The 57,671-nt window shown below is 56.7% G+C and carries 49 protein-coding genes and 1 tRNA gene (1 of these 50 running past the window's edge); 22 read left to right on the top strand and 28 right to left on the bottom strand.

All coding sequences use genetic code 11. The features are described from left to right. The 3 genes from ACR0A2_RS13050 to ACR0A2_RS13040 all read left to right on the top strand — a co-directional run. Positions 1 to 178, top strand: the final stretch of a protein-coding gene (locus ACR0A2_RS13050; protein ID WP_480835439.1) for a Tex family protein. The gene continues 2,000 nt to the left of window position 1, outside the view; only the last 178 of its 2,178 coding nucleotides appear in the window; its start codon lies beyond the left edge, outside the window; it ends in the stop codon at positions 176 to 178. 172 nt (positions 179 to 350) lie between these two features. After that, on the top strand, positions 351 to 1,748 hold the full coding sequence (locus ACR0A2_RS13045; protein WP_480835437.1) for a bifunctional enoyl-CoA hydratase/phosphate acetyltransferase: 1,398 nt from the start codon (positions 351 to 353) through the stop codon (positions 1,746 to 1,748). Beyond that, positions 1,745 to 2,941, top strand: a complete 1,197-nt coding sequence (locus ACR0A2_RS13040) for an acetate/propionate family kinase (RefSeq protein ID WP_480835435.1) — start codon at positions 1,745 to 1,747, stop codon at positions 2,939 to 2,941. The genes ACR0A2_RS13045 and ACR0A2_RS13040 overlap by 4 nt, the downstream gene beginning before the upstream one ends. A 4-nt stretch (positions 2,942 to 2,945) precedes the next feature. On the opposite strand, the gene ACR0A2_RS13035 is transcribed toward ACR0A2_RS13040, so the two are convergent. From ACR0A2_RS13035 to ACR0A2_RS13015, 5 genes are all read right to left on the bottom strand, one after another. Beyond that, a complete protein-coding gene (locus ACR0A2_RS13035) occupies positions 2,946 to 3,713 on the bottom strand; it encodes a citryl-CoA lyase (protein WP_480835433.1) in 768 nt (255 codons plus the stop codon). Then, positions 3,710 to 4,894 carry a CaiB/BaiF CoA transferase family protein gene (locus tag ACR0A2_RS13030; protein WP_480835431.1) on the bottom strand — a complete coding sequence of 395 codons (1,185 nt, stop codon included), beginning with the start codon at positions 4,892 to 4,894 and terminating at the stop codon, positions 3,710 to 3,712. The genes ACR0A2_RS13035 and ACR0A2_RS13030 overlap by 4 nt, the downstream gene beginning before the upstream one ends. After that, positions 4,887 to 6,398: a tripartite tricarboxylate transporter permease gene (locus ACR0A2_RS13025; RefSeq protein ID WP_171638725.1), complete on the bottom strand. Its 1,512-nt coding sequence runs from the start codon at positions 6,396 to 6,398 to the stop codon at positions 4,887 to 4,889. The genes ACR0A2_RS13030 and ACR0A2_RS13025 overlap by 8 nt, the downstream gene beginning before the upstream one ends. A gap of 1 nt (position 6,399) precedes the next feature. Further along, the gene (locus ACR0A2_RS13020; RefSeq protein ID WP_152460311.1) at positions 6,400 to 6,882 is read right to left on the bottom strand and encodes a tripartite tricarboxylate transporter TctB family protein; all 483 of its coding nucleotides are present in this window, start codon (positions 6,880 to 6,882) and stop codon (positions 6,400 to 6,402) included. A gap of 66 nt (positions 6,883 to 6,948) precedes the next feature. After that, on the bottom strand, positions 6,949 to 7,932 hold the full coding sequence (locus ACR0A2_RS13015; protein WP_480835428.1) for a Bug family tripartite tricarboxylate transporter substrate binding protein: 984 nt from the start codon (positions 7,930 to 7,932) through the stop codon (positions 6,949 to 6,951). Between the two features lie 107 nt (positions 7,933 to 8,039). On the opposite strand from ACR0A2_RS13015, the gene ACR0A2_RS13010 reads away from it, so the two are divergent. The 3 genes from ACR0A2_RS13010 to ACR0A2_RS13000 are packed head-to-tail and all read left to right on the top strand — an operon-like array spanning position 8,040 to position 11,063. Next, the gene (locus tag ACR0A2_RS13010; RefSeq protein WP_480835426.1) at positions 8,040 to 8,708 is read left to right on the top strand and encodes a response regulator transcription factor; all 669 of its coding nucleotides are present in this window, start codon (positions 8,040 to 8,042) and stop codon (positions 8,706 to 8,708) included. Next, positions 8,698 to 10,077 carry a sensor histidine kinase gene (locus ACR0A2_RS13005; RefSeq protein WP_480446405.1) on the top strand — a complete coding sequence of 460 codons (1,380 nt, stop codon included), beginning with the start codon at positions 8,698 to 8,700 and terminating at the stop codon, positions 10,075 to 10,077. The genes ACR0A2_RS13010 and ACR0A2_RS13005 overlap by 11 nt, the downstream gene beginning before the upstream one ends. Continuing rightward, a complete protein-coding gene (locus ACR0A2_RS13000; protein ID WP_480446404.1) occupies positions 10,056 to 11,063 on the top strand; it encodes an ABC transporter substrate-binding protein in 1,008 nt (335 codons plus the stop codon). Before ACR0A2_RS13005 ends, ACR0A2_RS13000 begins: the two co-directional genes overlap by 22 nt. An 11-nt stretch (positions 11,064 to 11,074) precedes the next feature. On the opposite strand, the gene ACR0A2_RS12995 is transcribed toward ACR0A2_RS13000, so the two are convergent. The 10 genes from ACR0A2_RS12995 to ACR0A2_RS12950 all read right to left on the bottom strand — a co-directional run bounded on the left by ACR0A2_RS12995 (position 11,075) and on the right by ACR0A2_RS12950 (position 25,804). Continuing rightward, positions 11,075 to 12,391, bottom strand: coding sequence for an HlyD family type I secretion periplasmic adaptor subunit (locus ACR0A2_RS12995; protein WP_480446403.1), 1,317 nt, complete (start codon positions 12,389 to 12,391; stop codon positions 11,075 to 11,077). Next, positions 12,391 to 14,130, bottom strand: coding sequence for a type I secretion system permease/ATPase (locus tag ACR0A2_RS12990; RefSeq protein ID WP_480835423.1), 1,740 nt, complete (start codon positions 14,128 to 14,130; stop codon positions 12,391 to 12,393). The genes ACR0A2_RS12995 and ACR0A2_RS12990 overlap by 1 nt, the downstream gene beginning before the upstream one ends. A gap of 745 nt (positions 14,131 to 14,875) precedes the next feature. Beyond that, entirely contained in the window at positions 14,876 to 17,794 is a 2,919-nt protein-coding gene (locus ACR0A2_RS12985) for a M10 family metallopeptidase C-terminal domain-containing protein (RefSeq protein WP_480835421.1), read from the bottom strand. A gap of 473 nt (positions 17,795 to 18,267) precedes the next feature. Further along, entirely contained in the window at positions 18,268 to 19,773 is a 1,506-nt protein-coding gene (locus ACR0A2_RS12980) for a mannitol dehydrogenase family protein (protein WP_480835419.1), read from the bottom strand. Continuing rightward, complete coding sequence (locus ACR0A2_RS12975) at positions 19,773 to 20,546, bottom strand: L-iditol 2-dehydrogenase (protein ID WP_480835417.1); 774 nt, start codon at positions 20,544 to 20,546, stop codon at positions 19,773 to 19,775. The genes ACR0A2_RS12980 and ACR0A2_RS12975 overlap by 1 nt, the downstream gene beginning before the upstream one ends. Then, positions 20,543 to 21,547, bottom strand: a complete 1,005-nt coding sequence (locus ACR0A2_RS12970) for an ABC transporter ATP-binding protein (protein WP_480835415.1) — start codon at positions 21,545 to 21,547, stop codon at positions 20,543 to 20,545. Before ACR0A2_RS12970 ends, ACR0A2_RS12975 begins: the two co-directional genes overlap by 4 nt. Before the next feature lie 12 nt (positions 21,548 to 21,559). Continuing rightward, positions 21,560 to 22,390 carry a carbohydrate ABC transporter permease gene (locus tag ACR0A2_RS12965; protein ID WP_480835413.1) on the bottom strand — a complete coding sequence of 277 codons (831 nt, stop codon included), beginning with the start codon at positions 22,388 to 22,390 and terminating at the stop codon, positions 21,560 to 21,562. 12 nt (positions 22,391 to 22,402) lie between these two features. Then, positions 22,403 to 23,269, bottom strand: a complete 867-nt coding sequence (locus ACR0A2_RS12960; protein ID WP_152460300.1) for a carbohydrate ABC transporter permease — start codon at positions 23,267 to 23,269, stop codon at positions 22,403 to 22,405. 109 nt (positions 23,270 to 23,378) lie between these two features. After that, positions 23,379 to 24,683 (bottom strand): ABC transporter substrate-binding protein, encoded by a 1,305-nt coding sequence (locus ACR0A2_RS12955; protein WP_480835411.1) that lies wholly within the window; start codon positions 24,681 to 24,683, stop codon positions 23,379 to 23,381. A 95-nt stretch (positions 24,684 to 24,778) separates the two neighbouring features. Beyond that, positions 24,779 to 25,804: a LacI family DNA-binding transcriptional regulator gene (locus ACR0A2_RS12950; protein WP_480835409.1), complete on the bottom strand. Its 1,026-nt coding sequence runs from the start codon at positions 25,802 to 25,804 to the stop codon at positions 24,779 to 24,781. A 349-nt stretch (positions 25,805 to 26,153) separates the two neighbouring features. Between ACR0A2_RS12950 and ACR0A2_RS12945 the strand changes: the two genes are divergently transcribed. Continuing rightward, entirely contained in the window at positions 26,154 to 27,374 is a 1,221-nt protein-coding gene (locus tag ACR0A2_RS12945) for an adenylate/guanylate cyclase domain-containing protein (protein WP_480835407.1), read from the top strand. A 176-nt stretch (positions 27,375 to 27,550) separates the two neighbouring features. On the opposite strand, the gene ACR0A2_RS12940 is transcribed toward ACR0A2_RS12945, so the two are convergent. Genes ACR0A2_RS12940 through ACR0A2_RS12930 form a run of 3 tightly spaced genes read right to left on the bottom strand, consistent with a single transcriptional unit; the run spans position 27,551 to position 30,376 of the window. Next, entirely contained in the window at positions 27,551 to 28,462 is a 912-nt protein-coding gene (locus tag ACR0A2_RS12940; protein ID WP_480835405.1) for a PhzF family phenazine biosynthesis protein, read from the bottom strand. Positions 28,463 to 28,517: 55 nt separating this feature from the next. Next, positions 28,518 to 29,498: an alpha/beta fold hydrolase gene (locus ACR0A2_RS12935; protein WP_480835403.1), complete on the bottom strand. Its 981-nt coding sequence runs from the start codon at positions 29,496 to 29,498 to the stop codon at positions 28,518 to 28,520. After that, positions 29,483 to 30,376, bottom strand: coding sequence for a pyridoxamine 5'-phosphate oxidase family protein (locus tag ACR0A2_RS12930; protein WP_480835401.1), 894 nt, complete (start codon positions 30,374 to 30,376; stop codon positions 29,483 to 29,485). Before ACR0A2_RS12930 ends, ACR0A2_RS12935 begins: the two co-directional genes overlap by 16 nt. On the opposite strand from ACR0A2_RS12930, the gene ACR0A2_RS12925 reads away from it, so the two are divergent. After that, positions 30,332 to 31,225 carry a LysR family transcriptional regulator gene (locus ACR0A2_RS12925; RefSeq protein WP_480835399.1) on the top strand — a complete coding sequence of 298 codons (894 nt, stop codon included), beginning with the start codon at positions 30,332 to 30,334 and terminating at the stop codon, positions 31,223 to 31,225. The two genes, ACR0A2_RS12930 and ACR0A2_RS12925, sit on opposite strands and share 45 nt — an antisense overlap. 236 nt (positions 31,226 to 31,461) lie before the next feature. Here the strand turns inward: ACR0A2_RS12925 and ACR0A2_RS12920 are convergent, their stop codons facing one another. The 3 genes from ACR0A2_RS12920 to ACR0A2_RS12910 form a co-directional block, all read right to left on the bottom strand. Further along, positions 31,462 to 32,109 carry a response regulator gene (locus tag ACR0A2_RS12920; protein WP_480835397.1) on the bottom strand — a complete coding sequence of 216 codons (648 nt, stop codon included), beginning with the start codon at positions 32,107 to 32,109 and terminating at the stop codon, positions 31,462 to 31,464. Further along, positions 32,106 to 33,248, bottom strand: coding sequence for a sensor histidine kinase (locus ACR0A2_RS12915; protein ID WP_480835395.1), 1,143 nt, complete (start codon positions 33,246 to 33,248; stop codon positions 32,106 to 32,108). Before ACR0A2_RS12915 ends, ACR0A2_RS12920 begins: the two co-directional genes overlap by 4 nt. Before the next feature lie 509 nt (positions 33,249 to 33,757). Then, positions 33,758 to 34,603 (bottom strand): LysR family transcriptional regulator, encoded by an 846-nt coding sequence (locus tag ACR0A2_RS12910; RefSeq protein ID WP_480835393.1) that lies wholly within the window; start codon positions 34,601 to 34,603, stop codon positions 33,758 to 33,760. A gap of 86 nt (positions 34,604 to 34,689) precedes the next feature. Here ACR0A2_RS12910 and ACR0A2_RS12905 point away from each other — a divergent pair, with 86 nt between their 5' ends. The 4 genes from ACR0A2_RS12905 (at position 34,690) to ACR0A2_RS12890 (ending at position 38,130) form a co-directional block, all read left to right on the top strand. Continuing rightward, on the top strand, positions 34,690 to 35,157 hold the full coding sequence (locus ACR0A2_RS12905; RefSeq protein ID WP_480618877.1) for a c-type cytochrome: 468 nt from the start codon (positions 34,690 to 34,692) through the stop codon (positions 35,155 to 35,157). A 13-nt stretch (positions 35,158 to 35,170) separates the two neighbouring features. Continuing rightward, positions 35,171 to 36,079, top strand: a complete 909-nt coding sequence (locus ACR0A2_RS12900; protein WP_480618878.1) for a c-type cytochrome — start codon at positions 35,171 to 35,173, stop codon at positions 36,077 to 36,079. A 164-nt stretch (positions 36,080 to 36,243) separates the two neighbouring features. Continuing rightward, positions 36,244 to 37,134, top strand: coding sequence for a cation diffusion facilitator family transporter (locus tag ACR0A2_RS12895; protein WP_480618879.1), 891 nt, complete (start codon positions 36,244 to 36,246; stop codon positions 37,132 to 37,134). A gap of 156 nt (positions 37,135 to 37,290) precedes the next feature. Next, the gene (locus tag ACR0A2_RS12890) at positions 37,291 to 38,130 is read left to right on the top strand and encodes a hypothetical protein (RefSeq protein ID WP_480835390.1); all 840 of its coding nucleotides are present in this window, start codon (positions 37,291 to 37,293) and stop codon (positions 38,128 to 38,130) included. A gap of 255 nt (positions 38,131 to 38,385) precedes the next feature. Here the strand turns inward: ACR0A2_RS12890 and ACR0A2_RS12885 are convergent, their stop codons facing one another. From ACR0A2_RS12885 to ACR0A2_RS12860, 6 genes are read right to left on the bottom strand one after another with little or no spacing between them, the layout of a single operon-like run. Next, positions 38,386 to 39,327, bottom strand: a complete 942-nt coding sequence (locus ACR0A2_RS12885) for an ABC transporter permease (protein ID WP_480446386.1) — start codon at positions 39,325 to 39,327, stop codon at positions 38,386 to 38,388. Continuing rightward, complete coding sequence (locus ACR0A2_RS12880) at positions 39,324 to 40,367, bottom strand: ABC transporter permease (RefSeq protein WP_171205142.1); 1,044 nt, start codon at positions 40,365 to 40,367, stop codon at positions 39,324 to 39,326. The genes ACR0A2_RS12885 and ACR0A2_RS12880 overlap by 4 nt, the downstream gene beginning before the upstream one ends. Further along, on the bottom strand, positions 40,357 to 41,877 hold the full coding sequence (locus ACR0A2_RS12875) for an ABC transporter ATP-binding protein (RefSeq protein ID WP_480835388.1): 1,521 nt from the start codon (positions 41,875 to 41,877) through the stop codon (positions 40,357 to 40,359). The genes ACR0A2_RS12880 and ACR0A2_RS12875 overlap by 11 nt, the downstream gene beginning before the upstream one ends. Next, on the bottom strand, positions 41,874 to 42,227 hold the full coding sequence (locus tag ACR0A2_RS12870) for an amidase family protein (protein WP_480835386.1): 354 nt from the start codon (positions 42,225 to 42,227) through the stop codon (positions 41,874 to 41,876). The genes ACR0A2_RS12875 and ACR0A2_RS12870 overlap by 4 nt, the downstream gene beginning before the upstream one ends. Positions 42,228 to 42,243: 16 nt before the next feature. Beyond that, complete coding sequence (locus ACR0A2_RS12865; RefSeq protein WP_480835384.1) at positions 42,244 to 43,227, bottom strand: BMP family protein; 984 nt, start codon at positions 43,225 to 43,227, stop codon at positions 42,244 to 42,246. Between the two features lie 30 nt (positions 43,228 to 43,257). Continuing rightward, entirely contained in the window at positions 43,258 to 44,568 is a 1,311-nt protein-coding gene (locus tag ACR0A2_RS12860) for an amidohydrolase family protein (protein WP_480835382.1), read from the bottom strand. Positions 44,569 to 44,592: 24 nt separating this feature from the next. On the opposite strand from ACR0A2_RS12860, the gene ACR0A2_RS12855 reads away from it, so the two are divergent. The 3 genes from ACR0A2_RS12855 (at position 44,593) to ACR0A2_RS12845 (ending at position 47,358) form a co-directional block, all read left to right on the top strand. After that, entirely contained in the window at positions 44,593 to 44,733 is a 141-nt protein-coding gene (locus ACR0A2_RS12855) for a hypothetical protein (protein WP_480835380.1), read from the top strand. A gap of 232 nt (positions 44,734 to 44,965) precedes the next feature. Then, on the top strand, positions 44,966 to 45,985 hold the full coding sequence (locus ACR0A2_RS12850) for an AraC family transcriptional regulator (protein WP_480835467.1): 1,020 nt from the start codon (positions 44,966 to 44,968) through the stop codon (positions 45,983 to 45,985). A gap of 194 nt (positions 45,986 to 46,179) precedes the next feature. Continuing rightward, positions 46,180 to 47,358, top strand: a complete 1,179-nt coding sequence (locus tag ACR0A2_RS12845; protein ID WP_480835378.1) for an acyl-CoA dehydrogenase family protein — start codon at positions 46,180 to 46,182, stop codon at positions 47,356 to 47,358. A gap of 454 nt (positions 47,359 to 47,812) precedes the next feature. Here the strand turns inward: ACR0A2_RS12845 and ACR0A2_RS12840 are convergent. Further along, positions 47,813 to 47,897, bottom strand: a tRNA-Leu gene (locus ACR0A2_RS12840). Between the two features lie 661 nt (positions 47,898 to 48,558). Here ACR0A2_RS12840 and ACR0A2_RS12835 point away from each other — a divergent pair. The 7 genes from ACR0A2_RS12835 to ACR0A2_RS12805 all read left to right on the top strand — a co-directional run bounded on the left by ACR0A2_RS12835 (position 48,559) and on the right by ACR0A2_RS12805 (position 57,671). Beyond that, a complete protein-coding gene (locus ACR0A2_RS12835) occupies positions 48,559 to 49,152 on the top strand; it encodes a hypothetical protein (RefSeq protein WP_480835376.1) in 594 nt (197 codons plus the stop codon). A gap of 2 nt (positions 49,153 to 49,154) precedes the next feature. After that, positions 49,155 to 51,167, top strand: a complete 2,013-nt coding sequence (locus ACR0A2_RS12830; RefSeq protein WP_480835374.1) for a dynamin family protein — start codon at positions 49,155 to 49,157, stop codon at positions 51,165 to 51,167. An 8-nt stretch (positions 51,168 to 51,175) separates the two neighbouring features. Continuing rightward, positions 51,176 to 52,927, top strand: coding sequence for a dynamin family protein (locus tag ACR0A2_RS12825; protein WP_480835372.1), 1,752 nt, complete (start codon positions 51,176 to 51,178; stop codon positions 52,925 to 52,927). Between the two features lie 52 nt (positions 52,928 to 52,979). Next, positions 52,980 to 53,381, top strand: coding sequence for a hypothetical protein (locus tag ACR0A2_RS12820; RefSeq protein WP_480835370.1), 402 nt, complete (start codon positions 52,980 to 52,982; stop codon positions 53,379 to 53,381). 23 nt (positions 53,382 to 53,404) lie between these two features. Next, on the top strand, positions 53,405 to 54,277 hold the full coding sequence (locus tag ACR0A2_RS12815) for a hypothetical protein (protein ID WP_480835368.1): 873 nt from the start codon (positions 53,405 to 53,407) through the stop codon (positions 54,275 to 54,277). A gap of 68 nt (positions 54,278 to 54,345) precedes the next feature. Further along, a complete protein-coding gene (locus ACR0A2_RS12810) occupies positions 54,346 to 56,388 on the top strand; it encodes a dynamin family protein (RefSeq protein WP_480835366.1) in 2,043 nt (680 codons plus the stop codon). Further along, a complete protein-coding gene (locus tag ACR0A2_RS12805) occupies positions 56,385 to 57,671 on the top strand; it encodes a dynamin family protein (RefSeq protein WP_480618888.1) in 1,287 nt (428 codons plus the stop codon). The genes ACR0A2_RS12810 and ACR0A2_RS12805 overlap by 4 nt, the downstream gene beginning before the upstream one ends.

The raw sequence follows: 57,671 nt of genomic DNA, 5'->3' as shown, positions 1-57,671 counted from the left end.
TCATCAGGACGGTCTGGTTCACGTCAGCCAGTTGGCCGACCGCTTCGTCAAGGACCCGCACGAGGTCGTCAAGGCCGGGCAAGTCGTGAAAGTGCGCGTTGTCGAGGTGGATGGACCCAGAAAACGGATCGGGCTTTCGATGCGCAAACAGGGCGGCGGCGGAAAGCGGCGCGCCTGATCTGCAATCTGCACATTATCCGGGCGTAACGACATGAAGGCGTTACCCGCTGGAAATAGCGTGCAGACCGATACGGGCAGCTGGCATGCGTTGTTTTCATTGCGCGCTGAACTGGGTATCAGCAAGAGAGTTCGCAGCGCCGCCAATCGGATCGAAATGGAAACGATAGTTCATGCAGTACCACAACAAGCCTTACAACAAGCTTCAGGTCGGTGATACTGCCGAGCTGGCCCGCACGTGCTCGGTCGATGATTTCTATGTGTTCGCCAACAATTCCGGTAACCACAATCCGCTTCATCTGGCCAGCGAAGACGGCGATGGCGACCACGTCAACGAAGCGGTTGCCCCTGCCATGTTCGTGGGGGCCCTGATCTCGGCCGTTTTGGGGAACGTTCTGCCGGGGGCAGGGACGCTCTATAAATCACAGCGATTTGATTTTGTGGAAAGGGCGCATGCCGGTGATGAGCTGGTATCCAAAGTCACCGTACTGGAAAAGCGACCGAACCGGGAAGTTGTCTTTGACACGGTCGTTACGCGCCCATCGGACGGTGCCGTGATCGTGAGCGGGCAGGCCGTCGTGATCGCGCCGGAGAAAGAGATGGTGTTCGCCGAGTTGGATCTGCCCGGGCTGGTGGTGAAACGTCATCGTCACTTTGATGCCATGCTGGAAAAGGTGCGCCCGCTGCCGCCCATGCCGACTGCCGTTGTGGCCCCGGAAGAGCCCAACGCCTTGGGTGGGGCGCTGCTGGCCGCACATGAGACGATCATCACACCCATTCTGATCGGTGACCCGGACAAAATCGCGAACGCGGCCGCCGAAATCGGAGCGTCGTTGAATGGGATTGAAATCATACCGCAGAGCGATCACGTCAATGCGGCCCATGCAGCGGTCGATCTGGTTGCAGAAGGTCGAGCGAAAGCGCTGATGAAAGGGCATCTGCATACGGATGAATTGCTGAAGGCTGCGCTCAGGCGTGAAAACGGCCTGCGCACCGGCCGCCGCTTTACCCATGTCTTTGTCATGGACGTGCCCGGACAACCCAGACCTTTGTTGGTGACGGATGCAGCGATCAATATCGAGCCGGACCTGGAAACCAAGATTGATATTGTCCAGAACGCAATCGACCTGGCCCTGTCTCTGGGGATCGAAAACCCCAGAGCGGGTGTTCTGTCTGCCATCGAAACCGTCAATCCGGCGATCCGATCCTCGGTTGACGCGGCTTTGCTGTCGAAAATGGCGGAACGCGGTCAGATCACGGGCGGGCTTGTTGACGGACCCCTTGCCATGGACAATGCCGTCAGCCTTGCGGCTGCGCGTTCCAAGGGGATTGTGTCGGATGTCGCGGGCAAAACCGATATTCTGGTGGTGCCAAATCTGGATGCCGGGAACATGATGGCCAAGCAACTGACCTATATCGCCAATGCAGAAGGGGCCGGTCTGGTCATGGGGGCCAAAGCTCCGATCATTTTGACAAGCCGCGCCGATGACGACAAAGCCCGGTTGGCATCCTGTGCGGTGGCGGCACTGCACGAAGTCTTTTCCTTACCGCGCACCGGAGCACCCGCATGACACATGTCGTGACACTGAACGCTGGATCGTCTTCCATGAAATTTGGTCTGTTCGAGCTGACCGATGACGATCCGATCATGGTGTGCACCGGCGCGGTCGAGCGGATTGGAGAGCCAGAGCCGCTTGTCAAGGCAAAGTCTTCCGACGGAAGTGTCCTTGCCAGCGGCACCGCCGGAGAAATACGCGATCACGCCACAGCGCTGGACTGGGTTTTGAACCTGCTTGCGCGCTCATTTCCAAACAGCGACGTGACTGCGGTCGGGCATCGTGTTGTCCATGGTGGACCTGACATCGACGCTCCGGTGCCATTGACCAAGGCGTCCATTCAAGAGCTGGATAAGCTGTCGCCGTTCGCGCCTTTGCATCAGCCGCACAATCTGGCCGGAGCAAGGGCCGCGATGGAACGTTTTCCGAATGCGGTTCAGATTGCCTGTTTCGACACCGCCTTTCACCGCAATCATCCGTGGGAGAATGACGTTTTTGCCTTGCCGCGAGAGTATTACGACAAAGGTGTTCGGCGTTATGGCTTTCACGGGCTCAGCTATGAATTCATTTCGGATCACATGGCAAAGACAGCGCCGCTTTTGCACGAAGGGCGCGTGGTCGTGGCCCATCTGGGAAATGGTGCATCGATGTGTGCGATGATCGGAGGGCGTTCCGTCGGATCGACCATGGGGTTTTCGGCACTGGACGGGCTGCCAATGGGGTCACGCTGTGGTCAACTTGATCCCGGAGTGGTCCTGTATCTGATGGACCAGGAAGGGCTGAGCGCTGACGAAATCTCAGACCTGTTGTTCCGAAAGTCGGGGCTTTTGGGCCTGTCCGGGCTGTCCAACGATATGCGTACCCTAGAAAAGGCGGACACACGCGAAAGCCGACAGGCGATCAGCTATTTCACCTTCCGTATCCGGCGCGAGCTTGGCGCGATGGCGGCCATTCTCGGCGGTATCGACGCCTTGGTGTTTACCGGTGGGATCGGAGAAAACTCACGTCTTGTGCGTGACCGGGTGTGCTCTGGGATGGGATGGCTGGGCATCGAGCTCAATCCTGATGCAAATGCGGACAATGACCGGATCATTTCAACCGATCTGTCCCGCGTCGTGGTGATGGCAATCCCAACCAATGAAGAACTGGTCATTGCCCGTGCGGCGGCTGACCTGTTGGCCAAACGCTCACGGCTCAGAACTGCCTAGCGATTTACGTCTCGACATAGGTCCAGCGATAGGCAGGCGGGGTCGGTCCCTTGTTCCGGCCGCCTTGCTGCATCTGTTCCCACGCATGGGCCAGAATGCCAACAGATCTGGATAGGCAAAACAAACCGCGTGCCAGTGGCGGCGCAAAACCCAACTCGGAATAGATCACCGCGGTGGCACCATCTATGTTCATTGGAACGGGCTTCCCTTTGCGCCGGGCCAACTCTGCCTCGATCGCCTGCCCGATCTGCAGGAACTGACCATCACAAGCCCCGTCCGTCACAGCATCACGGACCAACGCCATCAGACGTGGTGCGCGCGGATCCGTTGGCGTGTGGAACCGATGGCCGAAACCCGGCAATATCTTTCCTTCACGCTCGATCCACTTGTCCAGCGTTTGATCCAACCGGCCAGGATGTTGCGCCACGAAATGGTACAGCATAACCGCTTGCTCGCCAGCCCCGCCGTGAATATCCCCCAACATGTTAACAGCGCTCGCCATCGCGTTGTTCAGGGGCAGCCCGCAGGTCACGGCCATGCGCGCTGTTGCGATGGAAGGGGCCTGAGGTCCGTGGTCCACGGCGGCGACCAGCGCGGCCTCGAACAATCGGGCCTGCGCCCCAGATGGTCGGTCGCCACGAACCATGAACCAGATCATCTCGCTGAAACTGAGATGTCCGATCAAACTCTGAATCGGCTCTCCGCGCAGGTCGATCCGGCCCGGTTCCATATCGATGATGGAAGTCGTCCACCAATCGGACACATCGCTCATATGATGCCTTCCTTGCTCAAAGCGTCAATTTCCGCACCGGACAACCCAATTTCAGACCAGATCGTGTTATTGTCTGCCCCAAGTTCAGGCGGCGCGGTTTGGGGCATTTGCCGTTCGCCGTCCATGACAATGGGGCTGCCTGCAAGTTTCATGTCTTCGCCCTGCACCCGCAAAGACCCGATCAGGCCACGACCGGCAAGCTGTTCATCATCAAGCGCCTCGGGCACGGTCAATACCTGCCCGGCCGGCACTCCTATCGCGTTGAGTTCGCTGACCCAGTCTGATGCCGCTCTGGTCCGCAAGGTCTCCTCCAGCGCCGCGCGCAGGGCGTAGCGATTGCGCTTGCGGTCTTCGCGCGTTTCATAGTCCGGGTGGGCCAGCAGGTCTTGCCGGCCCAGATGCTGGGCCAGTGCCTGCCACTGTTCGTCGCGGTTGGCGGCAATGTTGATGGGCGCGTCAGCAGTTGCAAATGTTCCTGATGGCGCTGACGTCGTGTTTTCGTTGCCATGGGCCCCGGGAATGGCGCCGGCGATCAGATAGTTCGACACGACCCAACCCATTGTCGAGATCACGGCTTCGGACATTGCCACATCCAGATAGGCCCCGCGAGGATCCGCGTTCAGGGCAGCGGACACTGCAAAAGCAGCCGTCATCCCACCGATCGTGTCCGCCAAAGGATAGCCAACGCGATAGGGTGCGGTGTCCGGACCGCCGGTGACAGACATCACGCCACTGATACCCTGCACGATCTGGTCATAGGCCGGATCGCCCCGGCGGGGGCCGTTCTGACCAAACCCGCTTATGGCACAGTAAATCAGGCTGGGGTTCACATCGCGCAAGACGCCATACCCAAGTCCAAGCCGATCCATCACACCGGGGCGAAAGTTCTCTACCAGTACGTCGGCCGTCTGTACAAGGCGTTTCAGAAGCGCCTTGCCCCGTTCTGATTTCATGTTGAGCGTGATGGACTTTTTTTCAGCATTCTGCGCCAGAAAGCTGACGCCCATACCGGCCCTGTTTCTTGCAGGATCAGCACCCAGAACGCGGGCAAGGTCGCCACCGTCAGGGCGTTCGACCTTGATCACTTCGGCGCCCATGAGCGCCAGTTGATAGCAGCAATACGGACCCGCGAGGACATTCGTCAGATCGAGAACCCGTATTCCTGCCAGTGGCTCAGTCACCGTCGGCAACCCCTGCGGCCCGGGCACGCGCGCGGCGTGCGCGATAGCTGGGCAACAACACCAGCAGCACCGCGACAACAAGCAGACCCAACGTCATCGGACGTTCCCAGATGAAAGCAATACCGTCATAGAGCTGCATCGAGCGGGCAAAATTGTCCTCCATCATCCCCCCGAGGATGAAACCGATCAGCAGCGGCGCAAGCGGGTAGTCGGCAAATTTCAACGCCGTGGCGCAAACACCGAAGCCCACAAGTATCAAAAGCTCGGTCGCATTGTTCTGCCCGATATAGGCCCCCATCAGAGTGAAGAACAAAATGAAGGGGATCAGGTAATTGCGCGGAACCGAGAGAACCTTTGCGATATATGGGATCAGCGGCAGGTTCAGGATCAGCAGAACAAGGTTGCCAATGAACATTGACATGATGACGGCCCAGAATATCTGCGGCTCGTCCAGCATCAGCCGTGGGCCGGGTGTCACGTTCAGGGCAATCAGTGCGCCAAGCAGGATCGCGGTGGTGCCGGACCCGGGAATGCCCAGTGTCAGCAGCGGCACGAAAGAACCGGTGCATGCCGCGTTGTTCGCCGTTTCGGGCGCAGCCAGACCTTTTATTGACCCTTTGCCGAATTCGTCCTGTTCCTCTTTCGGGGCAATGTTGCGCTCGACCGCGTAGCCGAGGAAGCTGGCAATCGTTGCCCCCGCACCGGGCAGAACCCCGATGAAGAAGCCCTGTACAGATTGGCGGCCGATCACCGGCGCGATGGCCTTGGCTTCACGTCCTGTGATGCGCAGGTCCTTGATCTCGCCGTCATCCCCCTGAAGGTTCTTTGGTTTGAGCACCAGAAACAGCGCTTCGGGCAGGGCAAACATGGCCATGGCAAGCGTGATGAAGCCAAAGCCCGATTGCAGATCCATGATACCCATTGTGAAACGCGGCAGGTTGAACAAAGCACCTTCGCCGACCGTTGCCATGATCAACCCAAGTAGCGTCATGATGACGGCTTTGGCCACTTGACCGGTGCCTGCGAAGGCTGCGATTGCCGACAGGCCCACGACCATAAGCGCGAAATACTCGGCCGAGTGGAACAGCAGTGCCACCGAAGACAGAGCAGGGGCAAAGACCATCAACAAAATCGCCCCGATCGTACCTCCGGCAAAACTTGCAATAGCTGCAACAGTCAACGCTTTGCCCGCTTTGCCCTGGCGGGCCATCGGATAGCCGTCGAAACTGGACGCAACAGTGCCCGCGACCCCCGGCGCGTTGAGAAGGATCGAAGATGTCGAACCGCCAAAGATGGCGCCGTAATACACTCCGGCCAGCAGGATCAGCGCTGCGGACGGGTCGCCCATGGAAATCGCGACCGGGATCATGATGGCGATGATCGACATCGGCCCAAGACCCGGAAGCATGCCGATGAACGTGCCGATCAGGCACCCTGCGATCACCATCAGCAGGTTTTGAATTGAAAACGCCGTTTGCAGACCGATCAGAAGTCCTTCGAGCATGTCAGCCTCCGAAAATGCCCGGCAATGGGCGCATGTAGATGCCAAGAACTTCCTGAACCAGATACCAGACCGCGCCTGTGGCGATCAGCGCGACGGGTAGCATGACGTGCCATTTCCGCTCGCCCAGAATGAAAGACCCGAGGATCAGAAAGGCCGAGGTCGAGATCAGAAACCCAACAGGGCGCAGGCAAAGCGCGTAAATCACCATCAAGGCCAGCAACATAAGCGCTTGATCAAGGTGGTATTCCCCCAGTCGCCGGTAATCGATATCGGCTTCCTTTGGTTCCGCTTTTTCAAAGCCCAGCAAAATAATCGTGGTGGTGACGACACCCAGAACCGACAGCACTTTGGGGAAGGTGCTGGGCCAGATCGGGTTTCGCTGCATGAAAGGGGGCAGGCTGCCGTCCATCGTGAACCAAGCGGCGTAGCCATATGTCAAACACACACCCAGAAGAATGAGCGCGATCCAGCGATCCAGCGCCATGAGAGCCTCTCCCTGTTCCTGTTCGTGGGAAGGCAGAGCGGCGGATCCGCTCTGCCGAAAACGGACTTAGAGGAAGCCCAGCTTTTTCATCAGATCGCCGATCTGCTGTTCCTGCTGCTCCAGGAAGGTCTGGAAATCTGCGCCCGAGTTGTGGATGTTGACCCAACCATTGCGTGCACGAACCTCTTCCCATTCCGGGGTGTCGTACATCTTGGCAATCGCTTCCTGGTAGGCGGCCAGTTTTTCCTCGGGCAGACTGGGGGCCGCGAAGAAGCCGCGCCAGTTCACGAAGGTGGTATCAATACCCTGTTCCTTCATCGTCATCGCGTCAGGAGCCGCATCAACGCGCTCGTCGGATGTCACGCCGATAATCTTGACTTCACCGGCGTTTGCCAGATCGACCGCTTCCGAAAAGCCGGTGGACAGGGCTGCGATTTCACCCGACAGCAGGGCCGCCATGGCTTTGCCGCCCGCATCATAGGGGATGTATTTCACGCCAAGCGCATCCTTGCCCGCTGCTTCCATTACCATCGCGGCGACCAGGTGGTCCATGCCGCCGGGAACCGAGCCGCCACCGATCGCTGTGCCGCCTGGGTCCGCATCAAAAGCGGCAAGCAGATCCGCCATCGAGTTGATCGGGCTGTCTTTGCCCACAACGATCGCGGCATAGTCGCCGATAGTGCCCGAAACCAGCGTCAGATCGCGGAAGTTGTGAGGAAATACGCCGGTCAATGAGCGGATCACGATCGGCGTCGAGTTCACCATCAGAGTGCCATGGTTGCTGTCGGCGTTTTCAATCAGATATCCAATGGCTTTGCCACCACCACCGCCCGACATGTTTTCGTATGACGCCGTGCCGACAAGGCCGGCTTTTGTCAGCGCTTCGCCCGTGCCGCGCGCGGTTCCGTCCCAGCCGCCACCGGCGCCACCGGGGATCAGAAAGTGAATGCTGTCCACGACCTGATGGCCATCAGCCAAAGCCGGCCCTGTCAGGCCAATTGCGGCCACAGCTGCGATCAGGGCGCGACGGCCCAGTGTGAATGTCGTCATGATGTCCTCCCATTTGACAACCAGCCGCATGGCGGCTCAGATTGGGTGGAACAAAAACACATCAACCTGACATCAACCTGTCACGCACGAAAAATAGAAAAAATCCCATGAAATTCCTTCTTGTGGAAGACAATCTTGATCTGGCGAACGCCATTTGTTCGCGCATGAGGTTAGACGGCCATGTGGTTGATCATGCGTCTAAATTGGACGAGGCGACCGCCTTTGCCGAAACTCAGGAATACGACCTTATTCTGTTGGATATCATGTTGCCGGATGGGGACGGGCGCGACTTTCTCAAACGGCATCGCGCAGGTCACCTGGATACCCCCGTGATCGTTTTGACGGCACGCAGTCAGGTTTCGGATCGAATCGGTTCGCTGGATCTGGGGGCCGACGACTATATCACCAAACCGTTCGACCACGCCGAACTCGAGGCCCGCTGCCGCGCCGTTCTGCGTCGCAAATCCGGGAATTCACGGACAACGATTGAAGTGGGTGGGATAATCTTTGACCCTTTGGCAGGTCATCTGACCGTGGGGGATGAGACTGTTTCGTTGCGCAACCGGGAACTGCGCCTTCTGGAACTGTTCATCAGCGCGCCTGGTCAGGTTTTTTCGAAACAGAAACTGACCGACCGGCTTTTTTCATATGATGACGATGTCTCGGACAATGCTATCGAGGTTTACGTTGGCCGCCTTCGGAAACATCTTGAACCGTCGGACCTGAAGATCACCACGCTTCGCGGTCTAGGATACAGGCTGGATCATGCCTCCTGATCCCCCTCCTGATCCCTATGTGTCAGGATCGCTTCGGAACAGGCTGGTCCTGACTTTGATCGGTGGTGCCGCGATATTGGCGTTTCTTTTGTTTGTCGCGGTTCGCAACTATGCCGCACAGGTCGCGCAGCAAGGGCAGGACAACATCCTGGGGGCATCGGTTACCTCAATTCTGGACGCGGCCGCCTTGCGCGACGGTCAGTTGGAGGTTGATATTCCCTATGCAGCTTTCGCCATGCTCAGCACGCCGTCCGACGATCGGGTTTTTTACGCGATTTTTCAGGATGGCGCGTTTCTGTCAGGATATGAAGATCTGCCGCCGGCCACTGGGCAATTCGACGGCAAGTGGAGCTTTCAAACCAGTCGGATAAGGGGTGAAACCATACGTCAGGTCAGTGCTCGGCGAACCCTGGTGGGCCTGAACAAACAAACCGTCATCGAGGTCGCTTTGGGCCAAACGCAGGATGCGCTTGCGGAAACTCTGGACCAGATTTCACGCAACGCGGCGATTTTGGGCATCGGGTTCTTTGCTCTTGCCGCTGCGCTGTCATTCTGGGCCACCTCGTCCACGATTGGCCAATTGAACAGGCTTACGACCTCTGTCACCCGGCGCGGCCCGCAGGACCTGAGCCCGTTCAAGAAACCCGTACCCCGCGAAATGGCGCCTTTGGTGGCGTCATTGAACTCTTTGATGGGGCGACTGGATCAGTCACTGAGCCAATCGGAAGATTTCATCGCCGAAGCGGCCCACCGGGTGCGCACCCCTTTGGCAACCGTTCGATCTTATGCCGATGCCACGTTGCAGAGGGTTGAAAAGGAAGAAAATCGCGAAGCATTGCGCTCAATGGTGCGGGCGATTGATGAAAGCTCGCGCGCGGCGGGGCAATTGCTGGATCATGCGATGATCACGTTCCGCGCCGATCATCTGGAGCGCGAAGACATTGATCTCAATGCTTTGGTCCGTGATCTGGTGCAGCGTCTCACGCCAATCGCCGAGATGAAGGACTTGTCGCTTTCCCTGAGTGGCGATCCAAAGGTTTCCTACTCGGGAGATCCGATTCTTATTCAAAACGCTGTGCGCAACATGATCGACAACGCTCTGAAATATGCCCCTGCGGACAGTTTTGTACGCATCGAGGTTGTTTCGGAGCCACGCATTCAGATAATTGTCAAAGACCGTGGGCCGGGGTTTCCTCCTGACGAGATCGGCACTTTGACGCGCCGTTTTGAGCGCGGGAAGAACGCAAGCGGAACCATCGGATCCGGATTGGGCCTTACAATCGTTCAGGACGTGGCATCTGCGCATGGTGGCTCACTGGAATTGACCAATCGGCAGGGGGGCGGCGCGTGCGTTATCTTATCGCTTTGATTTTCTTCAGCCTTCCTGTCGTTGCTGCCGCCCAAACCTGGGAGGACAGGCAGGTTTTCAACGCCTCAGCAAATGAGGCGCATCTACGCGTGATCTCAAGCACGGACACCTTTCTGTTCGAACCCTTGATTGCGGGTTTCATCGAAGAAAACCCCGGTATCTCTGTTGAATACCTGGTGACCGGCACCGCAGATATCGACCGAATAGTCCGCGCCGCGCCGGAAGACTTCGATGTTGTCATATCCAGCGCGATGGATCTGCAACTGAAGCTGGCAAACGACGGTTTCGGGCGAATCATCGACGACATACCGCTGCCATCCTGGGCGCAATGGCATCAAAGCCTTTTCGCGTTCACATCGGAACCGGCGACAATCGTGATTAACCGCGCGGCCTTTGCTGGCGGCCCCATCCCCGAGACCCGGCAACAACTGATCGAAATCCTTCGTTTGCGTCCCGATGATTTCAGGGGCCGTGTGGGCACCTATGACATCCGTCAATCAGGTCTGGGATATTTGTTCGCAACGCAGGATGCCCGCGCGTCCGAGACGTATTGGCGGCTTATGGAGGTGATGGGTGGATTGGACGTACGCCTGTACTGTTGTTCGGCGGATATGATCGATGACCTCGTCAAAGGTAAGATTGCAGTGGCTTACAACGTTCTGGGCAGCTATGCCGAAGCCCGCGCCGGAAGCAAGGACACTGTGGAAATCATTCTGCCGTCGGATTTTCAGACGACCATGATGCGCACGGCCATGGTGTTGAATGGCACCCCGCAACCGGACGCGGCCACGTCTTTTCTCAAACACCTGATTTCCAACCAAACCAAGCGGGTAGGCGACCCTGTTACCTTGCCGCCCTTGGCCCCACACGAAACTGGCACCGATCGCGAAATGATTGGGCTGGACCCGGGGCTCATGACATTTCTGGACAGGCTGAAACGCCGCCGTTTTCTGGCTGAATGGGAAAACGCGGTCATCCAGCGATAACCGCGTCCGCATCATTCGCGAAACGCGCGGTTGAAGTAGTCTGCCATCGGTTTCACAAGATAGGACAACGGCGTGCGTTCGTCGGTCTTGATCAGAGTCTCAACCGGCATACCCGGCAAAAGTTCCTGACCATTGAGCCGGTCGATCTCACCGTCGTTCAGCACCACTTCGGCGCGGTAAAAGGTGAAACCGGACTGTTCATCCGTGAAGGTGTCCGCCGAGACGTTGTTGACCTGTCCTTCGAGTTCGGGCGTTTCGCGTTGATTGAACGCCGGAAAGCGCAGGGCAACGGATTGCCCGACATGCAACTGATCCACATGGATCGCATCCACCCGCGCTGCCACCAACAGCGGCGTGTCCTGCGGAACCACATACATCATGGGTTCGCCCGGCTGAATGACCGATTGCAGGGCAAAGACCTGACTGCCGTAAACCGTTCCGCTGACAGGTGCGCGAATTTCAAGCCTGGCCAGACGTTCCGCTAGGGACAAACGTCGTTCCCACAGCTCTGCCACCTGCGCCTGAACGTCCCGCAAAGTGGTGATCGCTTCTTCCCGCCGGGTCGCGGTCAATTCGACAATCTTGATCTCGGTTGATGCAATCTGTCCCTTGAGGCGCGCAACGGAGGCTTCAAGTTTGCCGATTTCGCCTGTCAGACTGGCTTCTTCGCGTTGCAGCGCCAGCACGCGGCTGTTTTGTGTCAGACCCCTGCTCAACAGGCTCTTTTGATCTTTCAACTCCGCCGCGATCAACTCTGTCTGGCGGCGCAGCGAGACCAACTGAGCCTGCGTGCCTGCGATCTCGCTTTCTATCTGAACCAACTGTTTGCGCAGTTGTTCGTCCTGCTTGGACAGCGTTTCCAGCCGGGCATCGAACAGGTTCTGTTGCCCTGCAATCAGGTCCGGATCGATATCGTATTCTTTTTGAACCTCAGCCAGGCGCGTGGCCAATTCTTCGGATGTCAGGCCATCCCGCTCGGCCTCCAGCCGGGCGCGGCGGGCCAGCAGATCAAAGAGTTGAGATTCTACAATCGTCTGTTCTGAAGACAGAAATGTGTCATCCAACCGCAAAAGCAAATCGCCCGAGGCAACCGTATCACCGTCGCGCACGAAAATCTCGCCGACCACGCCGCCGTCAGGATGTTCAACGACCTGACGGTTGCTTTGAACTTCAATGACGCCCGAAGATACAATCGCCCCGGCCAGCCGCGTTTTCACGGCCCAAAGGCCCAACCCGCCGACCAGAATGCCAAGGGCAAGAAATCCCACCAGCGCAGGTATTTTGATGCCCCAGACGGGGACGGGTGTCTTGGTTGATTTTTTCGCCATTATTCACCTACGGGGCTAAGCTTGCGCTTAATCGCGCCCGCATTCTGGACCATTGCGTTCAGAACCTCGTCGCGGCTGCCAAACCTCACCACCTGGCCTTTTTCCACAACAGCAAGATCGTCACATTCCGAAATGGCCTGCGGGCGGTGCGTCATGATGATGGCGGCCTTTCCCGCTTCCTTGAGGCCGCGCACGGCTGCATTCAAAGCTTCGGTGCCATCTGCGTCGAGGGCCGAGTTCGGTTCGTCCAAAATAAGAAGGACCGGGTCGCCATACAGCGCACGGGCCAGCGCAATGCGCTGTTTCTGACCGCCCGACAACTGACTGTCATTGCCTTCAAGAAAGGTGCCGTAACCCTTTTCCAATGACAGAATCAGTTCGTGTGCCTTGGCCTTCTTGGCCGCCGCAACCACCGCTTCTGAATCCGGGTTTTCCGACATCCGTGCAATATTTTCAGCAACGGTTCCGTTGAACAGGGTCACCTGCTGCGGCAAGTATCCGATATGGCTGCCCAGATCGTTGGGATCATATTGGTCCAACGTGGCCCCGCCCAACCGGATCTCGCCAGCCGCCGGTCTCCAAAGCCCAAGCAGAGCCTTGGCCAGGGTCGTCTTGCCCGACCCACTTTTCCCGATCACACCAAGCGCCTTTCCCGGTTCCAGTTTCAGGTTAACGTTCCGCAGTGTTGGCGCAGTAGCACCCGGAGGGATTACCGTCAGGGATTTGGCTTCCAATTGGGATTTTGGGATCGGTAAACGAATCCGCTGTTCCTCTGGCGGTGTCTGGTCCAGAAACCGGTTCAACGAATTCCAGGCCGTGCGTGCCCGTTCGACCAAACTCCATTGGCCGACAGCCTGTTCCACCGGGGCCAAGGCCCGTCCCAAGAGAATCGAGCCTGCAATCATCGCCCCGGGCGTCATTTCGTTTTGCAGTACCAACCACGCGCCCAAAGCCAGCATGGCAGATTGCAGGAAAAGCCGAAGCGATTTCGTCAGCGACGTGAAGCTACCAGTCCAGTCACTGGCGGAAATGCTTTGACGCAAAGCTTCGGAACGCTGGTTCAACCACCGCCTGGTCACGTCCGCCTGCATTCCCTGAGAGCGCACAACCTCAGCTGCTTGCCTTGCGTGTTCGGAAAAGGCATTCGCCCGAGCCGCCGCGGATTGTGCCTCGGCCACCTTACGGCTGGTCAGGGCCTGGTTGAGCAATGCGATCACCACAAGCAGCACGCCACTTGCAACGGCCAACCAGCCAAGCAGTGGATGAAAAATGAATATCGCCCCCAGGAAGACAGGTGTCCACGGAATATCCATAACTGCAAGCAACACGGGCGAAGAGCACAAGGTGCGAATGGTCTCGAGATCGCGCAATGCAGTCGCCGGAGCCGATCGCACCTGAGGCACCAGAGACCGGCGCATTGTGGCTTCGAAAACGCGCTCATCCAGCTGCGACTGGAACCGCGCACCAAAGCGGGCAACGATGCGACCGCGTGCATAGTCCAGCATGGCCATCAGCGCATAAAGCAACGCAACAAGCAAAAACAGTGCGGTCAGAGTTTCAACTGCCCGTGAACCAAGTACCCGATCATATACTTGCAGCATGAACAGCGGACCTGTCAGCATGAGCAGGTTGACGAAGATGCTGAACAAAAACGCCAAGGCCAGAAAGGCAATGCCTTGATTGCGCACGTTGCGCAATTCATGGCGAGGGGCCGCTGACAGGCGGTGTTGAGGTTTCACAGTTTAAAATCCACATCATTCGGACAGGCATCGCCGCATTTAGAAAGTTAGTTCAGCATTGCCAAGTTTGCACATGTTTTTTTGAGCAAGAAACCGCAGACAGCAGGCTGGAAGAAGCACTTTTCGGCCAACGTCGCAAAGACTGTCTCAACGTTTGAACTCGGTGGTTCCGACGCACAGTAACTATGCGGTCGCGGCCAAAAGCACCTGACCAGTTCCAAGGTCTGGGCCAAATCAAGGTCAGGTTGTCGGCGACGGATACGCCAATCATGGCCCGCACAATCCGCGTCAGGTGATGACTGATTGCAAAGCCTGGGTCAGCGCCCGAGATCAAAATGCGAGCGCCTACTCAAGCTGCACAGAAGATGCGTGTTCGCGCATTTCAGCAGCGCGACCGCACAAACTATCAGGGCCAATAGGACAAACGAATAATACCTCCTCGCAAAGATGTTTGGAGTATCACCGTGATCGATCGCGGTACTTCGCGCGGTACACTATGGGTTTTAGATGTTGCCAGAACTGCCTTGAAACACCGGTGGTGGCTGGCTGGTGGCAGGGTATGTTGCTACGGCTCCGCTTAAACCTTGGCGATTTGCTTTCACCCTGCTGTTAGGTTTGACAGAGCTGACAAGGCGGGCCTGCAGGGCCGGGACACTGATTGAAATCACAAACGTACTCAGAGAACTACGCCAGAAACGGCACCGTCAGTTTAACCGAACGGGCCGCCTCCAGCGCCAAAGGATCTTTAAATCCACAAGCTGTCTTCGTCCAAATGGGGTGTAAGTGCCGGACTGGCCTCGTCATCCTCGACGTCCAAGTTCCCACTCAATACGGCGGCCAATGAGTCTTCGGAAACGTTAAGCGCCCCGTCCTGAGCCTGATGCAAGTTCACCAGTATGTAGTCGTCTTCTACGTCTTCAGGAGCCTCAAGGTCAGGGACGAACTTTAGAATATCGACCGTTTCATCCCAATCGGACACACCCAAAACTTCTTCGCCCGTCGGCATTTTCTGATCGCCTTCAGTAAACCGAGCGAGTTTGGGCAATCCGTATCCCACTGTCCCACTGCCATCGATATCAAAGCCATAGAAAGTTTCGACCGCGACCACGTCAGGGACGGTGTTGGAACTGACATATACACCATTGGAATCCGTGACCCATTCACCGTAAGTTCCGTCCGAATTCTTCCACAATACCCGGTAGCCGCCACCTGAAGCCTCGGCGTGAATGGCCTGCCAGCCGGGGAAACTGTTCGGTCCGACAGTAGCGTTGTTGAATGTCAACTTGGTGGTGCCGCCAATCAGATATTCACCTTGGGTTGTCGCCCCCAGCGTTGTCGCGCCGTTGGATTCAATACTGATCGTTCCATGCCCCGTCAGCCCGTCATTGTTCAGGTCAACGCCATAGAAGACCTCTACATCCGCAACATTGGTGATTGTTGTACTGCTTTGGAATTCACCAGCCGCATTCGTCGTCCATTCACCGTAGGACCCATCCGAGTTCTTCCACAACACCCGATAGCCGCCACCTGAAGCCTCGGCCTGAACGGCCTGCCAACCCGGGAAGCTGCCAGGACCGGCATTAGCCTGGTTGAGCTTCAAGTCGATGCTGCCGCCGATTACATATGCGCCATTGGTTGACGATCCCAGCGTCGTGGAACCGTTGGATTCGATGCTGGTCTTGATATGGCCGATTTGCCCATCATTGTTCAGATTTGCGCCATAAAAGACCTCGACATCCCTGACGTCGTCTATGGTGCTGCTGCTGACAAAACGACCATTAGCATCCGTCACCCATTCCCCAAACGTGCCATTCGCATTCTTCCAAAGCACCCTGTAGCCGCCGCCCGAAGCCTCGGCGTGAATGGCCTGCCAGCCAGGGAAACTGCCCGCGCCGGCTTTGGCACCGTTTAGGGTCAGTTCAATGGTGCCATTAATCAAGTATGAACCCAAGCTTGACGAAACGAGTGTCGTGGAGCCAGTGGTTTCAACCGTGACCGTACCATGACCCGTCAGCCCGTCATTGTTCAAATCAGCACCATAGAAGGCCTCAACATCAGCCACGTTGCCGATGCTACTGCTGCTGAGGAACTGACCATTGGCATTGACGGTCCATTCCCCGTACGTCCCATCCACGTTTTTCCACAGCACTTTGTAACCGCCACCCGAAGCCTCGGCCTGAATGGCCTGCCAGCCGGCGATCGTGTTTTGACCAACAGCCTGACCATTAAATACCAGCGTCACGTTCGAGCTGCCTGCATCCAGAACGTAAATGCCCTGACTTGCATGTTTCAGTGTGGTGCCGGTCGTCTCGATATCCGAAAGCTGCATGGCAGCTTCGATATTCGAACGAGTATACGCCTGTGATCCATTCAGGAACTGAATGGCCTCGACATCATCTTCTACCGTGAAGGTGATACGTGAAACGGCATCGATAAATTCGTATTTCGTGCCGTTTTTAATGAACAGATAGCTGCTGATGGCGCTGACAAATCGGATTGTGTCAGTACCGCTTCCTCCGGAAAACGAGCCGGCATTGTTGGTCACAATGGCCCAATCGTCGCCCTGGCCGCCGAAAACCTGGTCTGCGCCGGAACCGTTCGCCAGATAGATGGTGTCGTTCCCCAAGCCGCCATAAACGGTGTTGTTGTTGGTTCCGTCGGACACTGAATAGATCTTATCGTGTCCATGGTTGCCATTCAGAACGTTCTGAGCGGTATTCCCGACGATCACGTCGTCACCGGTCCCGCCGATCGCGTTTTCAATCACAACGCCATGCGCGATTGTAAAGCCGCCCTTTATGCCCTCTGCGTAGGACACTACGCCGCCGCCGGTCTCGGAATAATCCAGTGTTGCGGCCCGCAGGTCGATCCGCGCCTTCGAACTGCCGACATGCTGGATGGTATCGTTTCCACCAGTATCCCAAATAGACTGATAGCCGGTACCCCCAACGTTTGCCCAAGGAAGCGTGTAGGTATTGTTGGCTGAGTTGTGGCTGGTATTGGCGCCATACATCGCCTGCAACGCAGCAATGTCCAAAGCGCCAAGACCCGTTGAACCACCATAAGTCGCGTTGACAGAGAGAATTCCGTTCTTTTCGGTCCAGCCATCATTATACGACATCACCGTGTAGACACCCTGATTCAGGCTGCCGGTCCCGAAAGAGTCAAATGGCGATGTAACGCCATTCATCACGGTTGTACCCAAACCGGTGTCGTGGGGATGACCCAACCCTAGCGCGTGACCCAGTTCGTGGAGCAACGTAGTAAAGAAAAACCCGCCCGGATCGCCGTTTCCATTTGTTCCGGCAGTCCAGTAAGCGGTGTTGAAGGCGCCTTCGGAGGGGTTGCGCGATGGCGTGTAGTGGTAGCCAAGCGTTCTGGGATTTGAAAAAAAGCTTGTGGGCGCAATAACTTCCACCAAGTCGGCAGAGGCACTGCCGGATTCGACAAAAGTCACATTTGCGACTGCTTCAATTGCAGAGAGAGCCGCTCGGAATTCTGCTTTGTATTCCGCAGTCCACGCTTGTGTACCCGCGTATTGTTCGAAGTGATAAGAAATTACGGTGGTGGTCGCAGGATTGCCGTCACCGTAGGCAACAAAACCTTGTATTGGACTGAGCGGAGAAGAAGCGGAAGGTCTTGGTATTATAGTCGTAGTAGCCATTGCTCAGCCCTGTACCTCGGAAGATTTGATTGCACTCGGATGCACGCTTAAATTGTTCTTTTTATGACAAACTACTATGCACCAATCCTTTTGAAACAGCAGGTGACACCATGTTTCAAATGACACTTTCTTTCAACGGCAGAACCGTCGCATAAGTGCAACAGAAACCCGCGATCCTTGGCTGAACCGGGCATCTGCGGCCGTTTAGGGTTTTGGGCATTCTGCCCAATATTTTTTCATTTTTTGGGACCCGTTATCGGAGCTTTTGATCCGGTGGCAAACTTTCGCTTATTCCATGGACTCTGTAGTGGGGATTTGCCCAAGGCGGTGAACCGGTCAGAGCCGCCGAGGGTGACATCCATGCCATTTTCGGCAGATTGCAGGCCCTATTTGCGTCAACGTCAGACAAGGCTCCAAGGGTCAGATACCGCACCGCATGGGTCCCGATTGAACCGAGCGCCGAGATTGATTTGCTACGTTGAACCGTTGGCAACATACTCAGCAATGGCGGCCCGGCTGCCACGCTGCCATATCAGGGTCAGCCAGCGGGCAAAGGCGTTGGAAAACTGTGTGCTGATTCCAAAATCACCGCTGTAGAAACCCTGTTCCAGCCAAAGCTCAGGATCAGCTTTGGACGCTTTTGCGGTGCTGTTCAGGCTTTCCCACTGGGGATCATTGGGAGTGATCTCGGAGCCATCTTCACGAATACCCGCGCACATCCGGCACCAGAACGCTTCGGCGAGAGCGAGCCCGTTTGCGGAAGACCCTGATGCCAGAGCATCACGCAGCGACGGCAGCAAAAATCCGGGATGTCTTGCCGATCCGTCGAATGCAACCCTGCGTGTGGTGTCGTGAATCGCCGTGTTTGCAAATCGGCTTTCGATCAACTCAAGGTACTCACTTGCAGTGGTTTCGGGAACCGCTTCGACATGCGGAAGGATTTCTTCGACCTGCACTTTTCGAAAAAACGCCACGATGTCCGGGTCCTTCATGCAGTCGGCAATCGTCGGAACACTCAGTATTTCTCCGACATTCGCCAACAGTTGATGACCTCCGTTCAAAATGCGCAACTTCATGGTCTCGTAACCATGGACGTTGTTGGTCAGTATTGCGCCGACGTTTTCGAGGGGCGGGCGCCCGGCGCAGAAGGCATCCTCGATGACCCATTGACGAAAGTTCTCATGCGAGACGGGCGCTCGGTCATCGACGCCAAGGGCGCGGCATTGCGATACCAATTGGTCGGTGGTTGCAGGTACGATGCAATCCACCATCGAGTTCGGAAACGCGCCATGCCTGTCGATCCAGTTGGCCAGTTCCGGGTCGAACATGCGCGCCAATCCCACAACACAGTTTCGCAAAATCGTTCCGTTGCCTTGAAGGTTGTCGCAGCTGAGCGCCGTAAACGGATTGAGGCCTTCGACACGCCGTCGTCTGAGCGCCGCAACCATCGCGCCAAAGGCCGTACGGGGCTGATTGGGGTTTTCTGCGTCATGACGGATATCTGCGTGATCGGAATCGAATGCGCCGCTGTTGGCATCCAGAAAATATCCCCCTTCGGTAACAGTCAGCGAAACGATCCGGGTGGCCGGGTCGGCCATCGCGTGGATAAGGGCCGCGTTGTTTTCTTCGATCGGCAGGTAGTCGATCATCGGACCAATCACCTCGGCGGACATTCCGTTTGGCCCCAACTCGATCAGCGTTGTGAGGCAATCCTGCGCCAGCAATCGTTCTCGCATGACGGCGTCATAGCTTCGCACACCCGCTCCGACGATTGCCCAGTCATGGGCCAACCCCTGCTGCATTAGCTGATGGATATACCAGGCCTGATGCGCGCGATGGAAGTTACCCAATCCTATATGAACGATGCCCGGCGTCAGATCCGTACGTTCATACATCGGAGTCTTCACGGTGGTTGGGAGCTTGGAAAGGCTCTTTTGCCGCAGCCGTGCAGGGGTTTTTGCGTTCGCCACAGGGTCCATCAGCTCATCCAATTTCCGCCGTCGACATTGTAAGTCTGCGCGACGATATACTTGGCCTCGTCAGAGGCCAGAAAAACCGCCATGCCCGTCAGGTCTTCCGCGCGCCCCATGCGGCCATATGGAACAGCTGCCGCCACTTCGCGCTTCTTCTGGCCAAGGGGCTTGCCTTCATGTTTTGCAAAAAAGGCGTCCACGCCATCCCAGTGTTCGCCATCGACGACACCGGGGGCAATCGCGTTTACATTGATCCCATGAGAAATCAGGTTCAGCCCCGCTGATTGGGTCAGGGATATGATCGCCGCTTTGCTGGCGCAGTAGACAGCGACCAATGGTTCACCCCTTCGCCCGGCCTGCGAGGCCATATTGATAATTCGGCCTTTGGATCCGTGCTCGATCATATGTTTGGCGACGGCCTGCATAGTAAACAGCGCGCCCGCGACGTTGATGTCAAACACACGATTGTAGTCGGCGCGCTCGATCTCGACGAATGGTGCGGCGCTGAAGATGGCCGCGTTGTTGATCAAAATGTCGATTGGGCCGAATTGCGCCGCGGTTTTGGCTATGGCCTGATCGATGCTCTGCTGGTCGGTCAAGTCCATTTCGACAGCGAAAGCCGCCGCGCCAATTTCAGCGACCGCGTCCTGCGCGCGCTGGATGTCGATGTCGGCGACTGCGACCCGCGCGCCCTCTGCCACATAGGCCTTGGCAAATGCCAATCCAATGCCCCGCGCAGCCCCTGTAATCAGGGCGGTTTTGCCCGTCAGACGTTTCATTCGATCCGCAGACCGTCTGCGTCAAATCTGTGGATCACATCGGCGCGTGGGGTCAGATGGATGCGATCCCCATGGCGGAAACCAACCTCGCCATCGGCACGAACAGTGATTGTCTCGGCCAGTCCGGTGTCGTGGACGTGGAAAAACGTGTCAGAACCGAGGTGTTCAGAGACGCTGACACGCCCGGACCATTCTCCTTCGGAGTCCGACACCGCGATGTGTTCCGGTCGAATGCCGATCGTTTGTGCGCCGTGCTTTGCCGCTTCGGGCCCTTCGATAAAATTCATCTTGGGCGAGCCAATGAATCCTGCAACAAACAGGTTGCGTGGCGTTCGGTACAGTTCCAGCGGGCTGCCAACCTGTTCGATCACGCCAGCTTGGAGCACAACGATCTTGTCCGCCATCGTCATGGCTTCGACCTGATCGTGGGTGACGTAGATCATCGTTGTCGCGAGGCGTTCATGCAGCTCGCTGATCTCCAACCGCATGCCCACCCGCAACGCAGCGTCCAGGTTTGAAAGCGGTTCATCGAACAGGAACGCGGCCGGTTCACGAACGATAGCCCGACCAATGGCGACGCGCTGGCGTTGACCACCGGACAACTGGCCCGGGCGGCGATCCAGGTAATCGGTCAGGTTCAGGACGCCGGCTGCGCCCTCAACCCGCTTGTCGATTTCAGCCTGATCTAGTTTCGCCATACGTAGCGGAAAGGCGATGTTCTTGCGAACGGTCATATGCGGGTAAAGCGCATAAGACTGGAACACCATTGCCAGCCCCCGCTTGGCGGGCGGCACGTCTGTTGCGTCTGCTCCGTCGATTTCTATGTGGCCACTGGTGATGTCTTCCAGCCCTGCGATCAGGCGCAGCAGCGTGGATTTTCCGCAGCCCGAAGGGCCGACGAAAACGGTGAACTCGCCATCTTCAATGGTCAGGTCCAGCGGAGGGATGACCTGAACGTCGCCGAAGCTTTTGGTCACGGACTTGAGTTGTATGCGTCCCATGAGTAGTGCTCCTTATTTCACAGCGCCGAAGGTCAGGCCGCGGACAAGTTGTTTCTGGCTGAACCAGCCAAGGATCAGGATGGGTGCAATTGCCATGGTCGAGGCCGCGCTGAGCTTGGCAAAGAACAGGCCCTCGGGGCTGGAATAGCTGGCGATGAAGGCCGTGAGCGGTGCCGCGTCAACAGCGGTCAGATTGAGGGTCCAGAATGCCTCGTTCCACGCAAGGATAAAGTTCAGCAACACGGTCGAAGCGATGCCGGGAATGGCCATGGGGGTTAGGATATAGAGGATTTCCTCTTTCAGCGTCGCCCCATCCATCCGCGCGGCTTCCAGAATTTCACCCGGAATTTCGCGGAAATAGGTGTAAAGCATCCAGACGATGATCGGCAGGTTGATCAGCATCAGCACCACGACCAGCCCTCCGCGTGTATCCAGAAGGCCCAGTTGGATGAACAGCAAGTAGATCGGGTACAACACACCTACGGCTGGCAACATCTTGGTGGACAGCATCCACAACAGGATGTCCTTGGTTCGTTTGGACGGAACAAACGCCATCGCCCAGGCGGCGGGCACGGCGATGATCACGCCCAGCATGGTCGATCCACCGGCGATGATCACCGAATTCCACAGGAAACGCATATAGTCCGAGCGTTCCTGCACGATGGCGTAGTTTTCCAGCGTCCAGTCAAAGTTCAAAAACAGGGGCGGGCTGGCAATGGCCTGCGCTTCGGTTTTGAAGCTGGTCAGGATCGTCCAAAGGATCGGGAAGAAAATCAGCAGTCCAACAGCCCAGGCAAGGGCGGTGTTCAGCGATTTGCGTCGGGATGTGACAGCGCGGGCCATGGGTTTTCCTCCTCACGCGTCCAGGTTCTTGCCGACGATGCGCATCAGGAAGATCGCAACGATATTGGCAAGGATGATTGCGTAGACACCTCCGGCTGATCCAAGGCCGACATTCTGGCTTTCCAACACGCGCTGGAAGATCAGGTAGGTGAGTGTACGGGTGCCGAAAGCGCCGCCGGTGGTCACGAATATCTCGGCGAAAATCGACAAAAGAAAGATTGTTTGGATCAGGATCACAATGGTGATCGCACGGCCCAGATGCGGCAGAATGATGTGATAAAAGCGCTTCAACGGCGGTGCACCATCCATCTCGGCAGCTTCCAGTTGCTCGCTGTCCAGCGACTGAATGGCGGTCAACAGGATCAGCGTTGCAAAGGGCAGCCATTGCCACGAAACGATCATTATGATCGAGGTCATCGACGCCTCGGACAACCACGAGATCGGCTCGGCCCCGAAAAAACGCCACAGATGGGCCAGCAAACCATTGACCGGGTCCATGAACATGTTCTTCCACACCAGCGCAGATACGGTGGGCATGACGAAGAACGGCGCGATGACAAGGATTCGGACAATGCCTTGCCCCCACATCGGCTGATCCAGAAGCATGGCAAGCAGAATTCCGAGAATGACGGTTATGATCAGAACACCGCCAACAATGACCAGTGTTGCCTGAACCGCGGGCCAGAATGTGCTGGACGAGACAAAGCGGACATAGTTGTCGAACCCGACCCAGCCCAGATCACCCCCGCGCAGAGGCAGATATTTTTTGAAGGAAAAGTACAGCGTCATCGTCAATGGCACGAGCATCCAGCCAAGCAGCAGGACCACTGCGGGTGCCATCATCAGGCGAGCAACGGATCGGGAGTGTTGAGTAGCCATTACGCAAACCCTCTCTGTTCAGGCGTAACTCAGCCTGCGAGAAAAACGCGAGTTGTGGAAGTGGAGAGAGCAGGGGACAGATCACCTGTCCCCTACTGGGAGGGATGCCTCAGTACCCTGCGGCTTCCATTTCTTCAGCCGTAAAGGCCTGCGCCTTTTCAAGCGCTTCATCTACAGTCTGCTGTCCGGCATAAACCGCCGAGAATTCCTGACTGACCTGTGTGGCAATGCCCGCGAATTCCGGGATCGCAACGAACTGGATGCCAGTATAGGGTGTCGGCTTGGCGCAGCAGTTCTGCGGGTCGGCCAACAGGATCGACTCGAGCGTCATCTTGGCGAACGGAATGTCCTTGTAGTTCGCGTTCTCATAAAGCGAGGTACGCGCGCCCGGAGGGACATTGGCCCAACCTTCGTTTTCCGCCACCAGTTCGATGTAATCCTTCGAGGTCGCCCATTCGATGAACTGCTTGGCTGCATCCTCTTTCTGGGTTCCCGCCGGAATGGCCAGTGCCCAGGCCCACAGCCAGTTGGCGCGCTTGTCGACGCCTTCCGAATTTGGTGCCAGAGCAAACCCGACCTTGTCCGCGACAGTTGAATCATCCGGGTTTGTCACGAAGGACGCCGCAACAGTGGCGTCGATCCACATCCCGCACTTGCCCTGCTGGAACAGCGACAGGTTTTCGTTGAAGCCGTTGGTCGCGTAACCGGCAGGGCCGGATTCATTCATCATGTCGACAAAAAAGTTCAGCGCCTCTTTCCATTCGGGCTGATCAAACTGAGGTTTCCAGTCTTCATCAAACCATCGCGCACCAAAGGAATTCGCGGTCACAGTGATAAAGGCACCGCCTTCACCCCAACCCGCCTTGCCACGCAGGCAGATGCCGTTGATGTCGTTGTCACGGTCCGTCATCGCAGCCGCCGCCTCGCGGATAAACTGCCATGTTGGCGCCTCAGGCATCTCCATCCCGGCCTTTTCCATCAGGTCGGTGCGATACATGATCATCGAGCTTTCGCCATAGAACGGTGCCGCATACAGCGTGCCCTCATGGCTCAGGCCACCCGCCATCGCAGGAAGCAGATCGCCGACATCATATTCCTCTGACAGTCCATCCAAAGGAACCAACCAGCCATTCGCGCCCCAGATCGGCGTTTCGTACATGCCGATGGTCATGATGTCGAACTGACCGCCCTTGGTGGTGATGTCGGTGGTAACACGCTGACGCAAGACGTTCTCCTCCAGCGTCACCCATTCCACGTCGATACCAGTCGCCTCGGTAAAGTTGTCGGTATAGCCCTGCATCCGAATCATGTCGCCATTATTGACGGTTGCGATCGTGATCGTTTCTGCATGGGCCGCGGCCGTTGCGACAAAGGTTAATGCCGTCGCCGCACGAAGTGCGTTCTTCAAATACATCCTTGTCCTCCCTGAGCTTGGATGCCGTACACAGAAAGTAGTGTGTAAATTGTCGCGGCGTCAATAAAAACTTTACGCGCGTTAAAAGTTGTAGGTTACGCGGAATCCCTCAAAACCAGTCTTGCGGGAAACAACGTTTCTGATCTCGTATTGAATTTCCCTCCACTTTCAATGAGTTGAAACAGGGTTTCGACGCTGCGACCCGCAACACTGTCATAGTCATGAGCCGCCGTTGTAAGGGATGGGCAAGTGAACTGCGCGAAGGGATGGTCATCATTTGAGGCCACGCGCAGCGCGCAACTGTCATCACGACCGACGCGAATCCCCTGTTTGTAGCAAGCTGCAAGAAAGCCAATCGCCAGTCGATCATTGCTGCACAGAACCGAGTCGGTTCGCAAACCGCGCTCTTCCAGAACTTTCAGCGCCCCTCTTTGGCCGATTTCTTCAAATGCCCAGCCTTTGCCTTCAACTTTGATTATATGCGGCTCGAGCCCAAGACGTTCCATCACTTTGATATAGGCTTTCCTTCGCTTGTTGGCGTTTGGGTTCGCAGGTGTGCGCATTTCAAAGAACGAGGGCGGTTCGCCGGTACGGGTCATGTATTCGACGGTTTGCGAAACAAAACTGAAGTTATCAGAACCAACGAATGCAGCCCCCAAACCATCGAGATTACTGTCAAACAAGATCGTCGGAACATTGGCGCAGAATTTCTCTATTGCTGATCTGTCCGAAACGCGTCCGAGAGGCGCCAAAAGTACACCTGCCGGCTTCATGGATTGCAAACCGTCCAGAATTTCGTTTTCCAGCTTTTGTTCACCATGAGAGCTGAACAGGAACGGACGGTATCCGGCCGCGATACAGCTTTGTTCCAGATAGCGTGCGATTTCAGCAAAGAACGGATCGGCCAGATACGGTACGACGATACCGATATTCTTGGTAAGCTTCCGGTTCTGGTTCACCGCGTAAATGTTGGGGCGATAGTCGAACCGTTCCAGCGCCTCTTCGATTCGGGCCCGCGTCGTGGGGCGAACGCTGTCGGGATCGTGAAAGTATTTGGATACCGTCGGGCGCGAGATGCCGCTGAGCGCTGCAAACTCTTCCATATTCTTTATCTTGGTCATGCCAGTCTGCCTGCTGGTTTTGCTCGTCGTGAACTTATCATAGATTTACATATTCTTTGCGCGCGCTAATAAATCAATAGCCAGAGCGGCCTCGTGCAACCAGCGCGCGACAAGGCGTTCAAAGGGATTTCGAGAGTGACGCCGGCCTTTTTGCAAGATTCATTCAAATTGATGACAAGGCTGGCAAAACGTATCCAGGAAGGTCTGTGTGTAGCTTAGCCGGCGCTTACGGCCGATAACTGTGGACCGAACAGCAGGCTTGGACGGGGTAAGAAAAAGGCTAGAATAATATGATCGAACACTGAACCCAAATTCGTGACGATCTTATCTAAGCGATTGGTTTTAAACTATGGATGCTACTGCCCAACTGACCAATTGGATGATTGCCGAGGGGCGTCGTTCGGATGACCCGGAAAAAGTGGTGTCATATTTCTGTTCGTCGCTGATCGAGGCGGGTGTGCCGCTCTGGCGGGTCAATATCGGTCAGCGTTTCGCCAATCCGCTGCTCATCGCATGGGGGATCGTCTGGACGCCGGATGGCACCGAAAGCTATGACGTAACACATGAGACCATGCTGACGGATGGGTATGTCGGCAGCTCATTCGAATACATTCTAGAACACCGGAAGCCACTTCACAAAAGTCTACGGCAATTGGATCCCAGGACTGAGCACTCATCATATCTTGAATTCGCTGAGTTGGGTGGCACCGATTACTATGCCACGCTGCTTTATTACGGAGACGGATCGCTGCACGGCTGCACTTTTGTCACCCGGTCGCCAGAAGGGTTCTCTCCCCGGCATCTGAAAATGATTGAGGATGCATTGCCCGCTTTGTCCTCTGCTCTTGAACCTGTCACGATGCGCAAGTCTTCCAAAGGTCTTCTGAGAACCTATCTTGGCGATGGGCCCTCTGATGCTGTGTGGAACGGGCGGATCAAGCGAGGGGAACGCACGACCCTTGACGCAGTTGTCATGTTCTCTGACCTGCGCGGTTTCACAGCTCTTTCGGACAGGGCATCCGAAGAGGACGTTTTTGACATGTTGAGTGGATACTTCGATCTGGTCGTGCAGTCTGTCGAAGAGAATGGCGGCGATATTCTCAAGTTTATGGGAGACGGCATTCTGTCGATATTCACCGTCGCGACACAGGAAGATTTGAACGACCAATGCAAAAGGGCAGCACGGGCCGCTCAAAGCGTATTGACCGATTTGGCCGCGCTCAACCATCGCCGCGAAGAGACTCGGAAGCCGCCGTTGGACATAGGCATCGGGATCAATGTCGGGCAGGTCAGCTATGGCAATATCGGCAGTCCCGGCAGGCTGGATTTCACTGTTCTGGGTAGGGCAGTCAACCTCGCAAGCCGTATTGAGGGGTTGACGAAATCCCTGGGCCACAGAGTTCTAGCGACGTCAGCCGTTGCCGCTGCTTCGCCTGACCTGTTCGCTGCTTGTGGGTTTCACGAAGTTCGAGGGCTTGCCGGATCCATCGAGTTGTACTCTCTCGTCGAAAAAGAGCATCAAGGCAGCCCCATGCCGGATCGCCACATTGATCCGGACAACATGGATTAAGAACCGCAAGCTTCTACGCTGCCCGCAATGCCGAATTCGATTTGGGCTGCGGGCGACGAGGCGGCGCACTGCGCTGATTAAGGTGCCGTCGCGGGACCCTTGGACGAAACGTATTCGAGTTCAAGGACCTGGGCGCATCCGAAGCTGATGCCGCGGACACACCTGGCCTTTTCGCGTCACAAAGCAATCCGGGCCGAGGTCATGGCTTTTCCGTAACCACCCGCCATGAGGCCCGTGATCGCACCATTCTCGATGTCAAGTTCGACCTTTATCAAGCTTGGGCTTGCCGGGTTCATAAACACCCCTTGTTCGATTTCAAATGATCGCTGAGACGTGCCGCCGAAATCATGCAACATGCATGCAAGTGGCCCTGCCGCCATCCCCGTGGCGGCTTCTTCATCTATCGCGTATCTGGGTGCGAACATACGGGTTGTGGCGTCCCGGCTGGTGATTGAAGGGTCTTTCGTGAATACATAATAGCCAATCAGATCCAGTTGCTCGCTGATTTGCTTGATTTTGGCCAAATCTGGTCTGATTTTGGCAAGACCCGCCGCATCCGAAAGACCAACGACGATGAAGCTGTTGCCGGTATTGACCAAAACCGGAGCAAACCTCTGATCCAAGTCAGTTTTGTCGACCTCGAGAGAGCTCAGCACATCGTCGAGTTTGACGCCCTTTTCGATCCATTCCTGTGCACCCGAGTAGCGTGGGGCCAATTGTTCCATATAGGCGGCGCCGTCTTTAATGAGTATGCGCCTGGGGCCATCAATAGTTTCCTTTGACGTGTCGGGCTTGGGGATCCGGCCAAGCGCATCAAGGTGAGAGAAGGCGGCGATTGTTGCATGACCGCAATGAGCGATGCGCCGGTTCGGTGTGAAGAAATCCAACTTGAAGCCTTCCGTCTCGGACCGCGAGACAAACGCCGTCTCGGACAATCCAACTCTTGCCGCCACGGTTTGCATATCTTGCGCGCTCAGATCATCAGCGTCCAGAACGACGCCTGCGGGATTTCCTCCGGTGCCACCGTCGACAAACCCGTGCACGATTTCAACCGTGACTTCCTTGGCAGTGTTCGCTTGCGTATTCATTGATCGTCTCCAAACATGAGGCCGCGCCCTTGATCGAGGCGCGGCCAGTTGCGCATCAGTTGCCGGCGGCGGTGATGCGATTCAGGAATGCAGTCATGCGGTCCGCAATTTCAGGCCCATATTCTTCCAGCGCGAAGTGTCCGGTATCAAGCAGATGAAACTCAAGATCATTCAGATCGCGTTGATAGGGCAGGGCGCCTTCGGCCGGAAAGATGTGATCATTCTTACCCCACATCAGCAGCGCAGGTGGTTGATGCTCACGAAACAACGCCTGCCATTTCGGGTACTCGGCAACGTTGGTGCCGTAGTCCAGGAAAAGTTCAAGTTGCACCTCCTGATTGCCTTTGCGGTCAAGCAGGTATTGGACGTGCCAATAGTTGTCCGGGCTGATCAGTTCCGGCCTTTGCACACCATGGGTGAACTGCCACTTGGTCGCATCCAGAGTAAGAAACCCACGAAGCTGGTCGCCATTCTCTTTCGAGGGGTCGACCCAATAGGCTTTGATCGGGTTCCAGAATTCGCGCAGCCCTTCCTCATACGCATTGCCGTTCTGAATGACGAAGCCGGTGACCCGTTCGGGCTGTTCGGCAAACATCCGGAATCCAACCGGGGCACCGTAGTCCATCAGATAGACCGCGTATTGATCGACACCCTTCCGATCCAGCAGGGACGTCATGATTTCGGCGATATTCGCAAAGGAATACTCGAAGTCTTCGGCCTGCGGCATGTCCGACGCCCCGAATCCGGGGAAATCGGGCGCGATCACGTGATAGTGCTTGGCCAGTTCGGGGATAAGGTTGCGGAACATATGTGACGAGGTCGGAAACCCATGAAGCAACAGAACGGTTGGCCTGTTCGGGTCTCCGGCCTCACGATAGGCGACATTGACCTCGCCGATTTTTTCTGCTCGGAAATTGACCGCTTGGGTGGCCTCAATGCCGGTCTCATTGGCGATTGCAGGGGCCGGAGTTAATGGCACCGCGATGGTAAGCGCGAGAAGACTGGCGCTCAGGATGGATTTCAGATTGCGCGACATGGGTATTTCCTTTCTTGGGGTTTTGGGGGCGCGTCTGGACGCGCGGGGTTCAGCATCGGTCCGCGTTGCTGGCCGGGCTTTTCTTTGTGCTCTGCGTTTTGAGCTTTCAGTTCCACCAGTTCATCGCGAAGCGGCGCCATATGCTCTTCAAACTCTTCCAGGGTCAGGCGTTGGAGGATGTGCTGCGGGCAGTTCCAGTCCATCGCTTCAAGCTTGATCACAATGGCCCGCTCTGGGTGGCCCCTGTAATTCGGGTCATGCAAACGTTGCATCAGGGCCGGATCATCCTCGCCATCAACAAGTTTCGCCCGGCCCCAGATCTTGAGGCGTCTCCGGTTGGGATAGTCCATCAGGATCAGAGAAATGCGGTCGTTTTTCAGCAGGTTACCTGCGCTCAGATATTGCCGGTTGCCGCGAGAATCCGCGTAGGCAAGCGTCCGTTCATCCAGCACTTTCAGAAAACCTGCTGGTCCGCCGCGGAATTGGACATAAGGCCAGCCGGTTTCAGAGACGGTCGCCTGATATAAGCCGTCCCTTTGTGCGATGAAGCTGGCTTCGACCGGGCTGATGAGGTCTTCCTGAACGGCACCGGCCAGAAACTTTATATAGCCTTCAGCCGATCCGTTCCTGGCCTGTGTTGCACGTACGGAAGGCGTAAAACTGATTTCTGCAAAAGGACGTGACATTGAATTCTCCATCTCAGCCGGGCAGAGCCCTGGGGTTGAGGTGAAGCTAGTCAAAGCTTTGGTGTTGCAGAATATCCCTATTTGGCAATATTTTATTCCGAAATATGGAATAGTCGTTTGGATAGATTTCACGCTCTGAGCGTTTTTGTGAAGGTGGCCGAGCTGAAAGGCTTCGCAGCCGCGGCGCGCCACCTCAATATGTCGCCACCAACGGTAACCCGACTGGTCTCCATGCTGGAGGACAGCTTGGGGCTTCGTCTTTTTGTGCGCACCACGCGATCAGTCATGCTGACGGACAGCGGGCGAAGGTTTTTTGAAGATGCCAGACGCATTCTGTTGGATCTCGAGGAGGCAGAGCGTGCCGCCGTCGGATCCTATTCCGAACCGACCGGGGAACTCAGCATGACCGCATCAGTGTTGTTCGGCCGTATGTTCGTCACTCCGATTCTGGGTGAATTTCTGGAACTGTATCCAAAGCTCTCTGCGCGCACTCTCTATGTGGACCGCGTGGTCAATCTGGTGGATGAGGGTCTCGACGTCGGCATCAGGATCGGAAACCTTGCAGATTCAAGCCTGATGGCGGTGAGATGTGGCGCGGTGAGGCAGGTCGTGTTTGCCGCTCCGGCATATCTCGATGCGCGCGGCGAACCAGACACACCTGACGACCTGGCCAATCACGCCATCATAAACTCGACCGCCCTGCACGCCTCGGCCCAATGGCATTTTCAAAAAAGCGAAACGGTCGTGACAAAGCGCGTAAACCCGCGCATCAGCATGAACACCAATGACGCGGTGATCGAGCTGGCCCTGCAAGGGCATGGCATCGGGCGGCTTTTATCCTATCAGGTTGCACCCTACGTTGCGGACGGGCGGCTCAGGACCGTTCTGAATTCGTATGAACCACCCGAGATCCCCATCCATCTTGTGCATCAAGAGGGCCGCACCGTGTCTGCAAAAGTGCGCGCCTTTGTCGATTTTGCGGCCAAGCGTCTCAAATCCGACCCCTATTTGGATGGATTCCGGCACAGGCCTGAGAGTTAGGCCAAAAGATCCGCCGAACCACGCCATCCGGTCGCGGCCAGGGTCGCCAGGGCCCTGACCGACAGATCACTTTGGGCATGCGCTTTGAGGTGGTACAGCGCAAGGGCGAACATGTGCAACCAGCTTGCCGCCAACTAGATTTGCCGGCACGAAACTGAAATCTCAGATCCCGGGTGCACGCGCTTTTCGAAGCGATAGGGCCAGCATTGAGCATGCAATCACGTTTGACCCATGGCTTAGTCGGTCTGGCCCCAAGCATCGTGCGCGATCAGCGCGGCTTCGACCCGGTTTCGGGCGTGGAGCTTGGACAGGATCGCCGTCATGTAGTGCTTTACGGTTTTTTCCTGAAGATCCAGTTGATCTGCGATCTCCCGATTGCTCATCCCCTTCGCCACACGTCGAAGTATTTCTTCCTCGCGATGCGTGAGATCGTTCAGAACATCGCTGTCTTTGGAAGTTTCCGCATCTCTGTTGATCTGAAGCAGCACGCGCGAGGCCAGCCCGGGCGACACGAATCCTTCACCTGCGGCGATGCTGCGCAGTGAGGCTGTCAATTCGCTGGCTGTCACACCTTTGACGATGTAACCGATTGCCCCTGCTTCCAAAGCATCCGCAACGTCACTGTTGTTTTCCGAGACCGTCAGTATCGCGATGAATGGCGGGTTTGCCATGGCCGAGATTTTTCGCGTCGCATTTATGCCGCCTCCGGGCATCGAAAGATCGAGGATGGCGATGTCAGGTTGATGACTGCCGACAAGTGAAATTGCCTCATCCGCGCTCGAGCCGGCAGCGAGAACTTCGAACCCATCGGCTTCGTCCAATGTCCGCTGCAATCCGTCCCTGAAAATCGGGTGATCATCCGCTATTACGACAGATGTTGTCATGGCGTACTCATCTTTCTGGGAAATAGTGTCATTGTGACAGAGGTGCCTTTGCCAGGGCTTGACCTGACTTCGAACCTGCCGCCGATACTCTCAACCCGATCTCGCAAACCCAAAAGCCCCTGGCCTCCATCGTCACGTAGTACTTTTTCGTCCGAGGGGTCAAATCCGGGCCCGTCATCGTTGACATGAATGACGACCCGATCGTTATGCGCCTCGCAAATGACGGTGCATCGAGAATTCGGAGCATACCTGGCGGCGTTGGAAAGCGTTTCCTGAAGGAACCGGAAAACACACAGCTTGTCGGACACGGACAACTCGATCGTCTGGCTTCCCTGAAGTGAAATATCCGGTCGCAATGGGCTGTGTTCCGAGTGATCTTCTATCGCTCTTTTCACCACATCAATCAGCGCCAGATTGTCGATGTCCGGAGCGGACAACCCCCGCGACAACGCGCGAATTTCGGCCAGGGACTTCTGCAAAGACTGTTGAATCTCCTCGGCCTCTGCCGGCTTTTCAGGCCTGTCCGAGAAAGCCGCCTCCAACCTGAGGGCCGCGAGGGACAGATATTGAGCGGGACCGTCATGAAGCTCGGAACCAAGTTTCTTCAGAAACCGGTCTGTTTGCGTGGCATATCGTTCCGACGCTTCGACCACGCGCGACCGCAGCCTGGCGTTCTGCTCTGCCATCTGTTCACTCTCTTTCAGACGCCGCTCCAACAGGCGCCCCTGACGTCGAATGGTGTTGTCACCGATTACCACGATGGAAAACAGCACGATTGTACTTGCCGCAAATGCTGACCCGACGACCAGCCAGCTTGTCCGACGGGCTTTGGCCATATCAATTTCCAGCTGTTCAGCTTTCTCGTAAAACTCTGCAACTGCAATAATATCTCCTGACCAGAGTTCTCGGATCGGGCTGTACACTTCAAGCAGCGGGATCCCAAGTGCTGCTTCTGCGGCGCTTTCGGCATGGTCGAGATCTTCGAAAGAACCCGAAATCTCTCCGCTCCAGGCTCGGCTCAGATCGTCAGTAGGGTCGAAACGGCGTCCAATGATGGTTGGATCCGACGCGTGCGCGATCACGCCGCCTTGTTTCCAAAACTTGAAGGACACAATGCGGTCCCGCATTGGCTGGGTCATGAATATTTCGTCCAGTGCCCGCCTTGCTTGATCGGAAAGACGATCCCCGTATGCAAGTTCCTGACTGAGAGGGGATACGATGCTCTCCATATACAGCGCTGCGGAATTGGCAGAATTTTGCACAACTGCATTCTCGATCCGATTTGACACCCATACGCCAACTATCGCGGTGGCCGTTCCCATCACGACAATGCAGGCCGCAAGAAAAACTCGCGACAATGACCAATTGCGAGCTGACAGATCGGAAATCTCGGGTCTCATTTCGTGTTCAACTATGAACGACAATCCCTGACCGCGCCACCGACCTTGGTCTGAACTCATCAGCGTTCGGTTTCAGAATTTGGATCATGTCGACCCCTTGATCGCGCAATCGCGCAGGCGGCGGACAGAAGGCACGCGTGGCCTTGCAGGAGGTACACGGAGTTCGCTCAAAACTCCGTCCAGACGACCAGCGCATCGGCCCAAAGCCGTCCTCGGAGGAGCCACACCTACGGGCGAGTATTTTTTTGTCACCCCGGCAGAGCAATGGACAGGCGTTCAACCAAAGCTCTTTGCACAATGGCAAATCTGGGAGTGCGCGCTATCTCGTCCAGAGTCGCCACCCAGAGCGGAACATCTATTCCGGGATCAATTTCTGACGACCGATGAAGCCGAGGATCCGCATTCCCAATAAACGAGGGCAGAAACGCTTTGCCCGCCCCGGAGGCCGCCATCTGCTGAAGCACCAAAAAGCTGTCTGCCCCGTTGGTCATTTCATCGGCGCTGACATGTTCGGCCAGCCATTTGGCGGGAAGCGAGCGACTCAGCGCCCCATCAAGCCTCATCCACTTTCGGTTTGGGGAACCGTCGTCAAACACACCGAATGACAGGGTTCCCGCACGTTCGCTGACAAGCCCTTCCTCAAGTTTGATCGAGGGTCGCACGGCGATGTCTGCGGTCAGCCTCGACAGATCATGATGGCTGTTGCCGCTTAACAAAGTCAGTTCCAGGTCGGGGTAGAGCCGCGATATCTCGGTCAGTATTTGGGGCAGTACAAGCTGGCAAAGGCTGTCCGTGGACGCAATGCGGACCCGACCCGCAGGGGACCGGTTTGCGCCCACTATCGCCCGCCCAACGGAAAGTACGGCCTCTTCAACGCTTTCCATCGCCGAAAGAATTGCTCTGGCCTCGGGCAGGGCGGTGTACCCTGACGGGTGTTTTTGAAAGATCACGCATCCAAAACGCTTTTCAAGCGCGGCGACTCTGCGCAGCACCGTTGCATGAGTGACACCCAGCGCCCCGGCCGCCGCATTCAGTGATCCGTGTTTCCTTACGGCCAGCGCGTATCGCAGATCATCCCAGTTTTGGTTGTGCATAAATTAACAATGAACGACGAATAACAAACAATTACAAGAAAAATTGTTCAGGCTAGTATTCGACGCATTGAACAGGGAGACGCACAATGATCAAGAAAATCCCGGCCGTTGCGGCAGGTTTGGTGTCGGTAGCCATCATTGGATCAGCCATCGCCCATGAAAGCGAAAATCCTGCGGTGAAGGCTCGGACCTCAATCATGCAGCTCTATGCCTTCAATCTTGGCACATTGGGCGGCATGGCCAAGGGAGAGGTTGAATATGATGCCGAGGCAGCAACACTGGCCGCAAATAACCTGGTTGTTCTGACGCAGATCGATCAATCTGCGATGTGGCCTGCCGGATCCGACAATGCGTCCGACCCGTCCACCCGAGCCTTGCCAGCCATCTGGGAGAACTTCCCGGATGTAAGCGCAAAAGGTCAGGCCATGGCTGAAGCCGCGGTTGCGATGCAAGCGGCGGCAGGCCAGGATGTCGATGCCCTGAAGGCGGCGATGGGTGATCTGGGCGGATCGTGCTCGGCATGTCACAAAGCTTACAGGGCGCCGAAAGACTAAAGGAGCGCTAGCCATGCGGCGTTTTTTCATTTTCGCCGCAGGTATTGCTGTACTGGTCGGGCTGGTCGGTTTGGCGCTGACCCGTCCGAAAACAGTTGACCAGACACAACTGAACGGGGTTGTTCCGGATCTCAGTCGAGGTGAGGCAGTGTTTTACGCGGCTGGATGCGCGTCCTGCCATTCTGCACCGGACGCAACGGGCGAGGAAAAGCTGGTACTCGCTGGCGGACGTCGGTTTGCGTCGGATTTCGGCACGTTCATAGCCCCGAACATATCCAGTGATCCGGTTGCCGGCATCGGATCTTGGTCCGCATTGGATCTGGCCAATGCTCTGCTTAACGGGACCGGGCCCGAAGGGCAGCACTATTTTCCCGCGTTTCCCTATACTTCCTACGCCAACATGTCAGCCGAGGACGTTGTTTCGCTGCATGCCTTCCTCGGCACTCTGCCGGCGGTTCCAACCCAAAGCGCAGCGCACGAGGTTGGCTTTCCCTTCAACATTCGACGCGGGCTGGGCGGGTGGAAGCTGTTGTATCTGAATCCGGGCTGGGTTGTGCAAGGCGATCTGACTGACCAGCAAATTCATGGCCGATACCTGGTAGAGGCGTTGGGACATTGCGCAGAATGCCACACGCCGCGCAACGCGCTAGGGGGGCTGAAACGCGATCTTTGGCTGACAGGTGCACCAAACCCCAGCGGAAAGGGACGCATCCCCGGTCTGACTTCTGTCCAACTGGATTGGTCCGAGGCTGATATTGCGGAATATCTGAAGTCCGGCTTCACGCCGGATTATGACAGCGCGGGTGGCGAGATGGTTGAAGTCATCGAAAACACATCCCGCCTTACGGATGACGACCGTCTGGCGATTGCGGTCTATCTCAAGGCCGTGCCCGCGTCACCGACAGGCTCGCCGTCAGAGTAACCCTCTTTGGCGCCATGTATCGGATGCCAGATGTCCTGGTCAGCCGCCAGCACGAAGCCGCAAGACCTATTCCCTTTTCGCCAAACTCCTGTTTTACGTTCAGGGCACCGGAGCGCAGCAATCGCCCGTGTTTCTGTTCAGGATTGTTTGAGGGTCGTGGCCAAATGACACAAAAGATCGCGCTTTGGTCCATTCCGATATCCCTGGCGGTACTGGCCCTGAAGCTGCTGGCCTGGTGGCTGACAGGTTCGGTGGCGTTGTTGTCGGACGCGATGGAATCCACCGTCAACGTCGCAGCGGCCCTGCTGGCTTATTTTGCGGTTCGGGTTGCAAACAAGCCCCCTGATGAAAACCACCCCTTTGGTCACAAGAAAGCCGAGTATCTTTCCGCTGTTGTCGAAGGCGCATTGATTGTGTTGGCGGCGTTCTTGATCATCAGAGAGGCCGTGCTGGCCCTTCCCAATCCGCATCTTGAGGATGCGCCTTTTCTTGGAATCGCCGTCAATGTCATTGCAACGGGTGTGAATGGCGCATGGGCCTACTTGTTGCTCAAAATCGGCAGGCGCGAGGGTTCGCCTGCATTGGAGGCCAGCGCGCGGCACATATTTACAGATGTCATGACGTCAGCGGGTGTCATCGCGGGGCTCATACTTGCACTTGTCACAGGCTGGCTGATCCTTGACCCGATCCTAGCGATACTGGTCGCGCTGAACATCCTGTGGGAAGGTTGGAAAGTCATTCGTGCGTCCGTTGACGGGCTGATGGATGTAAGCCTTTCTGACCATGACTTGCAGGTAGTTTCCAGCACCATTGAAAGCAACCTAGGTGCTGCGCTGGAATATCATGACCTCAAGGGGCGCAGATCCGCGAATGTCATCTTCGTCGAGTTTCACCTCGTTGTGGACGGCGCAATGTCGGTCAGCGCAGCCCATGACATCTGCAATGAAATCGAACACGCATTGGAACGTCTTTATCCGGGTTCCGTCTTTTTCATTCATCTCGAACCCGATGATGAGTTGAAGGGCAACGGAGCAAAACCCAGCCAGGTTTCTTAAACCAATCGGTACAATCGAATACGACGCAAGTCGTGGTCATGGATAGGACGTTCGGCCTGCAATTCATCAGACCTAAGCCCGATGTCGGGACGCAAAGCCCCGGATAATCTGTCACCGACACCATGAGTTGGGTCGAACAGAACTGGAGGCGAAAAAATGAAACTTCAAGGAAAACTGGGCCAGCTTCTCAGCACAGCAGCACTGGCTTCGTTGATTGCCGCGACGCCTTACGTGCCGAAGTTTGACACGGAAGGTCGCCTGCACCTTGAACCAGCCTATGCCTTTGCCAAAAGCGGCAGCGGAAAAGATGGAGATGGTGGCGATGACGACCGGGGGGATGATCGTGGCGGCGAACGGGACGACAATTCGGGGTCGGGCAACAGTGGTCGCGGTGGTGATCGCGACGACGACAGGGACGATGATAGGGACGACGACAGGGATGATGACCGTGACGATGATCGGGACGACAATTCCGGATCCGGCAAAGGTGGTCGCGACGACGATGACGATGACGACGATGATGACTCGAAGCGTTCAAATCGAGGCAGCGGCAAAAAGGATCAATCCCGGTCAGGCGGCGGATCATCACGCTCTGCCGGCATAACGAAGGTTGAGACCAACGCCAACGGCATCGAAGTGCGCTATGCCGATGGAACCAAGGAAGAAATCGAAAACGGTCGGTATGAAAGAAAGAATGCTCAGAACCGCACTGTGGAAGAACGGCTGGCGACAGGCGCCGATGTCTCAAGGCTCCGGTCATTGGCTAATGGTATCTCCATCGACAACGTGCTCTCTTCAGGGCAAGGCGGCACTGCTGGAAGTCGACCCACAAAAATCGAACGCCAGGGCAACAACATCGAAGTAAACTATGCCAATGGCTGGAAAGAAGAGATCGAATTTGGCCGGTATGAGTTGAAAGACCCATACAACCGGACTGTCGTTGAGAGAAATGCAACCGCCGCTGACCGTCGGAGATTGCAGTCGGCAGGCAACTAGGCAACTGCGTCAGAACGAAAGACAAAGGGCGGCTTCTCATCGTCAGAGGCCGCCTTTCATTTACGTCATTGCCAGCGGTTATTGGCGTACTGCATTGGGATCAATGGCTTCTTGCCCAAGGTGTTGGCTCAAAGTCCCCCCAACATGAAAGGGACGGGCACCAACTCCGCAAACCGGCATGAGCGATGTGTCATGTAAGTCCTGCCCCTTTCTCGCTTGCAACGACCAGTCATCCACTGGTTGTGAACCCTGATCCTAACGTTCACCGCGCCGATAGGGTGCCATCAGCGCGGCAGGCACCTCGGCCCTGCGGGCGACGAGAACGAGCGCGACGATGGAAAGCACATAGGGCGCCATCAGGAAGAGTTGATATGGCACGCCTTCGATCGACGTTTGCAGCCGCAGCTGGTATGCATCGAAAAATGCAAACAGCACGGCACCGATCAACGCTTTGCCCGGTCGCCAACTTGCGAACACAACCAGCGCGATGCAGATCCAGCCGCGTCCTTGAACCATGCCCGGGAAGAAACTGTTGAACGCCGTTGTCGTCAGGAATGCACCACCCACTGCCATCAACGCCGATCCGACAACCACTGCACCAATGCGAATGCGAATGGGGTTCAGCCCCTGCGCCTCAACCGCGTGCGGGTTTTCACCAGTCATGCGAATGGCCAGCCCCAGCGGTGTCCGGGCAAGAACGTAAGCCATCACAGCCACCGCAAACAGCGCGAGGTAGGTCGGCAGAGCCTGGGAAAACAGGATCGGACCCAGAATGGGGATATCGGAAACACCCGGAACATCGAGTGGCTGAAAAGGTTCTATCGTCGGGGGCAGATCGCCCACTTCGACAAGCAACCGGTAAAGGTAGTAGGCCAGCGCGGATGCAAACAGCGTGATGCCAAGCCCCGAGACATGTTGCGACAATCCAAGCGGGACCGTTAGTATGGCGTGCAGCAATCCCAACATCGCGCCGCAAAGTGCCGCGATCATCAGGCCAACCAGCAAAGGCGCGCCCATGTAGACGGCAAGCCAACCGCTCATCGCGCCCATGGTCATGATCCCCTCGATCCCCAGATTGAGAACCCCCGAACGTTCACACAGCAACGCGCCGAGGACTCCGAAAATAAGCGGCGTTGCGATACGCAGCACGGACGCCCAGAGGCTGGTGTTCAGCAGCAGATCAATTGCATCACTCATCGGCGCACCCGGTACGTTGTGAAAAGAAGGGCCACGATCATGGTGAGCAGGCAGAGCGCCACGATCACGTCGGCAATGAAGCTGGGAACGCCGGTTGCGCGGCTCATGGCGTCGGCCCCGACAAAGACGGTGGCGACGAAAACCGCGGCGGCGACCACGCCCGCCGGATGCAATGCGGCCAGCATTGCGACGACGATGCCGGCATATCCGAATCCGGGGCTCATGGTCGTGGTGACCCCGGCTGTGACGCCCATGACTTCGACGGAACCTGCCAGACCTGCCAAAGCGCCTGAAAGCAGGGCCACACCCATGATCGTTTTGGGAAGGGAAATTCCGGCAAAGGCGGCGGCACCGGCGTTCAAGCCTGCGGCGCGTGTTTCAGCCCCAAAAACCGTGCGGGCCAGGATCAGCCAAACAACACCTGCTGCCGCGATGGCAAAAAGCAACCCGATATGAAGGCGCGTGCGGGGAATAAGATCCGGCAGGCGGTACTCTCCGCCCACGGGCACTGAGGAAGGCCAACCAAAGGCCATCGGATCGCGCATCGGACCCTCGATCATGAGGCCGACGAAAAGGATCACAATGAAGTTGAGCAGCAGGGTCGTCACCACCTCATCCACCCCGAAACGCAGGCGCAAATAAGCGGGGCCCGCCAACAGGGCCGCACCCGCCGCCATGCCCGCCAGCATCAAAATCGGTATACCGATCCACCCGGGAACCCCGAGAGAATGCCCGATCCAGGCGGTAATCAGTGCGCCGACAAAGAACTGCCCCTCGCCGCCGATGTTCCAAAGACGGGCCCGAAAGGCGACGGCCGCGGCAAGCCCGGTAAATATCAGCGGCGTGGCGCGGGTCAGCATCTCGGTGATCGAAAGGCGTGACCCAAGGGCGCCGGTCAGCATTTCACCATAGGCAGTCAATGGGTTCACACCTGCCGCTGCGATTAAACCCGCAGCCAATAACAACGCGGTAAAGATCGCGGCCAGCGGCGCAATGACCACAAGGTACAGCGGTACATATGTGCGTCGTTCAAGCCGCATCATAATCTTCCTTCCAGACGCCTGCCATCATCAGGCCAAGGCGTTGCGGGTCAGCATCATCAGCGGATATCGGTTTCGACAATCGACCCTTAACGATCGCCTGTATTCGGTCTGAAAGAGCTACGGCTTCTTCAAGTTCTTCTGAAATAAGCAGGATCGCAGCACCCTCGGCCCGTGCGGCCAGAAGCTCGGCATGAACTGCGGCAATTGCCCCTTCATCAAGGCCCCGCGTCGGCTGGTTGGCGAGCACGAAACGCGGTCCGTTGGTCAGGACCCGCCCCAGGATCAATTTTTGCATGTTGCCGCCAGACAGCAGCCGTGTGCGCGTGTCGGGACTGGCCCCTCGGATATCAAACCGTTCGATAAGCCCTGCGGTGTATTCTCGGGCGGCGCGTTGTCGGACAAAGCCTCGGCGCGAAAACTCCGGTGTGCGCAGACGTTCAAGAACTGCATTTTCCCACAGGCTCAATTCACCCACGACACCTTCTGCATGGCGGTCTTCCGGTACCCTGCCGGCGCCAGCCTGGATCATGCCACGCGGGCCCAGATGGCCGATATCCTTGTTCAGCAGTGTCAACTGCCCGGCGTTAGGGTGGATCAGTCCAGACAACAGCCCGCCAAGCGAGGCCTGACCATTGCCTGATACGCCGACGATACCAAGGATCTCGCCTGCATGGACGGTGAATGATACGTCATCCAGCCGCAATTCACCGTCTTCTTTCACGCGCACATCGTTTGCGACCAGAACCGGCGCGCCAATCTCGTGGTCTTGACGAACGGGTCGTTCCACTTTGCGGCCAACCATCAGTTCCGCCAACTCTCCGGGGGTGGTTTCCGAAGTTCTGCGTTCCGCGACCAACCTACCGCCACGAAGAACGGCCACACGGTCAGAGGCCGCCATGACCTCATGCAGTTTGTGACTGATGAAGATAAGCGACAGGCCCTCTTTCGTCATGTCGCGCAGCGTCTCGAACAGGCGCATTGCCTCGGGCCGGGCCAGAACGGCCGTGGGTTCATCCAGGATCAGTATGCGCGCGTCTCGGTACAGCGCTTTCAGAATTTCGACGCGTTGACGTTCACCCACGGAAAGGGACTTGATCCTGTCGTCGGGGTTCACGGGCAGACCAAACCGATCCGCGATCTGCAACAACTTTGCGCGCGCCTCGCCACGTGCGGACCGTGCGCGTGTCAGGGGTTCTGAACCCAGCATGACGTTTTCAAGAACCGTGAGGTTGCCCGCAAGCGTAAAGTGCTGGTGTACCATGCCCACACCCACCTCGATCGCTGCGCGGGGCAGACCCGGAGGCAACGCTTTGCCAAACACCCTGACAGAGCCTTCGTCTGCCGCGTAATGGCCGAAAAGGATGTTCATCAGCGTCGTTTTGCCTGCGCCATTTTCACCCAACAATGCAAGGATTTCACCCTGGGCCAATGACAGTGTCACATCATCATTGGCGGTTAGCGTTCCAAAACGCTTTGTTATGCCGTGAAGTTCCAGAACCTTGTTCATGTGGGCAGGCCTGCGATTGGAGACGGAAAGGTAAGTTCGGGCGCACGCGCCTCGATCAGAGCACCAAGTTTCAGCAGCGCATCATCCGAGCGGGGTGGTCCCATCAGTTGCACACCGATTGGCAGGCCATTTGCCATGCCAAAAGGCAATGCCAAAGCCGGCAAGCCTGCAACATTGGCAAGTGCCGCGTTCGGGGCAAAGGCCTCCAGCCGCGCCATGTCTTCGTCCAGAAACACCACGGCGCCCAGATCCGCCTGCGCGTGGCAGGCGGAAAGGCTTGCTTCCATCGCGTCGGTGGCAGTGATCTGCCCTGCCGAAACGGCAGCTGCAAGAGCCGTGGCATCGGTCACGTCAAAACCCCCGGGATCAGGAGGGCTCGCTTTCGTCGATCGGAACGTCCCATTCGCCGGATTGGATCGCGGCCTGTTTGGCCTCCATCGCAGGGATGGCGTCGGCAGGCACTTCGTCAGCGACATAGATCAGCTCATTGCCGCCATGGGCCATGAAGGAATATTCAGTATAGTTGCGCCCGGTGGGTTTGCCGGCCTGAACATCCGCCACGATGGCTTTGATGGTTGGCCCATAATTCCATATTGCGTTGGCAAAGACCGTACCGGGATAGCGCGGTGTATAATCGATAAGTGAACCGATGGCTTTCACACCACGCGCCTGAGCCGCATCCGCCGTACCGATCCGTTCACCAAACAGGATGTCCGCGCCCGCATCGATCTGGGCAATCGCGGCTTCCTGCGCGCGGGCGGGATCAAACCATGCTCCGATGAAACCGTTGAGGAAGGTAGCGTCAGGGTTCACTTCACTGACGCCCATCCGGAAAGCATTGATCAGCAGGTTCACCTCGGGGATCGGATAACCGCCGACCGAACCATAGACATTGCTTTCCGACATTCGGCCGGCAAGCATTCCGGCCAAATAGGCCGCCTCGTGGTTGCGGGTGCCGAAGACACCAAAATTGTCGCCCTCCGGTCCGCCGGAGGACCCCATCAAAAACGCGGTATCGGGGTAGTCACCCGCCACTTCGCGTGCTTCGCGTTCCACCGCGTAAGACTCGCCCCAAATGATTTGCGCGCCGCCTTCGGCGTATTCGCGCATCGCACGGGGATAGTCGGTCGGAGCTACACCCTCGGAAAACTCATATTCGATCAGACCAGCCTCGGCGGCTTCCTGCATCGCCACATGGATCCGGCTGTTCCATGCGTTTTCGACCGGAGACATATGCACGCCAGCGACGCGGATCGCAGATTGTGCATTGGCGCGGCGGACATAAGCCGGCAGGGCCAGAGTGGCCGCGGCGCCGACCATCAGTTGACGACGTGTAGTGGTGAGTTTCATCGGAGTATCCTCTTCTGTTGGTGGCAATTATTATTGTTCTTGGTCTTCCTGAATATTGGGCCTGGGCGCGTAATCCGCGGGATCCAGGGTCGAGGGGCGGCCGGGCAGGGAAAGCGCGGCCAGTCTTGGTTCGGTGCGCGCCAGCACCTTGCCGTTTTTGATGACGGCAAGACGTGTGGCTTTCATGCGAACAGCTTCAATCGGGTCACGCGCTTGCAGCACAACCATGTTGGCTGGGCCGCCTTTGCGAATTGTCGGGTCAGGCAGACCCATGGTCTTGGCACCGTTCTGGGTAACGGATGTGAAAGCCCATTCCATCGCTTCGCGGGATGTCATCGGCACCGCATGCACGCCCATATGGGCCACTTCCAGCATGTCGGCGGACCCAAGAGAATACCATGGATCCATGGTGCAATCCTGCCCGAAGGAAACGTTCACACCTGCTGTACGCAATTCTGGTACGCGTGTCAGGCCACGGCGGCGCGGATAAGTGTCCGAGCGGCCTTGCAGAGTGATATTGATAAGCGGGTTCGGTACGACGTTCATGCCGCTTTCCGCGATCAGCGGAATAAGCTTCGAAGCATAGTAATTGTCGTATGAATGCATCGCGGTGACGTGGCTTGCAGTCACACGACCCCCGAGCCCAAGGCGCGTGGTCTCATAGGCGAGGGTTTCCACATGGCGCGACATCGGATCGTCGCTTTCATCACAGTGCAGGTCCAGCATCAGGTCGCGATCTGCGGCAATCTCGGCCAGCCTGGTGACCGATCGGGCGCCTTCCGACATCGTGCGTTCAAAATGCGGGATGCCGCCCACCACATCGACCCCCATATCGAGCGCCCGGATCAGATTTTTCTCTGCATTTTCCGCGCGGTACAGTCCATCTTGCGGGAATGCCACCAATTGCAGGTCAATATAGGGGGCAACCAGCTTGCGCACTTCCAGCAAAGCTTCGACGCCCACCAACGGAGTTGACGAAACATCCACATGCGAACGGATGGCCAGCAATCCCTGCGACACGGCCAGATCGCAATATCGCATGGCCCGCTCGATCACCGCTTCGGGCGTCAGAAGGGGCTTCAGTTCTCCCCAAAGCGCGATGCCCTCCAAAAGCGTGCCCGAAACATTCATACGTGGCGACCCGAGGCTCAGCGTGGCGTCCATATGGAAGTGCGGGTCGACGAACGGAGGTGAAACCAGGCGGCCCGTTGCATCGATTTCTTCGCGCGCCTCACCCATGATGTCAGCGGCAATTTCCGCAACACGGTCGCCCTTGATCGCAATATCCAACGGTTCGCGGCCATCCGGCAAGCTGGCCTTTCTGATGATGATGTCAAACATTCATCCGCCCCCTAATTTGACCACATGGTAAAAGTATTCAAAAAAATTGCTATTTATTTTTACGGTGTTCTGGAATTGGTGCCTGTTTCAGCCTCTCAACTGCTCATTATCAAAGCCCGACTGATTAAATTTTGGCCGTCTACAGCCCGGGATTTGGGGCAATGAACGCCCCGAGCCAAAAGAGCGCCCGGTTCATCCGCAAGATTGTTTGCCGATGCAAACAAAAGCTCTGCCCGCCACCGCACAGCGATTTTCGATGACCGGTGCGGCGAACAGGGGCGCCAGCCCACTGAAAAAAGCTCAACCAGAACGTTGTATGGTGAAGACATTGACAATCCGCCATCTGAAAGTGCCGTGTTTCATCTCGAACGGAATTGATGATACCTCCTTGCACGTCATGACCAATGTCGCGCCAACGATCCTTTCCACGGTTTCCAGCCAGTTTATCGATGACTGGCTGACGGCATTGCGTACACTATGCCCCGAGTCGCAGATGGCGTCGCTTCTCGGCCGGTCGGGTTTGGTCGCAGATACGCGTCACCCACATGGTCGCGTCACGTTGGATCAGATCGTATGTCTCTATCAACTTGCCGCAGTAGAGACCGGTGATGAGATGATGGGGCTTTGGAGCCGCCCGATCCGGCCGAGAGCCCTGCAACATCTTTTGACGACAGTCCGGGAAGCCACATCTCTTTCATCGGCGCTTTATCGCTTTTCGACCTTCTGGAACTTGTTGCTGGATGACTATTGGTTTGATCTGGATGACGCCGACAACATGTTGGTGCTTACCCTGAAGCCACGGGGCGCGGCCCAGGTTCAGCGGTTCGGGCACATGCTGATACTCAAACTTGCCCACGGGCTCATGTCTTGGCTGGCGGGGCACGAAGTTCCGGTCAAGGCTGTCGATTTCGTGTTTGAGCGCCCCGACTTTGATCAGGATTACGCGGTCATCTTTCCGGCACCGCTGCGGTTCGGCCAAGGTGCCACCGCGATTTCGTTCGATCCGAATGCGCTGGGTCCAGTGCAGGCGCGCAGCACAAATGACCTTGACAGGTTTTTGCACAACGCGCCCCGAGACTGGATCTTCACCAGTTCGCGAGAGCACACCCAATCGCTGCGGGTGCGCACGTATCTGGTCCAATCGGGATGGGACGCGGCAACCCTGACCCAGACGGCATCCGCGATGCACATGACCCCCCGCACCCTGATCCGCAGGCTGCATGCGGATGGTACATCGTTTCAGGCCATCAAGGATGCCCTGCGGCGTGATATCGCTATCCGTGATCTTCAGGCGGGGCGTAAAAGCGTTGAAGCCATCGCACATGATGTCGGATTTTCGTCGGCGGCCAATTTCCACCGGGCCTTTCAGCGCTGGACCGGAAGCACGCCGAGCTCATACCGCAGGGTGCAAATGTAGGGTGCCCGATTTGTCACTTTTGGACAATGATCTGTCATTGCACGAGATGGTCCCCAGCGGGCAGGCTCGCCATATCTTTCTGTAGAAAAACGTTCTTATCGGAAGTTTTGCCCTCAAAAACTCATCATCCCGCTCATCCATGGCTTCCCGGTTGTGGCGCCATCTGAGAATGACCGTCTTGAAAGGATCCGCCAATGTCAGACAAACTCGACACCATACTCCAAGCCGCACGCGACCACGCCGAGCAGGCGATCCTGCCCAATGTGGATGCCTGGAACGCCGCGAAGAAGTGGCCGCGCGATGCTTCGGACAAGGCCGGGGTCGCTGGTCTGACGGGGCTCTACGCCCCCGAAGAGTTTGGCGGGCAGGCCTTGCCGCTGGCAGAAGGCATACAGGTTTATGAACAACTGGGACGGGGCGATGGCGCATATGCCTTTGCGCTGTCGATGCACAACATCTGTACCTTCGCGGGCTGCGGCTATGGCACGGATGCCTTCAAGGAAAAGTGGGCGCGGGACCTGACATCTGGTCGCAAGCTGGCGAACTTTGCACTGACCGAACCACAATCCGGATCGGACGCAACAAACATGTATTCGCGTGCCGTGGTCAATGGCGACGGCACATGGACGATCAGCGGCGCGAAGGCGTGGGTCAGCCTGGCGACCGAAGCGGATATCTATTTCACCGTGGTCAAGACCAGCGACGCACCCGGCCACAAGGACATGGCGATGATCGCCATTCCGGCCGACGCACCGGGCCTCAGCTTTGGGCCGCTTTATGATACCCCATCCTACAACTTCCTGCCCTTGGCCGAAATGTACATGGACAAGGTCGTGGTCGATGAAACCAACATCATCCTGCCCATTGGTCAGGGTCTTCAGGGCGCGCTCATGGCCATCGACATTGCCCGTGTTTCGATTGCCTCAGGATGTTGTGGATTGATGCAATCCGCGCTGGATACGGCGTTGTCCTATTCCAAGAACCGCAAGATGTTTGGCGGCAGGAACCTTGATCTGGACGGGATCCAGTGGATGCTGGGCGAGGTTGCAACCGACCTTGAAGCCTCAAAGCTTCTCTACCGAAAGGCGGCAGAATCCCTTGGCACGCCCGAAGGCCCCTTGATGGCTGCCCATGCGAAAAGGTTTGTGCCTGATGCCGCCGTGAAAGCTGCAAACACCTGTACGCAGGTTCTGGGAGGTGCGGGGTTGTTGCAACCCTACGGCCTGGATCGCTTGTCCCGCCTTGCGCAAATGCTGCGGATCGTGGACGGGACGACGGAAATCAGCCGTATGGTCATCGGGCGGGCCTTGCAAAAACGTGCGGCAACTCTGCCTGATCTGCCGGTACCGAAAGGTTTTGGCGAGACCGACTGAATGTCCCGCACCGGTTCGATCGGCGCCAATTTGAGATTCTGCGCAGACATCAGCAAGATCAAAAGGCCGGCCGCATTATTGCGGCCGGTTGCCTGAATGGTTGACCGTGGTGCTAACTCGCCATGAACAAGGTCGCGCAAAGCGTATGAAGCTTTGCTTTCTGACGGCACTGACATGTGGGACGGTGACCAGCGAAGGGCAGGGGCACGGGGGCGAGAACATCAATAATCCCGACCACTCAATCAACCCCCAAACAAGCCAATCGCGGCTGCGGAACATTGCAATCTGACGAACCCGAGATCTGCCAAAGCAGGTATGCTCCATTGGGCATTGCAGTACCCCAGTCAATTGGGTCCACCGATATGTTTGGAAAACGAAGGGCTTGAAGGTGTCCACAATCTCTGAAGACGGGCGCATTCACAGTACGCATAATGATGATTATGGTAAATTCATTTGGTGCGGGTGGAGGGACTTGAACCCCCACGCCTTGCGGCGCCAGAACCTAAATCTGGTGCGTCTACCAATTTCGCCACACCCGCAACCAAGCGCGTTTACGCTGGAATAAAGCGGTCAATAACAAAGCTTGCATCGGAGTGCGAGAGGGAAAATTCGAGGAATACAAAGTTTGTGACTTGCCGGGTTGCCTGGTTGAAAACTGCAACCTGTTTTCGGCCTGGTTGATACCGCAGGCAACGCAACGGCTGCGAAACCAGAGGCATCTGACTCCCACCTCCAACCGGTTTTCAAGCAGCTATATGATGCTGCTTTTCGGCATTTGATTCACAGGCTGATGCCCGGCACAATCAAGCCGTTCAAAAACGCGCTAACGTTGAATAGACGCCAGAACTACAGGTCGGAACTTGTGGCGCCAGACTTGGTGGAGAATCAAGGCACAACGGACCAGAGTTGGTGCAGTCTGATCCCGAAAACGGTCGCAGACTGCGTTGCTGGATCTGCCAAGGCACATAGCTTCATCCTGCAAATCCGGTGTTTTCAGTAAGGCAGAAGAACATAAATAATTGTTTTTTTTCAGAAATATGAAGCCAAAAGGTTTTCGACCTCCGAATCATTCGAATGCACCTGAAAAGACGTCGCCTTTGCCCCATTTGGCTGCGCCGACTATGCCTGCATACAAGCTTGTCTGACGTTTCAAGGTCCGATCTGCCGCATCGAAATACTCGCATCGGTTGAGGCATTCTTATGAGAGATCGACCACATTGCCGCCACAATTCAACCGCTAAAAAATCTTATTCGCGCCAAAATAACACCGCCTTGAAGGTACTTGTTGTTTGTCAGGAGTTAATGAGTCTTTTTGCCACTTTGGCGCCTGTACGAGTTTTTTTGCTCAACTCCAATACAAGGCTTTCTGCTGTGACCGATTTGAATCCCTCCGCTGCCGCCGAGCAAGAAGCCGTCTTCTTCGCTCGTGAGAGTTTCCTTGGTGAGCTCAAGACTCTGAATCGCGACCACCCGACCACAGGCTTTGGTATTTCCCTTCGAACGCATTCCGGTGAACATTACCTGCTTGCGAACGCACGCATGCCGCTGCCAGCTGCAAAATCCGAAGGTTTCCCAACCGGGCGCCGCGTTGCTTGCCTCGAGAACGGCGACCGCTTCAGCTCGATCGAAGTTCTGGCCGATTCCAAGTCGTACGAAACCATTTCACCTCGGGCCGAGGCCGAAATATTAGGCAATGCATTGGACCTGATCGCGCGGATAGACACTCTGACAAGCGTTCCGGCGGGGCGTGTTGCGCACGAACCGCAAATTGCTGCAACGGGAACCGGAGGTTAAGTATGGCGCGCAACGATCACCTTTTGTCTGTGGGCAACGAAGCACTGGCACCGATGACGGCAACCATGGCTTCACTGACGGCTCAGATTGATCAACTGACTGAGGTGGCTGATGCGCGCTCCTCGGCACGGCTGGCGACGCTCAAGACCCGGATGGAGAACTTTACCGCCAGCGTCACGATGGTGGGCCAGGTCAAGGCCGGAAAATCCTCGATCGTCAATATTCTTGCCGGGCACCCCGGCCTGCTTCCGTCAGACGTCAACCCGTGGACGTCGGTGGTTACGACCCTGAACATCAACACGCGCCCACCCGGTGATACAAAGGCCAAGTTCACGTTTTTCGAGCAGGAAGAATGGGACAACCTGATGGTCGGTGGCGGTCGTCTTGGCGAATTGGCCAATCGCGCCGGCGCTGATGACGAGATGGAAGACATCCGCCGCCAGATCGGTGAGATGAAGGCCAAGTCAGAGGAACGTCTTGGCAAACATTTCGACCTGATCCTAGGTCAAAGCCATCAGTATGATCATTTCGATGAGGAACTGATTCAGCGTTATGTTTGCCTGGGCGATGAAGACGATCCCGATATTGACCCCAAAACGGGCCGGTTTGCTGATGTTACCAAATCAGCCGAGCTGTATATGGACATTCCGCAATACCCCATCGCGCTGAAACTGTGCGACACGCCGGGTGTGAACGATACGTTCATGGTGCGTGAACAAATCACTCTGCGCAGCCTACGCGGATCCGAAGTCTGCGTTGTGGTGTTGGCGGCAAGCCAGGCCCTGACGACAATGGACATGGCCCTGATGCGCATTATCGCGCAGTTCGAGAACCGGCAGATCATCCTGTTCGTCAACCGGATCGACGAGCTGTCCGATCCTGTGAACCAGGTTCCAGAGATCCGTGACCGCATTCAGGACACGCTGAAACAGAACAATATCGACACAAATACCAGCGTCGTTTTTGGCAGCGCATTATGGGCCGAAGCGGCGTTGACAGGGAACCCGGATATTCTGACAGAAGAGTCGCGCCAGGCCTTGAATACGTTCTACCTGGCCGCCGGCTTCGGTGATCAGGCGGCCTCGCTCGACAAAATCTGGGCGCTGTCCGGTCTGCCCGATCTGCTGCTGGCCATGAATGAGCGCATTGCAGAAGGTGCCGGAGCGCGCCTGATAGACCGCGTCCGCCATCGGGCGCGTAACATTGCCAGTCAGATCCGCGCGACTGCGGTTGCCAAGAATCTGTCCGAAGGCGAAGGCGTTGCACGGGATCTTGACGGCGTATCGCCCGAAGAGGCGATAAACACGGTGTCAGCCGAATACGAAAAGAAAGCCGCCGAATTGACAAATGCGCTGCGCGACAAAGTGTTGGAGCGTCTGAAGTCAGCAGAGGACAATTTCGTCAAACGCGCAACGGACTCTCTGATCGCGCATCTTGAAAAAAATGGCGAACAAGGCACGTGGCAATACGATCCCGCGGGCTTGCGGACGCTGCAAAAGGCTGCCTATTTCAGTTTCGCCCGCGCCATGCGAAAGGATGCAGGGGCGTTGTACGCAACCGCTGCTGCGGACGTCGAAGCGCTTTATCACAAGATACTCGGCAACCATCTGGGCGAATTCAGCATCGAAGCGCCCATTGTTCCCCGTGTTCCGCCGCCTCTCGGCATCGGCCGGACGATCGCACTGGACTTGCAAAGCACCTGGTGGCGACGTTGGTGGCAACGCCGAAAGGGGTTTGAGGCATATGCGGCGGATTACACGCGGCTGATCGCGTCCGAGGCAAACTCGATCACCAAGGATATCGAGGAAAACCAGATCGCGGCGGTTCTGGAAAACGTCCGCGCGATCCTGACGGATTTCCTGCGCGAGCAGAAGGAAACCCTGCTGAGCATCTCGTCTTCTGCCGACAAGAACCCGGGTCAGACTGCGGCGGCGATGGCGGGCTTGCAGCCACAGAAATCCAAGGACGAGATTTTGGGTGACATACTGAAAGATCTAAGCAACGAAGCGGCATAAGTAGAAAAATGGCAAAAGATACACAAACACGCTTTGTTTCTCCGAAGGCATGGGAACGCATCGAGCAGTGGTCCCGTCGCAAACCGGTTTTCGCCCTGATGGGCGAGTTCAGCGCCGGTAAATCCACGTTGATGAACTTTTTGCTGCGAACGCAGACCTTGCCGACGCAGGTGACGGCAACCCAGTTGCCACCGGTCTGGTTTAGCTGGGGCAATCAAGCGCCCTATATAAAACGCCATGACGGAAGCACTGAACTGATCGAGCTGGATCAGCTTGAAACCGTTGGCGTCAATGACGCACAGTTCATCCGCATCTTCCTTGAGGCCGATATTCTGGAGGCTGTCGACCTGATCGACACACCCGGCATTTCGGACCCCAAGATCTCGACGGATGTGTGGCAACGCGCGGTGGGTCAGGCAAACGGCGTTTTGTGGTGTACCCACGCGACACAAGCCTGGCGCGAAACCGAACGCGCGACATGGGTTTCCCTACCCGAGAGGTTGCAACACAACTCTTTGCTTTTGGTGACGCGGGCAGATGCCCTGAGCCTCAAAGACCGTCAAAAAGTACTGCGCCGCGTTAACCGCGAAGCTGGTCACCTGTTCAATCGGTCCATTCTGTTCTCGGCCCGCGACGCAATCACTGCCCGGGACAAGACAGGCGATGCCGAGATGTGGTCGCGCAGCGGCGGAGGCAAGATGATCGACAGTTTCCTGGAGATCACAGAACAGATTATGGACAACCGTGCCGATCAGCTGGCTCGATACCAGATCGACAAGAGCCAGGCCGACGCACCCAAAGTCAAACCTTTGCGCCCTGCCCGTTCATCAAACGAGCCGACAGCCAGAGACGAAGCCGCACCCTTGAGGTTGGTGAACCCATTGGAGGCCGCCGGGCAATCGAACGCTGTAGGAGAAACAGTTGTAACCAGCTTCCCGGTACGACCTGCCCGGGTCGAGCGGCGCTCGGATGAGGCCGAGCGGGTTCGGATCGATGCGGAGGAGGCTGAACGGCTGCGCGCAGAGATGACGGCAGAGCCGGTTCCGCTGCCCGTTGAACCCGACACAAGCGATGATCTGCGTTCCTTTTTCAAGGACACCTCGAACGACCCGCTGGAATTGACGAATGTCGCGGGCCTTGAGGATGACGAAGACGAATTCGAGCTGTCCGTTGACGCCGATCTGGAGGACGCATTGGATGACGACACGGGCGCTCTGGATGATGCTGAAATCAGCCCCGCGCCTCTTGCGGCTGTTGACAATTCCGATGATGTGCTTGCCTCGCTGAACACGTCAATGCAAGAGAACCCGATAGTGCCGGATGGCGAAGAAGAGGAATCCGAGCAGGCCGATTTGGTTGAAGATCGCGGCATAGAAGTTTCTGTATCCTCGATTACGGCATTGATGGCCGCGCAAACCGGCAACACTGCGGATGAGTATGAGCCGGAACCCGAAACCAGCGGTTTGATCGAAGCGGCCACCACCGAACAGGTTGACGCAGTTGAAAGAAGCGTTGCCACGCTGAGTGGCCTGCCCGAAGTCGCGGTCGGATCGCCTCTCAGCGCGTCGGATATGTGGCAGGAGGTTTCGAGAAATGAAGACCTGCCGCAGGATGCAGAAGGGTTGAAGAACGTATTCAAGGCCTTTCTGGCCGAGTTCGATCAGATCGCCATTGAACACAACGAAAGGCAAACCAAAGAGGCACTTCGATCCATTCCGAAAGCCAAAGAAAATAGCGGCGCTGAATGGCATGTGTTGTAAGGGTGTCCGAATCGAAGTAGTGAGAAACTAATAAATGAAAACAATGGATTAGATGTCTATTCAAACCGCACTGAACTCCGCCATGGAAACGATACCCGACTGTATAGCAGCCGGGTATATCGACATGGAGACAGGGATGCTTTTGGGCAGCTCTGTTTCAGATCCCGACTGCGCGGATTCGTTGGATGTTTTGGCGGTGGCTGTGGCCAATCTGTTTCAGGGGCGCGGGGTTGCAGCCTTTGAAGCGCTCTTGCGTCAGGCTGGCAGAGCAGACGAAGAAAACGCTGGCTTTGGGGAAGTCGCCGTTTTTTCCAAGGACAGGCTAAACATCTTTCTGCGGACCAAGGAATATCCTGATCATGTGGTCTGCTATATCTGCCGCAACAGTGCGAATGTCGGACTGGCGCTTACCAAATCACATCTCAGTCTGGGGCCGGTTGCGGCTGCGGTTTGAACGGGACCAGAGGGGGTCACGGCATGATGGACACGGACATTCTCGACCTGCTTGAAGATATCAGGCGGACCTCGGTCGCACGGCTGTCTCCGACCGTGAGGATCGCAGGAGAAACAGCGGCCGCGCGTCGTTCTGCGGTATTGCGGGCAATCCGCGGCACAGTATTGCCACGCCGGTTGGAATTCACTGCCGCAAACGGGGATTGTCTGGCAATCGAGGTGAACAGCTCCCGGATCACCGATGTTTTCAAGGTACCGGCAGGTGAGATTCCGGACTTTGAAACGGAATCACGCGCCGAATTGATTAAGAAGCTGGCTGGATTGGTGTCGGAGATCTCCGCATCGCCTGCTCCGCTTGACTTGACGTCGGGCAGACCGGACACAGCGCTTGAAGTGGATGAGGTAGGTATCACCTTCAGCGAAATCGAGAAAGCCTGCGCCGCCATCGAGCTTCCGTCCGAGCCTATTGTTTCCGTCGTCCCGAGTGCTGAGAAACCTGTTGATGACTCTCTGCCCGCCGAGGCAACACCCGATGCAGCGAAAACACTTGCCCAACGTTTTTTTGAAGCGTCGAGCCGCTTCGCCTCGGGTCGTGTGTTTGTGGGCAGTTCGGACGAAGCCGCACCCCTTTTGGAAGGCGTTTGCAAGCCATCTGAGCCGATGCATCCCGACCAAGACACGCTGGCCCGTTTTGTGGCTGATCTTGCCGGCTGGGATGGCGACTCTCATCAAAAGAGTGAAGACCCGCAGTTGATTGTCATGCGGCCATCGGGCGGGAAAGGGGCCGGTCTGGCCGTTTTGAGTGACGGTGGTCAGATCGCGGTCGCCATCCACGAAGCCCGCAAACTGGGGGCGGTCGTCAACCTGTGGACCTCTTTGCAGGAGGCCGAAAAATGATTGCCTTCGTTGAATTCAAATTTTCGACTACTTCAATCTGTTTTTTATTGTAACCAGGGTAATGAGTAATGAGTGAAACACATCGTCGCGAACTTATTCGCATAGCAGAAGAAATGAACGGGGCAAGCAATGATGAAACGCGCCAGTTCATTTCGCGCATCATTGGTGATCTTAGCAATCTTAAACCATCAATTGCGTTTGTCGGCCAAATCAAGGCTGGAAAATCGCGTCTGATCAACGGCTTCACCGGTCAAGCCGAGTATTTGCCTTCGGATGTAAACCCCTGGACAACTGTTATCACCGATATGCATTTCGGGCACCCGTCCGGCAGGACCCAAGGTGCCGAATTCCATTTCTTCGACAATTACCAATGGCAATCGCTGATCGCCGAAGGTGAAGAACTGCGCAACATGTTTCCCGATGACGAGGACAGTTACAAGCGCGAGATGATCGAAGAACAGGTCGAGGCCATGAAGGTCCGGGCGCGTCGACGTCTGGGTGACAGCTATGAACAGCTGCTGGGCCAACAGCACGATCTGGACGAACTGACGTCAGATGACCTGGCCAGATATGTCTGTGCCGGGGATGATCCGTCCGAGGACGGGGCTTTGGATCCGGGCAGTGATCGCGGGCTTTACAGCGACATCACCCGCAAGGCCGAGGTCTATTTTGACCTGGGCCATTTTCCGTTTCCGCTGACGGTCACCGACACGCCCGGCGTGAATGACCCCCTGCTGATCCGCGAAGAAATTTCGCGACAGTATCTGAAGGAATCCGATTTCTTTGTGGTGGTACTGTCCGCGCATCAGGCATTGTCGCGCGCGGATCTGAAATTGTTCCGGTTGATGCAAGCGCTGGAACTTGGGCAGATCGTCGTCTTCATCAACCGTGTGGATGAACTGGGCGGCGGCGCCGAAGACGCGGCCAAGGTTCGTCTGGATGTGTTGGACGGGTTGGAAAAGGCGCTCGGCAACTCGAACATCGATGTCCTGATGGGCAGCGCGCAATGGGCGCATTATGCTCTGACCGGTGATGAAACAGGGGTGAACCACGACCACGTTCTGGCATGGCTGCGCGCCCACCCGGAACAGATGCAGCAATATCTCAACGGTGTGGCCGAGATCAAACAAGGCCCGGGACCGATCAGCCGCGAAGCGGTTCTGCGCTTTGCCGCAATGATCGCCTCGGGCCTGCCCGATCTGCGCCGTCATGTCACTCAGGCTTTGACGGACGGACCGATCAACGAACAGTTGCGGATGGCCTGGCAACATCTCGACAGCTTCGCACGCGGAGAGCTTGAGCGCTCTCAGGTTCGTTTGCGGGCGCTGCAAGATGAAGACGGCTCGGATGTTCGAAATGCCGATGAAAGCGACAAGACACTTGGCGACCTGCGCAAGCTGATTGCTGAAAAAACGCAGGAGATCACGCGTGACATGGATGATGTCCTGTCGAATCTGCGCGGTGTCATGGATGACACTGTCTCGGAATCAGTGGCTATCGTTGTGCGCGGACCGGACGGCCAGTCGCCTCTGCTGGCAAAGGGCGGAGAGACCGAACTCAATTTTACACCATTGCGCGAGCGTATGCGTGAACTGGTACAGGGGGCGTCGCAAGTTGTTCGGCAGCGCATGCTCAGCGAGCTTTACGCGATCGACATGCATTGCAATGCCGCCTTGCGGGCATTGCCGGGATGGCAAGAGCCGGTCGACAATCGCATGAACACCAGTGCTGTACGTTGGTTCCGGCCGGACACCACCGCCCTGACCCGTGGCATTACCGTTGAATTGCGTGTAAACTGGCTGTCGCGTCTGATCTCTCGCAATAGCGTTGTGGCGCGTGCAGAACGGCTGATCGTGCAGGAATTCGAACTGATCGGGGATGACCTGATCGACACGACCCGCGACGATCTGTTGGAACGGCTGAATACGGTTCTGGACCACTATATGGCCCTTCTGGCCGGTCATCTTGAACACCGGTCCAACTCAGGAGAACTGAACGCCCAGGCGGAAGCGCAAGGTGCATTCGACAAGGCGCGTCGCATTGCAGCCGAGTTGGAGACGGTTTTTGGAACACCCGATGCGGATGAAAGACAAGCAGAGGCTGCGGAATGATTGAATTTCCCGGAACTGAAAAGGAAGTACGCCAACTGGAGCGCTTCCTGACCGCAACTGAAAACCTGACGCCTGACGAGGCGTTGGAGGATATGCGTGCGCGGGCTCTGTCCCACGCTGAACGTCTGTCAAACGCGGTCAATATCGGTTTCGCCGGGGAATTCGGCGCAGGCAAGTCAAGTCTGGCGAACATGCTGGCTGGCGCGGACATTCTGCCAACTGGCCCGCAGCATCTGAAATTGCCGCTGGTGATCGTCGCCTACGCGGATGCGCCCGAAACGACTGTCGGTTGGTGGAACAGAGAACCAAAGACCTATTCCGGCATAGTGCTGGAAAAAGCGGCCGAGGAACAGCCCGATTTCATATCGGTCGGCATCAATACACCGGCTCTCAAGGAAATATCACTGTTTGATCTTCCGGGCTCGGGTGCTCTGGATGATACCTACAAGCCGACTTTGGATCTGCTGAAATTCGTCGATTGTGCCATCTGGTGCACAAATGGAACCAATGCCTGGCGCGAGACCGAGCGCCACTTGTGGTCTCAGGTACCCCCCGAACTGAGGGCCAACAGCCTGCTTGCCGTAACACATGCCGATCTGCCACCTGTGCAGGGTGCCCTGGACCGCGTCCTTGCGCGCCTGAACAAAGAAAAAGAAGGAATGTTCCGCGCCGTTGTCCCAATTGGTACGCCGGTCGCCGTGCGTGCCATGGCGCAAGAGCCCGAGCCCGACTTTGCGCTTTGGGAAACCTGCGGCGGGCAGAACCTTGCGGAACACGTGCTGGAAGCGGCATCCGACCGGCGCCGTGGCGATCTCGAGGCTGCGCGGAAAGATTTGCAACAGGACTTCCTGCCCTATCTTGAGGCGCTGAAGGGCGCAGAGCCAGAGCCTGTTTCGAATGACACCACATCGATGCAGTCAACGCTTGGGTCTGCCCTGCCCCCGTTGAACAATCCCATTCTCGAGGACTGGCTGGCCGCAATAACAAGCATCTATGAAGATCTACGTGAAACCTCTGACATCGAACCGGCCGCGTTTCTTAACAGCTGTCAGGAGATCGTCGAAGATTTTGCGGAACGGCTGGAACAAGGTGGCGAAATCGACCCCGAAGCTGATTGGATTCCCGCAGAATTTGAAAAGGCGACAGATTTGCTTTTGTTGCTGCAATTCGAAAGCGGGGACGCACCATTGAAGGACGCAATCAGCATTCTGGCGCAGCTGGGCGACAACCTTGCTTGGGCTGGAAGCACGGTCGCAGCGGCGCATCCGAAAACCGGAACCTGA

This window comes from Ruegeria sp. H8, from assembly GCF_056532905.1.
The sequence above is the reverse complement of the archived record's forward strand: the minus strand, read 5'-3'. Positions and strand labels throughout refer to the sequence as shown.

Bases quoted from the DNA above. Each gene is read 5' to 3' on its own strand.
- ACR0A2_RS13045 (WP_480835437.1), top strand. From the start codon at position 351: ATGCAGTACCACAACAAGCCTTACAACAAGCTTCAGGTCGGTGATACT.
- ACR0A2_RS13040 (WP_480835435.1), top strand. From the start codon at position 1,745: ATGACACATGTCGTGACACTGAACGCTGGATCGTCTTCCATGAAATTT.
- ACR0A2_RS13035 (WP_480835433.1), bottom strand. From the start codon at position 3,713: ATGAGCGATGTGTCCGATTGGTGGACGACTTCCATCATCGATATGGAA.
- ACR0A2_RS13025 (WP_171638725.1), bottom strand. From the start codon at position 6,398: ATGCTCGAAGGACTTCTGATCGGTCTGCAAACGGCGTTTTCAATTCAA.
- ACR0A2_RS13020 (WP_152460311.1), bottom strand. From the start codon at position 6,882: ATGGCGCTGGATCGCTGGATCGCGCTCATTCTTCTGGGTGTGTGTTTG.
- ACR0A2_RS13015 (WP_480835428.1), bottom strand. From the start codon at position 7,932: ATGACGACATTCACACTGGGCCGTCGCGCCCTGATCGCAGCTGTGGCC.
- ACR0A2_RS13010 (WP_480835426.1), top strand. From the start codon at position 8,040: ATGAAATTCCTTCTTGTGGAAGACAATCTTGATCTGGCGAACGCCATT.
- ACR0A2_RS13005 (WP_480446405.1), top strand. From the start codon at position 8,698: ATGCCTCCTGATCCCCCTCCTGATCCCTATGTGTCAGGATCGCTTCGG.
- ACR0A2_RS12995 (WP_480446403.1), bottom strand. From the start codon at position 12,391: ATGGCGAAAAAATCAACCAAGACACCCGTCCCCGTCTGGGGCATCAAA.
- ACR0A2_RS12985 (WP_480835421.1), bottom strand. From the start codon at position 17,794: ATGGCTACTACGACTATAATACCAAGACCTTCCGCTTCTTCTCCGCTC.
- ACR0A2_RS12980 (WP_480835419.1), bottom strand. From the start codon at position 19,773: ATGGACCCTGTGGCGAACGCAAAAACCCCTGCACGGCTGCGGCAAAAG.
- ACR0A2_RS12975 (WP_480835417.1), bottom strand. From the start codon at position 20,546: ATGAAACGTCTGACGGGCAAAACCGCCCTGATTACAGGGGCTGCGCGG.
- ACR0A2_RS12970 (WP_480835415.1), bottom strand. From the start codon at position 21,547: ATGGGACGCATACAACTCAAGTCCGTGACCAAAAGCTTCGGCGACGTT.
- ACR0A2_RS12965 (WP_480835413.1), bottom strand. From the start codon at position 22,390: ATGGCCCGCGCTGTCACATCCCGACGCAAATCGCTGAACACCGCCCTT.
- ACR0A2_RS12960 (WP_152460300.1), bottom strand. From the start codon at position 23,269: ATGGCTACTCAACACTCCCGATCCGTTGCTCGCCTGATGATGGCACCC.
- ACR0A2_RS12955 (WP_480835411.1), bottom strand. From the start codon at position 24,683: ATGTATTTGAAGAACGCACTTCGTGCGGCGACGGCATTAACCTTTGTC.
- ACR0A2_RS12950 (WP_480835409.1), bottom strand. From the start codon at position 25,804: ATGACCAAGATAAAGAATATGGAAGAGTTTGCAGCGCTCAGCGGCATC.
- ACR0A2_RS12945 (WP_480835407.1), top strand. From the start codon at position 26,154: ATGGATGCTACTGCCCAACTGACCAATTGGATGATTGCCGAGGGGCGT.
- ACR0A2_RS12940 (WP_480835405.1), bottom strand. From the start codon at position 28,462: ATGAATACGCAAGCGAACACTGCCAAGGAAGTCACGGTTGAAATCGTG.
- ACR0A2_RS12935 (WP_480835403.1), bottom strand. From the start codon at position 29,498: ATGTCGCGCAATCTGAAATCCATCCTGAGCGCCAGTCTTCTCGCGCTT.
- ACR0A2_RS12920 (WP_480835397.1), bottom strand. From the start codon at position 32,109: ATGACAACATCTGTCGTAATAGCGGATGATCACCCGATTTTCAGGGAC.
- ACR0A2_RS12915 (WP_480835395.1), bottom strand. From the start codon at position 33,248: ATGACCCAGCCAATGCGGGACCGCATTGTGTCCTTCAAGTTTTGGAAA.
- ACR0A2_RS12910 (WP_480835393.1), bottom strand. From the start codon at position 34,603: ATGCACAACCAAAACTGGGATGATCTGCGATACGCGCTGGCCGTAAGG.
- ACR0A2_RS12905 (WP_480618877.1), top strand. From the start codon at position 34,690: ATGATCAAGAAAATCCCGGCCGTTGCGGCAGGTTTGGTGTCGGTAGCC.
- ACR0A2_RS12900 (WP_480618878.1), top strand. From the start codon at position 35,171: ATGCGGCGTTTTTTCATTTTCGCCGCAGGTATTGCTGTACTGGTCGGG.
- ACR0A2_RS12895 (WP_480618879.1), top strand. From the start codon at position 36,244: ATGACACAAAAGATCGCGCTTTGGTCCATTCCGATATCCCTGGCGGTA.
- ACR0A2_RS12890 (WP_480835390.1), top strand. From the start codon at position 37,291: ATGAAACTTCAAGGAAAACTGGGCCAGCTTCTCAGCACAGCAGCACTG.
- ACR0A2_RS12885 (WP_480446386.1), bottom strand. From the start codon at position 39,327: ATGAGTGATGCAATTGATCTGCTGCTGAACACCAGCCTCTGGGCGTCC.
- ACR0A2_RS12880 (WP_171205142.1), bottom strand. From the start codon at position 40,367: ATGCGGCTTGAACGACGCACATATGTACCGCTGTACCTTGTGGTCATT.
- ACR0A2_RS12875 (WP_480835388.1), bottom strand. From the start codon at position 41,877: ATGAACAAGGTTCTGGAACTTCACGGCATAACAAAGCGTTTTGGAACG.
- ACR0A2_RS12865 (WP_480835384.1), bottom strand. From the start codon at position 43,227: ATGAAACTCACCACTACACGTCGTCAACTGATGGTCGGCGCCGCGGCC.
- ACR0A2_RS12860 (WP_480835382.1), bottom strand. From the start codon at position 44,568: ATGTTTGACATCATCATCAGAAAGGCCAGCTTGCCGGATGGCCGCGAA.
- ACR0A2_RS12855 (WP_480835380.1), top strand. From the start codon at position 44,593: ATGGTAAAAGTATTCAAAAAAATTGCTATTTATTTTTACGGTGTTCTG.
- ACR0A2_RS12850 (WP_480835467.1), top strand. From the start codon at position 44,966: ATGACCAATGTCGCGCCAACGATCCTTTCCACGGTTTCCAGCCAGTTT.
- ACR0A2_RS12845 (WP_480835378.1), top strand. From the start codon at position 46,180: ATGTCAGACAAACTCGACACCATACTCCAAGCCGCACGCGACCACGCC.
- ACR0A2_RS12835 (WP_480835376.1), top strand. From the start codon at position 48,559: ATGAGAGATCGACCACATTGCCGCCACAATTCAACCGCTAAAAAATCT.
- ACR0A2_RS12830 (WP_480835374.1), top strand. From the start codon at position 49,155: ATGGCGCGCAACGATCACCTTTTGTCTGTGGGCAACGAAGCACTGGCA.
- ACR0A2_RS12825 (WP_480835372.1), top strand. From the start codon at position 51,176: ATGGCAAAAGATACACAAACACGCTTTGTTTCTCCGAAGGCATGGGAA.
- ACR0A2_RS12820 (WP_480835370.1), top strand. From the start codon at position 52,980: ATGTCTATTCAAACCGCACTGAACTCCGCCATGGAAACGATACCCGAC.
- ACR0A2_RS12815 (WP_480835368.1), top strand. From the start codon at position 53,405: ATGATGGACACGGACATTCTCGACCTGCTTGAAGATATCAGGCGGACC.
- ACR0A2_RS12810 (WP_480835366.1), top strand. From the start codon at position 54,346: ATGAGTGAAACACATCGTCGCGAACTTATTCGCATAGCAGAAGAAATG.
- ACR0A2_RS12805 (WP_480618888.1), top strand. From the start codon at position 56,385: ATGATTGAATTTCCCGGAACTGAAAAGGAAGTACGCCAACTGGAGCGC.